General features: G+C 51.8%; 51 protein-coding genes, 3 pseudogenes and 1 CRISPR repeat array (1 of these 55 running past the window's edge). Of the genes and pseudogenes, 32 read left to right on the forward strand and 22 right to left on the reverse strand.

Translation table 11 applies throughout. The features are described 5' to 3' along the window. Together KQJ19_RS07205 and KQJ19_RS07210 are read left to right on the forward strand one after the other, a co-directional pair. The coding region (locus KQJ19_RS07205; RefSeq protein WP_216403490.1) for a glucarate dehydratase at nucleotides 1–1,219 on the forward strand (1,219 nt) is incomplete at its 5' end. Between the two features lie 81 nt (nucleotides 1,220–1,300). Then, a complete protein-coding gene (locus KQJ19_RS07210) occupies nucleotides 1,301–2,443 on the forward strand; it encodes a glycerate kinase (RefSeq protein ID WP_016154238.1) in 1,143 nt (380 codons plus the stop codon). Nucleotides 2,444–2,502: 59 nt separating this feature from the next. Here KQJ19_RS07210 and barA read toward each other — a convergent pair whose 3' ends face one another. After that, nucleotides 2,503–5,250, reverse strand: coding sequence for a two-component sensor histidine kinase BarA (barA, locus tag KQJ19_RS07215; protein ID WP_216403491.1), 2,748 nt, complete (start codon nucleotides 5,248–5,250; stop codon nucleotides 2,503–2,505). A gap of 57 nt (nucleotides 5,251–5,307) precedes the next feature. Between barA and rlmD the strand changes: the two genes are divergently transcribed. The 5 genes from rlmD to eno all read left to right on the forward strand — a co-directional run bounded on the left by rlmD (nucleotide 5,308) and on the right by eno (nucleotide 13,118). Further along, on the forward strand, nucleotides 5,308–6,606 hold the full coding sequence (gene rlmD, locus KQJ19_RS07220; protein ID WP_141875590.1) for a 23S rRNA (uracil(1939)-C(5))-methyltransferase RlmD: 1,299 nt from the start codon (nucleotides 5,308–5,310) through the stop codon (nucleotides 6,604–6,606). Nucleotides 6,607–6,713: 107 nt separating this feature from the next. Continuing rightward, complete coding sequence (relA, locus tag KQJ19_RS07225; protein ID WP_016154235.1) at nucleotides 6,714–8,948, forward strand: GTP diphosphokinase; 2,235 nt, start codon at nucleotides 6,714–6,716, stop codon at nucleotides 8,946–8,948. A 130-nt stretch (nucleotides 8,949–9,078) separates the two neighbouring features. Continuing rightward, nucleotides 9,079–9,870 (forward strand): nucleoside triphosphate pyrophosphohydrolase, encoded by a 792-nt coding sequence (gene mazG / locus KQJ19_RS07230; protein ID WP_049040397.1) that lies wholly within the window; start codon nucleotides 9,079–9,081, stop codon nucleotides 9,868–9,870. 224 nt (nucleotides 9,871–10,094) lie between these two features. Further along, a complete protein-coding gene (gene pyrG / locus KQJ19_RS07235) occupies nucleotides 10,095–11,732 on the forward strand; it encodes a CTP synthase (glutamine hydrolyzing) (protein ID WP_016154233.1) in 1,638 nt (545 codons plus the stop codon). Between the two features lie 87 nt (nucleotides 11,733–11,819). After that, nucleotides 11,820–13,118: a phosphopyruvate hydratase gene (gene eno / locus KQJ19_RS07240; RefSeq protein ID WP_003034129.1), complete on the forward strand. Its 1,299-nt coding sequence runs from the start codon at nucleotides 11,820–11,822 to the stop codon at nucleotides 13,116–13,118. Nucleotides 13,119–13,165: 47 nt separating this feature from the next. Here eno and KQJ19_RS07245 read toward each other — a convergent pair whose 3' ends face one another. From KQJ19_RS07245 to KQJ19_RS07290, 10 genes are all read right to left on the reverse strand, one after another. Beyond that, nucleotides 13,166–13,801, reverse strand: a complete 636-nt coding sequence (locus KQJ19_RS07245) for a LuxR family transcriptional regulator (RefSeq protein WP_216403492.1) — start codon at nucleotides 13,799–13,801, stop codon at nucleotides 13,166–13,168. Between the two features lie 249 nt (nucleotides 13,802–14,050). Next, nucleotides 14,051–14,566, reverse strand: a complete 516-nt coding sequence (locus KQJ19_RS07250; RefSeq protein WP_200108213.1) for a fimbrial protein — start codon at nucleotides 14,564–14,566, stop codon at nucleotides 14,051–14,053. A 39-nt stretch (nucleotides 14,567–14,605) separates the two neighbouring features. Beyond that, on the reverse strand, nucleotides 14,606–15,631 hold the full coding sequence (locus tag KQJ19_RS07255) for a fimbrial protein (protein WP_200108214.1): 1,026 nt from the start codon (nucleotides 15,629–15,631) through the stop codon (nucleotides 14,606–14,608). An 80-nt stretch (nucleotides 15,632–15,711) separates the two neighbouring features. Continuing rightward, nucleotides 15,712–16,212 (reverse strand): fimbrial protein, encoded by a 501-nt coding sequence (locus KQJ19_RS07260; RefSeq protein ID WP_200051893.1) that lies wholly within the window; start codon nucleotides 16,210–16,212, stop codon nucleotides 15,712–15,714. A gap of 31 nt (nucleotides 16,213–16,243) precedes the next feature. Next, nucleotides 16,244–16,780 (reverse strand): fimbrial protein, encoded by a 537-nt coding sequence (locus KQJ19_RS07265; protein ID WP_216403493.1) that lies wholly within the window; start codon nucleotides 16,778–16,780, stop codon nucleotides 16,244–16,246. Nucleotides 16,781–16,819: 39 nt separating this feature from the next. Continuing rightward, nucleotides 16,820–17,788 (reverse strand): fimbrial protein, encoded by a 969-nt coding sequence (locus KQJ19_RS07270; protein ID WP_103766731.1) that lies wholly within the window; start codon nucleotides 17,786–17,788, stop codon nucleotides 16,820–16,822. Nucleotides 17,789–17,855: 67 nt separating this feature from the next. Further along, the gene (locus KQJ19_RS07275) at nucleotides 17,856–20,435 is read right to left on the reverse strand and encodes a fimbria/pilus outer membrane usher protein (protein ID WP_216403494.1); all 2,580 of its coding nucleotides are present in this window, start codon (nucleotides 20,433–20,435) and stop codon (nucleotides 17,856–17,858) included. Between the two features lie 59 nt (nucleotides 20,436–20,494). Next, on the reverse strand, nucleotides 20,495–21,169 hold the full coding sequence (locus KQJ19_RS07280) for a fimbria/pilus periplasmic chaperone (protein WP_047502253.1): 675 nt from the start codon (nucleotides 21,167–21,169) through the stop codon (nucleotides 20,495–20,497). An 88-nt stretch (nucleotides 21,170–21,257) separates the two neighbouring features. Next, nucleotides 21,258–21,788, reverse strand: a complete 531-nt coding sequence (locus tag KQJ19_RS07285) for a fimbrial protein (RefSeq protein WP_047499397.1) — start codon at nucleotides 21,786–21,788, stop codon at nucleotides 21,258–21,260. A 400-nt stretch (nucleotides 21,789–22,188) separates the two neighbouring features. Next, complete coding sequence (locus KQJ19_RS07290; RefSeq protein ID WP_049282606.1) at nucleotides 22,189–22,821, reverse strand: winged helix-turn-helix transcriptional regulator; 633 nt, start codon at nucleotides 22,819–22,821, stop codon at nucleotides 22,189–22,191. Nucleotides 22,822–23,204: 383 nt separating this feature from the next. Between KQJ19_RS07290 and KQJ19_RS07295 the strand changes: the two genes are divergently transcribed. Further along, nucleotides 23,205–23,861 (forward strand): winged helix-turn-helix transcriptional regulator, encoded by a 657-nt coding sequence (locus KQJ19_RS07295; RefSeq protein WP_046276166.1) that lies wholly within the window; start codon nucleotides 23,205–23,207, stop codon nucleotides 23,859–23,861. A 113-nt stretch (nucleotides 23,862–23,974) separates the two neighbouring features. Next, a complete protein-coding gene (gene queE, locus KQJ19_RS07300) occupies nucleotides 23,975–24,646 on the forward strand; it encodes a 7-carboxy-7-deazaguanine synthase QueE (protein WP_016154229.1) in 672 nt (223 codons plus the stop codon). 52 nt (nucleotides 24,647–24,698) lie between these two features. Here queE and KQJ19_RS23945 read toward each other — a convergent pair. The 3 genes and pseudogenes from KQJ19_RS23945 to queD all read right to left on the reverse strand — a co-directional run. Next, nucleotides 24,699–24,824: pseudogene (locus tag KQJ19_RS23945) on the reverse strand (hypothetical protein); the annotation flags it as partial. A gap of 112 nt (nucleotides 24,825–24,936) precedes the next feature. Continuing rightward, a pseudogene (locus KQJ19_RS23950) lies at nucleotides 24,937–25,005 on the reverse strand (carbohydrate kinase); the annotation flags it as partial. 81 nt (nucleotides 25,006–25,086) lie between these two features. Next, nucleotides 25,087–25,449, reverse strand: coding sequence for a 6-carboxytetrahydropterin synthase QueD (gene queD / locus KQJ19_RS07310; protein WP_016154218.1), 363 nt, complete (start codon nucleotides 25,447–25,449; stop codon nucleotides 25,087–25,089). 305 nt (nucleotides 25,450–25,754) lie between these two features. Here queD and cysJ point away from each other — a divergent pair, with 305 nt between their 5' ends. The 11 genes and pseudogenes from cysJ (at nucleotide 25,755) to cas2e (ending at nucleotide 38,923) form a co-directional block, all read left to right on the forward strand. Continuing rightward, entirely contained in the window at nucleotides 25,755–27,554 is a 1,800-nt protein-coding gene (gene cysJ, locus KQJ19_RS07315) for an NADPH-dependent assimilatory sulfite reductase flavoprotein subunit (protein ID WP_216403495.1), read from the forward strand. Further along, nucleotides 27,554–29,266, forward strand: coding sequence for an assimilatory sulfite reductase (NADPH) hemoprotein subunit (cysI, locus tag KQJ19_RS07320; RefSeq protein ID WP_216403496.1), 1,713 nt, complete (start codon nucleotides 27,554–27,556; stop codon nucleotides 29,264–29,266). Before cysJ ends, cysI begins: the two co-directional genes overlap by 1 nt. A gap of 15 nt (nucleotides 29,267–29,281) precedes the next feature. Then, a complete protein-coding gene (gene cysH, locus KQJ19_RS07325) occupies nucleotides 29,282–30,016 on the forward strand; it encodes a phosphoadenosine phosphosulfate reductase (protein WP_103766735.1) in 735 nt (244 codons plus the stop codon). 221 nt (nucleotides 30,017–30,237) lie between these two features. Continuing rightward, the gene (cas3, locus tag KQJ19_RS07330; RefSeq protein WP_216403497.1) at nucleotides 30,238–32,988 is read left to right on the forward strand and encodes a CRISPR-associated helicase Cas3'; all 2,751 of its coding nucleotides are present in this window, start codon (nucleotides 30,238–30,240) and stop codon (nucleotides 32,986–32,988) included. A 158-nt stretch (nucleotides 32,989–33,146) separates the two neighbouring features. Continuing rightward, complete coding sequence (casA, locus tag KQJ19_RS07335) at nucleotides 33,147–34,706, forward strand: type I-E CRISPR-associated protein Cse1/CasA (RefSeq protein WP_216403498.1); 1,560 nt, start codon at nucleotides 33,147–33,149, stop codon at nucleotides 34,704–34,706. Continuing rightward, on the forward strand, nucleotides 34,703–35,257 hold the full coding sequence (gene casB / locus KQJ19_RS07340; RefSeq protein ID WP_216403499.1) for a type I-E CRISPR-associated protein Cse2/CasB: 555 nt from the start codon (nucleotides 34,703–34,705) through the stop codon (nucleotides 35,255–35,257). The genes casA and casB overlap by 4 nt, the downstream gene beginning before the upstream one ends. Before the next feature lie 12 nt (nucleotides 35,258–35,269). Continuing rightward, complete coding sequence (cas7e, locus tag KQJ19_RS07345) at nucleotides 35,270–36,325, forward strand: type I-E CRISPR-associated protein Cas7/Cse4/CasC (RefSeq protein WP_216403500.1); 1,056 nt, start codon at nucleotides 35,270–35,272, stop codon at nucleotides 36,323–36,325. Between the two features lie 9 nt (nucleotides 36,326–36,334). Further along, nucleotides 36,335–37,063: a type I-E CRISPR-associated protein Cas5/CasD gene (gene cas5e, locus KQJ19_RS07350; protein ID WP_216403501.1), complete on the forward strand. Its 729-nt coding sequence runs from the start codon at nucleotides 36,335–36,337 to the stop codon at nucleotides 37,061–37,063. After that, nucleotides 37,063–37,713 carry a type I-E CRISPR-associated protein Cas6/Cse3/CasE gene (cas6e, locus tag KQJ19_RS07355; RefSeq protein WP_049282614.1) on the forward strand — a complete coding sequence of 217 codons (651 nt, stop codon included), beginning with the start codon at nucleotides 37,063–37,065 and terminating at the stop codon, nucleotides 37,711–37,713. Before cas5e ends, cas6e begins: the two co-directional genes overlap by 1 nt. Beyond that, nucleotides 37,710–38,633: pseudogene (cas1e, locus tag KQJ19_RS07360) on the forward strand (type I-E CRISPR-associated endonuclease Cas1e). Before cas6e ends, cas1e begins: the two are co-directional and overlap by 4 nt. After that, on the forward strand, nucleotides 38,630–38,923 hold the full coding sequence (gene cas2e, locus KQJ19_RS07365; protein WP_019077560.1) for a type I-E CRISPR-associated endoribonuclease Cas2e: 294 nt from the start codon (nucleotides 38,630–38,632) through the stop codon (nucleotides 38,921–38,923). Before cas1e ends, cas2e begins: the two are co-directional and overlap by 4 nt. Nucleotides 38,924–39,019: 96 nt before the next feature. Then, a CRISPR array of direct repeats spans nucleotides 39,020–40,086; the repeat unit is 29 nt; unit sequence GTGTTCCCCGCGCCAGCGGGGATAAACCG. Between the two features lie 34 nt (nucleotides 40,087–40,120). Here cas2e and KQJ19_RS07370 read toward each other — a convergent pair. Beyond that, on the reverse strand, nucleotides 40,121–41,167 hold the full coding sequence (locus tag KQJ19_RS07370) for an aminopeptidase (RefSeq protein ID WP_200051900.1): 1,047 nt from the start codon (nucleotides 41,165–41,167) through the stop codon (nucleotides 40,121–40,123). Between the two features lie 254 nt (nucleotides 41,168–41,421). Here KQJ19_RS07370 and cysD point away from each other — a divergent pair, with 254 nt between their 5' ends. From cysD to KQJ19_RS07420, 10 genes are all read left to right on the forward strand, one after another. After that, the gene (cysD, locus tag KQJ19_RS07375) at nucleotides 41,422–42,330 is read left to right on the forward strand and encodes a sulfate adenylyltransferase subunit CysD (RefSeq protein WP_003034152.1); all 909 of its coding nucleotides are present in this window, start codon (nucleotides 41,422–41,424) and stop codon (nucleotides 42,328–42,330) included. Between the two features lie 9 nt (nucleotides 42,331–42,339). Further along, the gene (gene cysN / locus KQJ19_RS07380; RefSeq protein ID WP_016154213.1) at nucleotides 42,340–43,767 is read left to right on the forward strand and encodes a sulfate adenylyltransferase subunit CysN; all 1,428 of its coding nucleotides are present in this window, start codon (nucleotides 42,340–42,342) and stop codon (nucleotides 43,765–43,767) included. Then, nucleotides 43,767–44,372 carry an adenylyl-sulfate kinase gene (gene cysC, locus KQJ19_RS07385; protein WP_019077557.1) on the forward strand — a complete coding sequence of 202 codons (606 nt, stop codon included), beginning with the start codon at nucleotides 43,767–43,769 and terminating at the stop codon, nucleotides 44,370–44,372. Before cysN ends, cysC begins: the two co-directional genes overlap by 1 nt. 47 nt (nucleotides 44,373–44,419) lie before the next feature. Continuing rightward, nucleotides 44,420–44,743 carry a DUF3561 family protein gene (locus KQJ19_RS07390; RefSeq protein ID WP_016154211.1) on the forward strand — a complete coding sequence of 108 codons (324 nt, stop codon included), beginning with the start codon at nucleotides 44,420–44,422 and terminating at the stop codon, nucleotides 44,741–44,743. Between the two features lie 215 nt (nucleotides 44,744–44,958). Beyond that, the gene (gene ftsB, locus KQJ19_RS07395; protein ID WP_003034163.1) at nucleotides 44,959–45,270 is read left to right on the forward strand and encodes a cell division protein FtsB; all 312 of its coding nucleotides are present in this window, start codon (nucleotides 44,959–44,961) and stop codon (nucleotides 45,268–45,270) included. 18 nt (nucleotides 45,271–45,288) lie between these two features. Further along, nucleotides 45,289–45,999 (forward strand): 2-C-methyl-D-erythritol 4-phosphate cytidylyltransferase, encoded by a 711-nt coding sequence (gene ispD, locus KQJ19_RS07400; protein WP_200047095.1) that lies wholly within the window; start codon nucleotides 45,289–45,291, stop codon nucleotides 45,997–45,999. Next, entirely contained in the window at nucleotides 45,999–46,478 is a 480-nt protein-coding gene (gene ispF, locus KQJ19_RS07405) for a 2-C-methyl-D-erythritol 2,4-cyclodiphosphate synthase (protein ID WP_016154209.1), read from the forward strand. Before ispD ends, ispF begins: the two co-directional genes overlap by 1 nt. Next, nucleotides 46,475–47,524 carry a tRNA pseudouridine(13) synthase TruD gene (gene truD, locus KQJ19_RS07410; RefSeq protein WP_049282617.1) on the forward strand — a complete coding sequence of 350 codons (1,050 nt, stop codon included), beginning with the start codon at nucleotides 46,475–46,477 and terminating at the stop codon, nucleotides 47,522–47,524. The genes ispF and truD overlap by 4 nt, the downstream gene beginning before the upstream one ends. Further along, complete coding sequence (surE, locus tag KQJ19_RS07415; RefSeq protein WP_047499412.1) at nucleotides 47,505–48,266, forward strand: 5'/3'-nucleotidase SurE; 762 nt, start codon at nucleotides 47,505–47,507, stop codon at nucleotides 48,264–48,266. The genes truD and surE overlap by 20 nt, the downstream gene beginning before the upstream one ends. Then, nucleotides 48,260–48,886, forward strand: coding sequence for a protein-L-isoaspartate(D-aspartate) O-methyltransferase (locus tag KQJ19_RS07420; protein ID WP_003034172.1), 627 nt, complete (start codon nucleotides 48,260–48,262; stop codon nucleotides 48,884–48,886). Before surE ends, KQJ19_RS07420 begins: the two co-directional genes overlap by 7 nt. Before the next feature lie 32 nt (nucleotides 48,887–48,918). Here the strand turns inward: KQJ19_RS07420 and KQJ19_RS23955 are convergent, their stop codons facing one another. Beyond that, the gene (locus KQJ19_RS23955) at nucleotides 48,919–49,146 is read right to left on the reverse strand and encodes a hypothetical protein (protein ID WP_223870215.1); all 228 of its coding nucleotides are present in this window, start codon (nucleotides 49,144–49,146) and stop codon (nucleotides 48,919–48,921) included. Here KQJ19_RS23955 and nlpD point away from each other — a divergent pair. Both nlpD and rpoS read left to right on the forward strand, forming a co-directional pair. Further along, entirely contained in the window at nucleotides 49,049–50,131 is a 1,083-nt protein-coding gene (gene nlpD / locus KQJ19_RS07425; RefSeq protein WP_230330220.1) for a murein hydrolase activator NlpD, read from the forward strand. The genes KQJ19_RS23955 and nlpD overlap by 98 nt on opposite strands. Before the next feature lie 62 nt (nucleotides 50,132–50,193). Further along, nucleotides 50,194–51,186 carry an RNA polymerase sigma factor RpoS gene (gene rpoS / locus KQJ19_RS07430; protein WP_000081498.1) on the forward strand — a complete coding sequence of 331 codons (993 nt, stop codon included), beginning with the start codon at nucleotides 50,194–50,196 and terminating at the stop codon, nucleotides 51,184–51,186. 79 nt (nucleotides 51,187–51,265) lie between these two features. Here the strand turns inward: rpoS and mutS are convergent, their stop codons facing one another. From mutS to KQJ19_RS07460, 6 genes are all read right to left on the reverse strand, one after another. Next, nucleotides 51,266–53,827: a DNA mismatch repair protein MutS gene (gene mutS / locus KQJ19_RS07435; protein WP_047499414.1), complete on the reverse strand. Its 2,562-nt coding sequence runs from the start codon at nucleotides 53,825–53,827 to the stop codon at nucleotides 51,266–51,268. Nucleotides 53,828–54,236: 409 nt separating this feature from the next. Beyond that, on the reverse strand, nucleotides 54,237–54,842 hold the full coding sequence (locus tag KQJ19_RS07440) for a hypothetical protein (RefSeq protein ID WP_047414282.1): 606 nt from the start codon (nucleotides 54,840–54,842) through the stop codon (nucleotides 54,237–54,239). A 136-nt stretch (nucleotides 54,843–54,978) separates the two neighbouring features. Further along, complete coding sequence (locus KQJ19_RS07445) at nucleotides 54,979–55,569, reverse strand: Crp/Fnr family transcriptional regulator (protein ID WP_233626864.1); 591 nt, start codon at nucleotides 55,567–55,569, stop codon at nucleotides 54,979–54,981. Nucleotides 55,570–55,677: 108 nt separating this feature from the next. Beyond that, nucleotides 55,678–56,151, reverse strand: coding sequence for a hypothetical protein (locus tag KQJ19_RS07450; RefSeq protein ID WP_047414279.1), 474 nt, complete (start codon nucleotides 56,149–56,151; stop codon nucleotides 55,678–55,680). Further along, complete coding sequence (locus tag KQJ19_RS07455) at nucleotides 56,148–56,924, reverse strand: winged helix-turn-helix domain-containing protein (RefSeq protein ID WP_049282621.1); 777 nt, start codon at nucleotides 56,922–56,924, stop codon at nucleotides 56,148–56,150. Before KQJ19_RS07455 ends, KQJ19_RS07450 begins: the two co-directional genes overlap by 4 nt. Before the next feature lie 69 nt (nucleotides 56,925–56,993). Next, nucleotides 56,994–57,671, reverse strand: partial view of an HD domain-containing phosphohydrolase gene (locus KQJ19_RS07460; RefSeq protein ID WP_216403502.1) — the 3' portion only. The gene runs 510 nt beyond the window's last position; the window shows 678 of its 1,188 coding nt (coding positions 511–1,188); its start codon lies beyond the right edge, outside the window — the gene reads right to left on this strand; it ends in the stop codon at nucleotides 56,994–56,996.

A 57,671-nucleotide genomic window follows, 5' to 3' on the forward strand; every position in this document is an offset into this window, starting at 1 on the left:
GATTATCAAAGATAACTCCGGTCATACCGGCGTGGGTGAGATTCCCGGCGGCGAAAAAATTCGTCAGACCCTGGAAGATGCCATTCCGCTGGTGGTGGGCAAAACGTTAGGTGAATACAAAAACGTACTGAATGCGGTCCGCAATACCTTTGCCGATCGTGATGCCGGTGGCCGCGGTTTGCAGACCTTCGATTTACGTACCACTATTCATGTGGTTACCGGGATCGAAGCGGCCATGTTGGATCTGCTGGGTCAGCATCTGGGCGTTAACGTCGCATCTCTGCTGGGCGACGGCCAGCAGCGTAGCGAAGTTGAAATGCTGGGTTATCTGTTCTTCGTCGGTAACCGTAACGCGACGCCGCTGCCGTATCAGAGCCAGCCGGATGAGAAATGCGACTGGTATCGCCTGCGTCATGAAGAGGCGATGACCCCGGATGCAGTGGTGCGCCTGGCGGAAGCCGCATATGAGAAATATGGTTTCAACGATTTCAAACTGAAAGGCGGGGTGTTGGCCGGGGAAGAAGAAGCGGAATCTATTGTGGCGCTGGCGAAACGCTTTCCACAGGCACGCGTCACGCTCGATCCCAATGGCGCGTGGTCGCTGAATGAAGCGATTAAAATTGGTAAATACCTGAAAGGATCACTGGCTTATGCGGAAGATCCGTGCGGTGCCGAGCAGGGGTTCTCAGGCCGTGAAGTCATGGCGGAATTCCGTCGTGCTACCGGTTTGCCGACCGCCACCAACATGATCGCCACCGACTGGCGTCAGATGGGACATACGCTGTCGTTGCAGTCCGTGGATATCCCGCTGGCGGATCCGCACTTCTGGACTATGCAGGGTTCTGTCCGCGTTGCGCAGATGTGTCATGAGTTTGGGCTGACCTGGGGCTCGCACTCTAACAACCACTTTGATATTTCGCTGGCGATGTTTACTCATGTTGCGGCGGCGGCGCCGGGCAAAATTACCGCTATCGATACCCACTGGATCTGGCAGGAAGGCAATCAACGCCTGACCAAAGAGCCGTTTGAAATCAAAGGTGGCATGGTGCAGGTACCGGCGAAGCCGGGTCTGGGCGTGGAGCTGGATATGGATCAGGTTATGAAAGCTCATGAGCTGTATCAGCAACATGGACTGGGAGCGCGCGATGATGCCATGGGAATGCAGTATCTGATCCCGAACTGGACGTTTGATAATAAGCGTCCGTGCATGGTACGCTAAGCGAACTGGGACCGCTCCCACAAAGGGGCGGTTTTTCTCCTGGTGTATGCTTAACACAGTCAACATGCGTAAGGATGCTTTATGAAAATAGTAATCGCACCGGATTCCTATAAGGAAAGTTTGAGTGCGCTTGAAGTGGCAACGGCTATTGAGCTGGGATTTCGTGAGATCTGGCCTGAGGCGAATTACGTGAAGATCCCGGTCGCGGATGGCGGTGAGGGAACGGTCGAAGCGATGGTTGCCGCAACGCAAGGCCACCTTGTGCATGTTGATGTTACCGGCCCTCTGGGTAAAACGATTCAGGCATTTTATGGTTTATCCGGGGATGAGCGTTCGGCGTTTATCGAAATGGCGGCCGCCAGCGGACTGGAGCAGGTTCCCGCAGGTTTACGCGATCCGCTGAAAACGACCTCCTGGGGAACCGGGGAGCTAATCCGTCATGCGCTGGACGCGGGCGTTGAACATATCATTATCGGCATTGGCGGCAGCGCCACCAATGATGGCGGTGCCGGGATGGTGCAAGCGCTGGGAGCAAAATTACTGGATGCGCAAAATAACGATATTGCTCATGGCGGGACTGGCCTTGAATCACTCGCCCGGATTGATATTTCTCAGCTAGACCCGCGCCTTGCCGCGTGCCGTATTGAAGTGGCCTGCGATGTGACTAATCCGTTGACCGGTGAAGAGGGGGCCTCTGCGGTCTTCGGTCCGCAAAAGGGGGCGACGCCGGAGATGATTCTTCGTCTTGATCGGGCGCTCACGCATTATGCGCAACTCATTGCCCGCGATCTGGACGTCAACGTGCTGGAACTGGCGGGTGGTGGCGCGGCTGGCGGTATGGGGGCGGCACTGTATGCGTTTTGCGGTGCGCAGTTACGCTGCGGTATTGAGGTCGTGACGGATGCGTTACACCTCGACGACTGCGTTGCGGATGCGGATTTAGTGGTCACGGGTGAAGGACGTATCGACAGCCAGACCATTCACGGTAAGGTTCCGGTTGGCGTGGCGAAGGTGGCAAAGCGTTACAACAAACCGGTTATTGGCATTGCCGGCAGCCTGACGGCTGATGTCGGTGTTGTACACGAGCATGGGCTGGATGCGGTTTTTAGCGTTATCTATACCGTTTGCACGCTGGATGAGGCGCTGAAGAACGCGAGTGAGAACGTGCGAATGACGGCGCGAAACGTGGCCGCGACCCTGAAAGCTGGTCAGCAATTACGTTGAATGATGTGGCATGAAGGCCGGATAAGACGCGTGAGCGTCGTCATCCGGCAATCAGATCTTTACCCTAACAACTTCTTCGCTTCGCGCGCAACGTTATCCATTTCATCCAGAAGCTCTAAAAACTCAGGCTCCAGCTCTTCTTCTTTGCTCCCGCTACGTAATTGCTGCTCAATCAGCTGACACAGGTTTTTCATGCGGGGAACGCCGCAATAACCGCAACTGCCATGCAGTTTATGGATCATATCCACCAGTCCTTCAGGGTTTTCACCTACCAGCTGTTCTTCAATTTTGTTACGCACTTCGGGCAGAAAATCGAGCAGCATTTGCAGCATATCCCGCGCCAGATCGTTTTTACCGGCGGCTTGCCTTAACGCCAGTTGCCAGTCGAGTGTGGTATTCGGATTGACGACCGGTTCAACAGCGAGCGCCCTCAGCGATGTGCTCGCGCCGGGTTTGTAGCGTAACAGCAGATTATGCAGCTTATCTTCTTCGATAGGCTTCGCCAGGTAATCGTTCATCCCGGCGCTGAGCAGCTTCTCTTTTTGCCCAGCCATGGCATGCGCGGTGACCGCAATGACCGGCGTCTGTTGTTGATGAGGAAGCTGGTGGATCAGTTCGCAGGCGCGAATACCGTCCATGTCTGGCATCTGAATATCCATCAGGATGAGATCAAACTGCATCTGTTTGGCGCGATCCACTGCCTGATGTCCGCTGTCGCAGAGCACGACGTGCTGCACTTTATCTTCCAGCAGTGCGCCAATCAGCTTGAGGTTCGCCGGGTTGTCGTCCACCGCCATGACGGTCATCGCAATTTTGCTCTCGTCTAACAGTAGCGGAGCCGCGCTGTGGTTCAGTTGACAATACTCTGTCAACGCTGGCAGTAAGCGGGTTGAGGTTAGAGGTTTCAACAGGCACGCCGCCGCGCCGCCCTGCTTTAATTTCTCAGCGTTGATCTGCGCATGGCAAGGCAGAGCCAGTAACAAAAAGTCGGTCATCGCCGCTGCGCTTGCCAGCCGCTCATGCTGCATGGTGAGCGGTTCGCGTAAAGTGACCGGTATGCCAAGCAGCAGAATATCGTAGTGATCCTTCGGCAGCCCGGAGAATGAAGGGCTGTAAATCACCTCCAGCGGTGTTTCACTCAAGATATCTAACGTGCATTGCGCGGCAGTGGCGTTAGGTTCAACGTAGGCCAGTCGCTTACCAGCCAGACAGTGCGTGGTTGAGCGATCCACGAGAACGTTAGGGTTGAGATCGAGGCTGATATGGAACCAGAACGTGGAGCCCCGGTTCGGCTGGCTGTGGAAGGAGATATCCCCGCCCATTTCATTGACCAGCTTTTGCGTAATGACCAGGCCCAGTCCTGTCCCGCCGTGGCGGCGGGAAATACTGGCATCGGCCTGGCGGAAGGCCTGGAACAGGCGTGACTGATCGCGCTCAGGGATGCCAATTCCGGTATCGCGGATTTGCACTTCAATTTGCACTTTCGTGTTACTGAGGGCGCGTTTCTCGACCAGAATGTCGATATTGCCGCCTTCGGTAAATTTGATGGCATTGCCAACCAGATTAGTGATTACCTGCTGTAAGCGCAGCGGGTCCCCGATGACGTTGTCCGGCACGTCATTCTTAATATTTAGCGTCAGCTCAAGCCCTTTATCATGGGATGAGTGCGCTAACAGCGTGACGACGTCATCCAGCGTGCTACGCAGCGGGAATGGGATGCTTTCCAGAATCAGTTTGCCCGCCTCAAGTTTGGAGAAGTCGAGCACATCATTGATGATGGCCAACAGATTGTTGGCCGAGCGTTCAATCGTATTCAGGTGATCGCGCTGCGTCGTGTTGAGCTCGGTTTTAAGCGTCAGGCGGGTGAAGCCAATCACGCCATTCAGCGGCGTACGCAGCTCATGCGACATGTTAGCCAGAAACTCAGACTTAATACGCGCCGCTTCCTGGGCGCGTTTCTTCGCCAGATCCAGTTCGACGTTCTGGATTTCCATCTGCTCCAACGTTTCGCGCAGGTCAGAGGTGGCCTGGTCGATGTTGTGCTGCATCTCTTCATGGTAGGCCGCAAGTGACATCGCCATCGAGTTGATGCCATTTTTGAGCATATCCAGCTCGCCCAACATGAAACCTTCGACGCGGCTGTCGAGCTGGCCTCTACGTATTCGGTCAACGGTATTCACCATATTGCGAATCGGGCCAGTCACGTCGCGCATCAGACGCCAGCCAAAAATTAACGCAATACCGATACAAAACAGCATCATTACGCTGGAGATAAAGATCTCTTTATACTGCTGCAATCTTACTGACTTAAGGTCCAGTTCAAGCGCCACATACCCCAGCATATTTTCCGTATTTTTGGCGTCGCTGACTGCAGATTCATCCGGCGAATAGCTTTCCGATATAATTGGCGTTCGCAGGATCATAATATCCCCGAGCCGGGTGACGCTCAGCTTTCGGGGAAATGGTGAACCGGTTGCCAGCTGCATTTCAGACGGATCGAGATGAAAATTGGATGTGACAAACAGCCGGTTATTCTCGTCATAGACAGAAATTGCCCGCACGATATCGGAATGGCGACGATGCAGCACGCTGATAAGTTGGCCGATGGATTCTCTGTTTTGCAGATTCATGCCATATTCGCTGGAGACCGCGAGTGGCTCAATGATGCTGGCGCCAGCATCTTCCAGTTGACGCTGCAAGTCGTTATAGCGATGCACAACAAAAAAGATACTGAGCAGCAAACCAATCAGGACGGTCGGGGCCAGGATCAGAATCATCATGCGTGCGCGCAGGCTGTAGTTGGTCATGGAGTTCCGTTATGGGACAATTAGGGTCACACTGTTAAATAGAGATATATCTCGTCGATGGCGCAATTCTACTCTGCAAAACGACGCGTGACGACGCGTCAGATCATAACCGTTACCGTCAATGACCTTGATCCTTTCGGCCAGGGCGTTGCTCGCCATAACGGAAAGGCGTTGTTTATACCGGAATTGCTACCTCAGGAAAGCGCCGAGGTGGTGATTACCGAAGATAAAAAACAGTTCGCCCGCGCGCAAGTAAAACGACGTTTAAACGACAGTCCGCAGCGTGAAGTGCCACGTTGCCCGCATTTTGGCGTGTGCGGCGGCTGCCAGCAGCAGCATGCCAGCATCTCGTTGCAGCAGCGTAGCAAAAGCGCGGCGTTGTCGCGTTTAATGAAATGTGAAGTGTCGGATGTTATAGCTGATACCCCGTGGGGCTATCGTCGTCGCGCCAGGTTGAGCCTGAACTATCGGCCAAAAGAACAAAAATTGCAGATGGGGTTTCGCAAATCCGCATCCAGCGACATTATCGATGTCAAACAATGCCCTATTTTGGTGCCCCAGCTTGAAGCGCTCTTGCCCCACATCCGGGCGTGTCTGGAAAGTCTGCAAGGGTTACGCCATCTTGGTCATGTCGAGCTGGTGCAGGCGGGGAGCGGAACCCTGATGATTTTGCGCCACACGGCGCCATTAAGTGTTCAGGACAAAGAAAAACTGGAATGCTTTTCGCATTCTCAGGGGCTGTCTTTGTTTCTGGCCCCGCAAAGCGAGATACTGGAATCAATATCAGAAGAGTCGCCCTGGTATGACTCAAATGGACTACGGTTAACCTTCAGCCCGCGTGATTTTATTCAGGTCAATGAAGGGGTAAACCAACAAATGGTGGCCCGTGCGCTCGAATGGCTTGATGTGCAACCTGAAGATCGCGTACTCGATCTGTTCTGTGGAATGGGTAATTTTACCCTGCCGCTGGCAACCCGGGCTGCAAACGTGGTGGGGGTGGAAGGGGTACCGGCGCTGGTGGAAAAAGGCCGGGAAAACGCGCTGAATAACGGATTACACAATGTGACATTCTTTCATGAAAACCTTGAGGAAGATGTTACCCGGCAGCCGTGGGCGAAAAACGGATTCGACAAAGTATTGCTCGATCCTGCGCGTGCGGGGGCTGCAGGTGTGATGCAACATATTATAAAATTAGAACCTATACGCGTTGTTTATGTATCCTGTAACCCGGCAACGCTGGCTCGTGACAGCGACGCTTTGCTCAACGCGGGATATGTCATACGGCGACTGGCGATGCTCGATATGTTCCCGCACACTGGACACCTGGAATCAATGGTCCTGTTTGAGCGTATGTAATAAATTTTGTACCCATTGGATTTCGGGTGGTAATGCAGCGTGAAAGACGAAAGACAATGGGTATGGCTTGTCGACTTCGACAGGCCAGGCCCCTTAAGGAGAGGACAATGGTTGCGGTAAGAAGTGCACATATAAATAAAGCTGGTGAGTTTGATCCAAAGAAATGGATCGCGAGTCTGGGGATCTCCAGCCAGCAGTCGTGTGAACGCTTAGCCGAAACCTGGGCGTACTGCCAGCAGCAGACACAGGGACATCCGGATGCGGATCTGCTGCTGTGGCGTGGCGTAGAGATGGTAGAAATACTCTCCATGTTGAGCATGGATATCGACACGCTGCGCGCAGCAATGCTGTTCCCTCTGGCAGATGCCAACGTGGTCAGTGAAGACATCCTGCGCGAGAGCGTGGGCAAATCCATTGTTCATCTTATCCACGGCGTGCGGGATATGGCGGCAATACGCCAGCTTAAGGCCACTCATACCGATTCAGTCTCATCCGAACAGGTCGATAACGTTCGCCGCATGCTGCTGGCTATGGTGGATGATTTCCGCTGTGTGGTCATCAAGCTGGCCGAACGAATTGCACATCTGCGTGAAGTGAAGGACGCTCCAGAAGATGAACGCGTTCTGGCGGCAAAAGAGTGCACCAATATCTATGCGCCGCTGGCCAACCGTTTGGGCATTGGGCAATTAAAATGGGAACTGGAAGATTACTGCTTCCGTTACCTGCACCCGGCTGAATACAAACGTATTGCCAAGCTGCTGCACGAACGTCGCATCGATCGCGAGCATTACATTGATGAGTTCGTCGGTCATTTGCGCTCAGAGATGAAAACGGAAGGCGTCAAAGCCGAAGTGTACGGACGTCCGAAACACATCTACAGCATCTGGCGCAAAATGCAGAAAAAGCAGCTGGCCTTCGATGAACTTTTCGACGTGCGCGCGGTGCGTATCGTGGCGGAGCGTTTACAGGACTGCTATGCCGCGCTCGGGATAGTGCATACTCACTATCGCCATCTGCCGGATGAGTTCGATGACTATGTCGCTAACCCGAAACCCAACGGCTATCAGTCAATTCATACGGTTGTGCTGGGACCGGGCGGCAAAACCATTGAAATTCAGATCCGTACGAAACAGATGCACGAAGATGCCGAACTGGGCGTTGCGGCACACTGGAAGTACAAAGAGGGCACCGCTTCAGGCGTAGCGCGTTCTGGTCATGAAGATCGTATTGCATGGCTGCGTAAGCTGATCGCCTGGCAGGAAGAGATGGCGGACTCTGGCGAAATGCTGGATGAAGTCCGTAGCCAGGTCTTTGATGACCGAGTGTACGTCTTTACGCCAAAAGGCGACGTTGTGGACTTACCTGCAGGCTCCACACCGCTCGATTTTGCTTATCATATTCACAGTGATGTGGGGCATCGTTGCATTGGCGCGAAAATTGGCGGGCGCATCGTACCGTTTACCTACCAGCTGCAGATGGGCGATCAAATTGAAATTATCACCCAGAAACAGCCTAACCCAAGCCGCGACTGGCTGAACCCTAACCTCGGTTACGTAACCACCAGTCGGGGGCGTTCGAAGATCCACGCCTGGTTCCGTAAACAGGACCGCGACAAAAACATCCTTGCTGGCCGCCAGATCCTCGACGATGAGCTGGCGCATTTAGGCATTAGCCTGAAAGAAGCGGAAAAGCACCTGCTGCCGCGCTACAGCTTCAATGAGCTGGATGAGCTGTTGGCGGCGATTGGTGGGGGGGACATTCGCCTCAACCAGATGGTGAACTTCCTGCAGGCGCAGTTTAATAAGCCAAGCGCAGCCGAACAGGATGCCGCCGCGCTGAAACAGCTTCAGCAGAAAACGCAGGCGCCGCAGAGTCGCCGTAAAGACGACGGTCGCGTGGTGGTGGAAGGGGTGGGTAACCTGATGCACCACATCGCGCGCTGCTGCCAGCCGATTCCAGGCGATGAAATTGTCGGGTTTATCACTCAGGGCCGCGGTATTTCCGTGCACCGGGCGGATTGCGAACAGTTGACCGAGCTGCGCTCCCATGCCCCGGAACGTATTGTTGATGCGGTTTGGGGCGAAAGCTACTCGGCAGGATATTCGCTGGTGGTTCGCGTCCAGGCTAACGATCGCAGCGGCTTATTACGTGATATCACCACGATTCTTGCCAACGAGAAGGTGAACGTGCTGGGGGTTGCCAGCCGGAGTGATACCAAACAGCAACTGGCTACCATCGATATGACCATCGAAATCTATAACCTGCAGGTGCTCGGGCGCGTGCTTGGCAAGCTGAACCAGGTGCCGGATGTGATCGACGCACGTCGTCTGCACGGTAATTAATTATTTTATAGGCCAGATAAGTTTGCATGCCTGGTGAGGCGCGTTAGCGTTGCCATCAGGCATTGCCATGTTGCCGGATATCGGCTGTCGTCTTATCGGGCTTCGCGTATTGAAATTTCAGGATATTCCAATGAACCAAATCGACCGACTGCTCGGTATTATGCAGCGCCTGCGCGACCCGGAAAACGGTTGTCCCTGGGATAAAGAGCAGACATTCGCCACTATTGCCCCTTACACCCTCGAAGAAACCTATGAAGTGCTGGACGCAATTGCGCGGGAAGACTTCGACGACCTGCGTGGAGAGCTGGGTGACTTGCTGTTCCAGGTGGTGTTTTACGCCCAGATGGCGCAGGAAGAAGGACGTTTCGATTTCAATGATATTTGCGCCGCCATCAGCGATAAGCTTGAGCGTCGCCACCCACATGTTTTTGCTGATGTTTCTGCCAGTAACAGCACTGAGGTGTTGACCCGCTGGGAGCAAATCAAAAGCGAAGAACGCGCCCAGAAGGCGCAGCATTCCGCGCTCGACGATATTCCCCGAAGTTTACCGGCGTTAATGCGCGCCCAAAAAATCCAGAAACGCTGCTCTAATGTTGGCTTTGACTGGAAAACATTAGGACCGGTTGTCGACAAGGTTTACGAAGAGATTGATGAAGTCATGTTTGAGGCGAAGCAGGCTGTTGTCGACCAGGCTAAACTGGAGGAGGAAATGGGCGACCTGCTGTTTGCGACGGTCAATATGGCTCGGCATTTAGGCACTAAAGCTGAGATCGCATTGCAAAAAGCGAACGAGAAATTTGAGCGCCGTTTTCGTGAGGTTGAGCGAATTGTAGCGGCTCGGGGTCTGGAAATGACTGGTGTTGATCTGGAAACTATGGAAGAAGTCTGGCAACAGGTAAAACGGCAGGAAATTGATCTCTAAGGGATTTCGTCGGTCAAGGGCGATTTGTGTGATTTTTTAAATAACAAGCGCTTGATTTACGTCAAAAACATTTACCCCAAAGGGGCTATTTTCTCACTCCCGATGTTTATGTGAGCCTGGTGAAGAGGAGGAATAATGAAAGTTTGTGGCGCTCGTCATGTTCGGGTATACTACTTTCCCGTCTTGGTAATTCCATCGTTTCACCCTAACTTCTCAGGTCCAGCATGACAACGAACTATATTTTTGTGACCGGCGGGGTCGTATCCTCTCTGGGTAAAGGCATTGCCGCAGCCTCCCTGGCAGCCATTCTTGAGGCTCGTGGCCTCAACGTGACCATGATGAAACTGGATCCGTATATCAACGTCGATCCAGGTACTATGAGTCCAATCCAACACGGGGAAGTGTTCGTTACTGAAGACGGCGCTGAAACCGACCTGGACCTGGGTCACTATGAGCGTTTCATTCGTACCAAAATGACTCGCCGCAATAACTTCACTACCGGTCGAATTTACTCCGATGTCCTGCGCAAAGAGCGCCGTGGCGACTATCTGGGTGCAACCGTACAGGTTATCCCGCACATCACCAACGCGATTAAAGAGCGTGTCCTTGCCGGTGGCGAAGGTCATGACGTCGTTCTGGTTGAAATCGGCGGTACGGTCGGTGATATCGAATCCCTGCCATTCCTGGAAGCGATTCGCCAATTAGCGGTAGATATCGGTCGTGAACACGCGCTGTTCATGCACCTGACTCTGGTTCCTTACCTGGCCGCTGCCGGTGAAGTCAAAACTAAACCGACTCAGCACTCGGTAAAAGAGTTGCTGTCTATCGGTATCCAGCCTGACATTCTGATCTGTCGTTCCGATCGCGCGGTTCCGGCCAACGAACGTGCAAAAATTGCATTGTTCTGTAACGTGCCAGAAAAAGCCGTTATTTCAATGAAAGATGTCGATTCCATCTATAAAATTCCAGGCCTGTTGAAATCCCAGGGCCTTGACGATTATATTTGTAAACGATTCAGCTTGAACTGTCCGGAAGCTAATCTGTCAGAATGGGAACAGGTTATCTACGAAGAAGCGAATCCGGCAGGCGAAGTGACTATCGGTATGGTCGGCAAGTATATTGAACTGCCGGATGCCTATAAGTCAGTTATCGAAGCATTGAAGCACGGTGGTCTGAAGAATCGTGTCACCGTCAACATTAAGCTGATCGATTCGCAAGATGTCGAAACGCGCGGCGTTGAGATCCTGAAAGGTCTTGATGCAATCCTGATCCCTGGCGGCTTCGGCTACCGTGGTGTTGAAGGTAAGATCGCGACAGCGCGCTTTGCGCGTGAAAACAATGTTCCTTATCTGGGTATTTGCCTGGGTATGCAGGTTGCGTTGATTGAGTTTGCACGTAACGTAGTGGGTATGGATAACGCCAACTCCACGGAATTTGTGCCAGACTGTAAGTACCCGGTGGTGGCCCTGATTACCGAATGGCGCGATGAAGACGGCAACGTTGAAGTCCGTACCGAGAAGAGCGATCTGGGCGGCACAATGCGCCTTGGCGCCCAGCAGTGTCAGTTGAGCGACGATAGCCTGGTTCGTCAGCTGTACGGCGCGCCGACAATTGTTGAACGCCATCGCCACCGTTACGAAGTCAACAATATGCTGTTGAAACAGATTGAAGCTGCGGGTCTGCGTATTGCAGGCCGTTCCGGTGATGATCAGTTGGTCGAGATCATTGAGGTACCGAATCATCCGTGGTTCGTGGCCTGTCAGTTCCACCCGGAATTTACTTCCACGCCACGTGATGGGCACCCGCTGTTTGCCGGCTTTGTGAAAGCCGCCAGTGAACATCAGAAGCGTCAGGCGAAGTAAGAAGTAAAAAAGTTAGAACGGCAATGCACCCATCCGGGTGCATTGTTTGTCTGGAGTTTTAGTTTAACTTGTACTGAGGAAAATCTAATGTCCAAAATCGTTAAAATCATCGGTCGTGAAATCATCGACTCCCGTGGTAACCCGACTGTTGAAGCCGAAGTACACCTGGAAGGTGGTTTCGTTGGTATGGCAGCAGCTCCGTCAGGTGCTTCTACTGGTTCCCGCGAAGCACTGGAACTGCGCGACGGCGACAAATCCCGTTTCATGGGTAAAGGCGTACTGAAAGCTGTTGCAGCTGTTAACGGCCCAATTGCTCAGGCTCTGCTGGGTAAAGATGCTAAAGATCAGGCTGGCATCGACAAGATCATGATCGATCTGGACGGTACTGAAAACAAATCCAACTTCGGTGCAAACGCCATCCTGGCTGTGTCCCTGGCGAACGCCAAAGCAGCAGCTGCTGCTAAAGGCCTGCCGCTGTATGCACACATCGCTGAACTGAACGGTACTCCGGGCAAATACTCCATGCCGGTTCCGATGATGAACATCATCAACGGTGGTGAGCACGCTGACAACAACGTTGACATCCAGGAGTTCATGATTCAGCCGGTTGGCGCTAAAACCCTGAAAGAAGCCGTACGTATGGGTTCTGAAGTGTTCCACAACCTGGCTAAAGTTCTGAAAGCTAAAGGTATGAACACTGCAGTGGGTGACGAAGGCGGCTACGCGCCGAACCTGGGTTCCAACGCTGAAGCTCTGGCTGTAATCGCTGAAGCGGTTAAAGCAGCTGGCTACGAGCTGGGCAAAGACATCACCCTGGCGATGGACTGTGCAGCTTCTGAATTCTACAAAGACGGTAAATACGTTCTGGCTGGCGAAGGCAACAAAGCATTCACCTCCGAAGAATTCACTCACTTCCTGGAAGAACTGACCAAACAGTACCCGATCGTGTCCATCGAAGATGGTCTGGACGAGTCTGACTGGGACGGTTTCGCATACCAGACTAAAGTTCTGGGCGACAAAATCCAGCTGGTTGGTGACGATCTGTTCGTAACCAACACCAAGATCCTGAAAGAAGGCATCGAAAAAGGCATCGTTAACTCCATCCTGATCAAATTCAACCAGATCGGTTCTCTGACCGAAACTCTGGCTGCGATCAAAATGGCGAAAGACGCTGGCTACACCGCTGTCATCTCTCACCGTTCTGGCGAAACTGAAGACGCTACCATCGCTGACCTGGCTGTGGGTACCGCTGCAGGCCAGATCAAAACCGGTTCTATGAGCCGTTCTGACCGCGTTGCTAAGTACAACCAGCTGATTCGTATCGAAGAAGCTCTGGGTGAACAAGCGCCGTACAACGGTCGTAAAGAGATCAAAGGTCAGGCGTAATCCTGTTCTTTAACTCTTAACGTAAAAACCCGCTGCGGCGGGTTTTTTTATGCGTTCAGCGGAACTTGAAGCAGATAAATCTGCTGGCTGTTTTTATCGGCAAGTTTCTGAAGGAAGCAAAATAGCGCATGATTAGTTCGCAGATTAAACTTTTTGCGGATGATGTATTTATGCACATAGAGCGTTTTCTCTGAGATTGACATGTTGTGGGCAATCTCAGATGTCGTTATCCCCTGATAGATAAAGGACATAATACGCCTTTGCTGCCTGGTCAGGACTTTATGTGGACAATGAAGACATAATGTTTTCCCCGGCTGTATTTGCTTTTTTCTTGATTCCCGCCAGGCGGTTAATACTTTCTCTTTGACTGTCGACAGTGAGTCCTTTCGGTGAATAAAAATGATCCGGGCAATGCAAAAGGGCAGATCGGAAGGGGAGTCAATCACCTCATCGGTTAAGCCAATAATAATGCCTGTTGTCCTGTTTTGCAGTTCAGGAAAACACATGAGATGCTCTCCTGGAGCCAGAGAAATAACGACGATATCTGCCTTATCAAAGTTTTGTTGGGAGTAAGATGTTAAAAAAATAATGTTATTGGCGGTTATTCCAAAGAATATCTCTATAAAAAAATGTTTCAATCCATCGCAATAAAATTCGTAAGGGTCCTGTATAAGTATTTTCATATTTAATATACCAGAAGCCAGCAGAGGCATTTATTAATAATAAGGGTATTTTTTATTAATTAAAATTAATTTGTACCAAAGAGTTAAACGTATTGGGAAGGGGGCAGATACCAGCCAGTAAAAAGGTCGCTGGACACAGGGGACAAAGTGCCAGGATAGAATAATTCATTTGTTGCGCCATGATAAATATCCTTTACACAGAAATAGTTCGGTTTACTGATAAGTCATTGTGAATTGCAAAATAGTAACTTAATTGTAAGTAAAGTTGGCCTGAACGATACCAGAGATCGTCCCCGGCATCACATTGCCTTTGGAATAGGCCTGGGCACGTAAATTGTATGTAACGGTACGATCGGCGAGTACCGATTGAGTAATATTTGTATTATTTCCTTTCAGGTAACCGGTGCTGACCTGGATCAGTTCTATTGCAACGTTCGCCGTTCCGCTATTTTTATAGCGTACCGGAAAGTCGGGATCTTCCGTTCCGGTAAACGTCACGACTACGCTGGTGGTTCCCACCGGGCAACTGGCAAGGTTAATGGTAAAATTAACCGGGGTAGATGTTGTACCTGCCACTGCAATATCTGCAGCCGGGATGTCTCCTAAATTAACATTGATATTGCTGCCACTGGCTACGACACACGGGGACGCAATAACTTTCCCGGTAATATTAATATTGGTGGGTTCGGCCCCGGCAATACTGATTGTCGTCCCCAGATACAGTCCTGCCAGCGCCAGATGAATGTACTTTTTATGAATATTCATTTTAATTCTCTCCTTGTATAACTCTGATGGCGAAGTTGCCTACTGATAAGTAATATTGAGCGTCGCAGTGGCGTTAGCGCTGCCTGCGGTCACGTTGTTTTTCGTCTGAAAATAGCGTGCGGTAAAGGCTCCCGGAGGAAATTCCTGCCCGCCTGCTGAGGTTTTCAGCACGATGTTGTTATCCAGCTTCAGGGGCGTATTGCCATACAGCAGTTGGATCCCGATTCCGCTCGCAACTCCTGACATTCCTGCTCCCGATAACGCCAGGATACTGTCATTGGCGGTCTCTGCACTTTGCGTCCCACTTAACGATGCGTTAATGCGGGCGCCCGCATCACAGTTCAGGTCTATTGTGAAGGTCCGATCGCCTTTGGTGGTTCCTGCTCCGGTAAAACTATCCGCTAATACCGGATCCAGGGGAACAGCGATACTCGAGTTATTTATTGCACAGGCCTGGACCGTTACCACCACTGACCCCGCACCTGACCAGATGGGATTTAAATCCCACTGCCCGCTTTGATTATTTAACGAATAGCTTGAGGTTACAGACGGTATTGTCGTTATTGCTCCTGAGGCGACATTGGGCTTTGTTTTCACAAATTGCAGTGATGCTCCCATGGATAAACCCTGCGTGTCCTTGTTAAGTATATGGCAGGTGTAAGTCCGGGTTGAGTTTGAAATATGATCGTCAAACTGTACTGGGCAAAAAGACAATGAGCCTGTATTCAGGGCAAAATTATAACGAACGCCAATTCCGTCGATATTCGTGGGATAGACATCGGTATAACCTGCAACAGGGGCTGAATTAACCTGTAAACGCAAGTACACATCTCTGTCGGCGTCAGGATCCCCAAAGCAACCCAACCCCCATACTTCGCTGCCAATAGATCCAAATTTATCACTGAAGACATTCATGGTGGCGTCGTCACGTTGATAATTTAACGTTCCTGAGAACGTGTAATACCCACCGGAATTATTACAGCTGGCCGCTTCAACAGGGGCAGTAAACGCACCGGTTAACCCAAGTACCAGGACGAATATATGATTCTTCTGTATCTGTAACATAACGCATACCCTCACTGCTATTTCAGGTGACTATTCTCAGCAACCCATTCAGAGCCTGGCTCTAAGCAGGGTGGTTTTGTTTATCGGTAAGTAAAATTCATTTGTACCAGGGAATTAAACGTACCCGGTAGGGTAGTGTCAGAGACAATCACCCGACCAGCCAGTAAAAAGGTCGCCTTGCGCTGAGCGTCAACGGGGACGTTCATGCTGCTGCCGTTGCCCTGCACCTGCGCCTTGTTCGTGTCCCGGGCCATTTGCACGGCGGCGTTGGCGGCGGTCCCCGTATTGGCATACAACGTGGGATCTTCTGCTGCCGGTTGTCCGTTGAACGTCACGTCCACCGATGTCGTTCCTGCCGGGCATTTGAAAAGCCTTACCTCAAACGATTTCCACGCGGAAGCATTTCCGTCGGCGCGCATTTCATTTAAGCGGAGCTGGCCGAAATTAACGCTCTGGTTTTGCGAGGCGATATCGACTACGCAGGGAGAAGCCACAACATGACCACCGATATTGATCTCCGCAGCATATGCAGGGCACGCCAGACAAAGCGCCGGGAGAACATATTTCATTTGTTGCTGCATGATAAACACCCGTTGAGCAGAGAAGTCAGGTTTACTGATAGGTGAAGGTGACTTGTGAAACAGTCACTATCGTGCCGGGCATAACGTCTGCCGCTGCGGCAATGGCACGCGCGCCTATCGGGAAGGAGACTGTGCGGTCGGTTGCAACATTACGCTTTAATGTGGTTCCCGGACCTAAAAACTTACCGTTACCGGAACCCAGACTCTCTTTAAGCTGTACGTTAACATTGGTTGCCGTCCCGGTATTGGCATACTCCCCGGGGCTGTTCGCTGCTGGCGTTCCGGAAAAGGCCGCCGTTACCGATGTTGTGCCGAAAGGACAATCTTTTAAGATTAAATAAAAGATTTTGAATGTTGTGACGTTACCAGGCTGTGCCAGGGCGGTGGCCTGAATATCATCACCCAAATTAACATTGAGCTGTGATTTGGTGGTGTCAACGGTACAAGGTGAGGAGACGACTTTGCCGGTAATATTAATATTGACCGGATTGGCCCCGGCAATATTGATTGTTGCCGCTAAATACAGCCCCGCCAGCGCCAGATGAATGAATCTTTTATGAATATTCATTTTATTCCTCTCCTTGTATAACTCTGATGGCGGAGCCGTCTACTGATAAGTAATATTGAGCGTCGCTGTGGCGTTAGCGCTGCCCGCGGTCACGTTGTCTTTCGTCTGAAAATAGCGTGCGGTAAAGGCTCCCGGAGGGAATTCCTGACCGCCTGCTGAGGTTTTCAGCACGATGTTGTTATTCAGCTTCAGGGGCGTATTGTCATACAGCAATTGGATCCCGATTCCTCTCGCAACCCCTGACGTTCCGGCCCCTGATAACGCCAGGATACTGTTATTGGAGGTCTCTGCACTTTGCGTCCCACTTAACGATGCGTTAATCCGGGTGCCCGCATCACAGTTAAGATTGATGGTAAAGGCAGTATCGCCTTTAGTTGTACCTCTTCCTGTAAACGCACTGCCTAAAGCATCAGGCAACGGTACGGTAATCGTTGAACTGTTTAGCGAACAGGCTAACTGAATAACCTGACCTGCGACGATACTTCCCCTGACAACCTCAAGGTTGTCATAGGTTTTTTGAAAATACAGTCCGCTATCAATATTTTTTGATGTTATCGGTCCGGTCTTATATAGCTCCACCGTTACGCCCTGACCCAGCCCGGAGCCATCGACAGGGATTGCACCCTGTCCCATTGTTCCTGTCCTGGGTGGGTTATCAAATGTATCTTGCGTGAACGCCGTATAATAAACCTTTATCCCGACGCCGGGGATGCCCGTATTATAGATATGGGGAAAACCGCTAATTGCATCGCGAAACATGGATACTGAAATTAATTCTCCCCCCTGACAACCGAGCCATGAGCCAGTAAAGGGCGGAAATAATTTTATCGTACCGATCTTCTGACCCACAGGAATATCACGTTGCGCATAGATTGTACCAATATCTATATTATCCCAGGCCATAACCCCCTTTTGTTGTTCGATACTGCAGGTGGCAAGCGCAGGAAATGAGCTGCATATCAGAAAAGCAGCGCTCCAGATAATTTTCTGAAATTTCATTTTGCTCATTGGTATACCTCAATACGCAACAGGTATCAGATAAAAAATTAATTTTTTGAACGGCTAAGTTATTTACTTAATGACATCGCTCGCTAATGATCAGAATATCGCTATTTTCTGGCGGCGCTTTATCCAGGGAATAATTCACCTGACACTGCTGCTCTGCACCGTTCCCCCATTTCACTCTTAGTTCGCCGCTGTCGGCCAGACCGGTCAGATACACCTGTCCGCCATCGCCAACGATAAATGCCTGGGCGCTTTTCTGCGCGGTATCGCTGACCGTCGCGCCAAATGGCACCGGCATTCCACCCTGTCGCAATAGCGTCATCATCACGCGCTGGCCCACGCTGGCGTTAAAGCTGGCCTGCACCACGGCTCCCCGCGTCGGCACCACGTTGCGGGTGGTCTGCGTCAGCTCCACGTTATCGGGCAGCGTCAGCGTATTCAGCTGCACCTGGTTTTTACGGTAGGGCGAGGTATAAGGCACGATGGCATAGCCGCGCCAGTCGGTTTTCACCCCGCTCTGATTGCTCACGCCAACCCCGGAGGCTCCCGGTGCCTGAACCAGTGCCATGGTTTCACCCAGCGGTTGGCCGAAGGTGACGCCGCTGGCGTGCGCGACTATCCCGCCCTGTAGCCCGTAGTTCAGCCGCTGGCTGTTTTTGTCGTAAGCATATCCTGCAGTGACTTCAGCATAGGTTCCGCGATAGTCGGCGTTCAGATTGCCGCCGTTGCCCGTCCCCTGGCTGCCGTAACCCTGCTGGATGCTCCAGCTCAGGTTATTGCCCTCAAGCGTCGTACCATTGAGACCCACGGTGTGATTGGTGCTCCCTTTCTGGCTGCTGCTGACGTTCCACGACGCGTGGGTATTACTCAACCAGTGGCTCAGTGGAATGCTGACGTTCAGTGAGAACACCTGGTCGCGCTCATAGACCTTTTCTTTGCCGGAGCCCCCGCTGCGCGACGTCGAGTTAATGTTATAGCTGTAATTAAGCCCGTAGCTGATGCCGTTCCAGCTATTGTTGTAACCGGCGCTCATCGACCGCAGGGTCCGGCCGCTGTTCCAGTAGTCTTCGTTTATCAGGCTCAGCGACAGCGAACCCGCTCTTTCCCACAAATTCTGGCTCAGCGACAGTTCAGTACGGTTACGCCTGCGCTCGAAAAACGTCGGGGTGTTCCCGCCGCGCCAGGTATCCATGACTTCTGCCAGCGTGTAATAGCCATCGGTCGAGTAGCGATAACCGGCAATGGCGAAGTTAGTCCCGGTTTCGACAATATTTTTGCTGTAGCGGATCCGCCATGACTGGCCTTTCTCCTTCGGCTGGCTCTGTATCTTCGACCAGCCCTGGGTGACGTCCAGCGAAAGCGCGCCAATTTCCCCCAGATTTTTACCGACGCCCAGCGCCAGCGACTGATAGTGGTCCGCGAACTGGCCGCCGCCATAGAGGGTAAAACCCCGGGGCAGGCCGTAGATCAGCGTCGCCTGGCTAAACGGCGTCTTTTCCACGCTGCGGTCATACGAACGATACTGGCCGCTGGTCAGTGAATATTTCAGCCGCTGTTCACGCTGGAGCACCGGCAGTGAGGCAAACGGTACGACGAGATTCTGCTCGCTGCCGTTATCTTCTTTAATCGTCACATAGAGATCCCCGCTGCCGCCGGTGGCGTACATGTCGTTGATTTCAAATGCGCCTGGTGCCACATAGCTCTGATAAATAACATACCCGTTCTGGCGGATAATCACCTGCGCATTGGTTCGCGCGATGCCTTTGATCGCCGGTGCATAGCCCTTCATGCTGTCGGGGATCATCTCCTCGTCGGACGCCAACTGCGCGCCGCGAAAAGGAACGCTGTCGAAAATATCGGACGGGGAGGCGCTGTCTCCCAGCACCAGCTGGCTCTTCAGGACACGAATATCACGGGACAAATAGGTATAGACGGTGTCCCAGCTGTCGCGACCGTTATTCTCCCGCTGAAAAGTCGTGTAATTACGCAGCCGCCAGGGACCGATATTCATGCCGGGACGCAGGTTGGCGTACTGGGTCGTACTGTCCGTGCCGCTACGATCCCGTGCCCGGGTACTGGCGCCGTTCACGCTGTAATTAAGCAGCAGGGCGGTGATCCCATCATCCCACTGCGTTTCAGGAACGTAATCGCGTGGATTCATCACAATGGCGGCCTGCGGAATGCTCAACAGCAGTTGCTGCGCGCTAAAGCGAAACTCTGCGCGAGCATGGGGGATCGCGTCCAGCCTGGCGCACGGCGCGGCGGCATCGCCCAGATCCGGGAACAGGTCGGTTTTGACTCCCATCGCGTTAAGCTGGCTCACGCTCAGGCATGGCGACAGAAGCGCTTTCCCGTCCGGGCCGGGCTGCATGCTGAACTCCACTTCCCGGGTTTCCTGAAACTGGTTGTTAACAGAGATATCGACCCGGTAAACGCCCGGCGCCTGGCCGTTTTCCTCTTCAAATACGCTAAGATCGGTCTTTTCCTGATGCGGGTTGTCAATTTCCAGCATCAGCGGATTAAAATATTCCCTGGCGTGTGAGGCAAAAGTCGTTAAATTTAATAGTAAAAAGGGTGTCGAAAAAAGATAAATCAGCCTGCGGATATTATTGGTTTGTGGATATTCGCGCAGGTTTTTTGGGCTCCCCATCTGTGTAGTCCTTCCCTGAAGGGTAAATAATTAACGCCGGATTCCTGTGCTGTTATTTATCAGAACGAAGCACGATGAAGCTCGCCGATTCCGCCGTAATCATTAATAATTTTCCAGCTCACGCTATTACCCGCACCGCTGGGTAATTCAAAAATGGCGCTACTCTGCGGCGCAATATACCGGGCATCTTCCAGCTCTTTACCTGCAACGGTAACGCTCTGGAAATTCATATAAAATGAGGTCGGGTTACTCACCTCCAGCCGGTTGCCGCGGCGCTGCCAGGAAAGCTTATGGGTTAACACTTCCGCGGAGCCTGTTAAACCTTCAGGGCGATAGATCAGTTTGATGCGCGTCTTGACCGCGATCTGCAGCAGGTTTTTACCCTGATCTTTTTCTATCGAGGGGATACTCTTAATATTCAGCCAGTACAGCGATTCCCTATCCTGCGGTAGATTCCCGCCCGCCCGCACGACGCGCAAGACATTTTCCTGCCCACCGTCCAGACGAAATAACGGCGGGGTGATCACAAACGGCGTTTTCTCTGCGCGATTAATTTCCGGTTCGACCCAGCTTTGTACCAGATAAGGTGCCTGGTCCGGGTTGCTCACATTAATTGAAGACTCTTTCTTACTCCCATCGTAAATTAAGCGGGTGCCACCCACAATCAGGCCAGCCTGGGCTAACCCGGAGGTTATTATTAGTGCAGTCAGCAAGGTGAGAGGAATAAGTTTCATCATTAGTCATTCATTAAAAGAGTGAGGACGGACCGACAATAATCCATCGGTCCGAATAACAATTTCGTTATGCAGGTATGACGGGCTATTAATTATAAACAATGGTGAAACTTGCCATTGAATTAGCCTTTCCTGCGGTCACCGTTGTCGATGTGGCGATATAGCGCGCAATAAAATCCAGATTATTCACCACGCCGGTACCTGACGTCAGAGGGTATTGTTTGGATGCGTTATACAGCGGAATCGCGGTATTGGCATCGTCGTATAATTGAATCCCCACGCCGCCTGCCACGCCAGTTTCTGCGGTCAGGGCCAGCACGCCAGGACTCCCTGTCACCGGGGAGCCGTCAAACTTCACGGCCGCCTTGGTTGCGCTTACCGGGCAATCCGTGAGCTGCAACGTGAATTTGGTCGGTGCAGCAGTAGAGCCTGCGTTGGTAAAGGCGCTCTTACTGACCTGACCTAGTGTCACCGTCAGCGGACTGGCCGGACTATTGGTGACTTTACAGGCGGCATCAATAATCTCGCCGTTAAAATTCACCTCCCCATCAGCTGCCATCGCTGAAACTCCAGCCAGAGACGAAATCAGCACTCCCAGTGGCAGTAATTTGCTTTTCATGATCTATTCCTTGAGTATATTCAATTTATTAGTATTAATGTATTGCCAGGCAAACGGCAGCTTTTTGAAATTTATCAATAGAATATCGTCCCGTTTCCAGGCTCACAGATCTCTAATGATAATATTAATAAGAATGACAGTTCCCTGCTTTTATATTTAAAACGGGTTTGTCAAACGTTATAATTTGTATGAGATTATTCTTGTACATTTCAAAATATCCGGCAACACTTTTTTGGGTGTAATTTTACACCCTGTGTGTTTTCCGCGATAAAAGGGTTATGCCAGAGGGGTGGTAAGTCTTGGGAAAATAGCGACTGTCAGTTAACAAAACAAGAACATATTATAAGGGTAAACATTTCATCGAAGATAGTACGTTATTTTTCTTCGTTGATACAATAGGTTAGTACTTTAACGGAAGATGCTCGATTGTCAAAAGGATGCCGTTTTCAATGCTGATATAGCCCCCCTTTTTTAGCTGGGCGAGGATTTTCATAATGCTGCTACGTGAAAGGCTGGTTTTCTGCTGGATATACTGCGCGGCAGAAACATCATGTCTGTATTCCGCTGGTTCACTCATCAACTCCTGTAACTGAACGCGGACAATTTCATAGGCACAGGTGGCCATGAGCCTGGTATTTATCGTATACAGTCGTGAGGTGACTCTGAGGCTATGGCAGGCCAGCAGCCTCCAGAGATTGTGTTCGGTGACGAACTGGTTGACCTTATCGGTACGGGTAATGGCGATCTCAGAGGTACTGTGGGTCTGAATAAACATCCCCGCCTCGGCGTAAAGTGTTCCACTGAGACCCATGATCCCTGGCACATACAGCGTGCCCAGCAGAATTTCACTCGTCTGATGATAGACGTTGCACACGCCGCTTCGTACCAGATAGCAGTACGCAACGCCATTATTATAAAGATATAACCGGGTGTTGGGAGGATACATAGCAAAAGTCGCCAGAGGAGCCAGGCTTTCCAGCAGTTCGGTGGTAGCGGAGAGGTTCAGACTGCGATCCGGATGTTCGGTATCCATAACATACTCCTCATGTTGATTGACGCTCACTTAAAATTTGACTCAGAATTATCCGATAGATCTTAATCTTATTTCTTTTTAAATCAATATCTTCAAAGTAATATTTAATCTTGTTTGTATAACAAAATAATTCTGATAAGTAATTTATGGTTTTATTACTTATTTCCTTTTACTAAAATGGCTGTAATATCAAATTGGATGATTTTTAAGAAGAATGAATTCAGTACCCATAATAGTATTATGGATATTTATGCAAGTTGTTTATGGGTGTAATTTTACACCCATAAACAACTTTTAAAAATCTAAAACAATTATCATAATTATCGTTTATGTGAGGGGAGTGCGTTAGGGGGATGTTCATAAGCCTATGGAGGGATTTATTTGTGAATAATAAAAAAAGAGCTACCTCAATAAGTTACAGCATCAGACACAAAAAGCCTCTGGCTGATATCAATCAACTGATAAGCATTCTTACACCTTCAGCCAATAAGTTGACGCTCGCCAATAAGCAGTCACTTAACTTTAGAGTGGAAGGGGAGCATAAATGTTTTTTACTTCATCACGGTAACATTACGCTTTATCGCCATGCCGACGGTATTGCCTTAAATTCAGAATCAGCTCCCTACATATTTGGCTTAAGTACGCAGTTGCTGGAGCATGATTATTTCTATATCAGAACGAATGAGACTTCTGATATTAGCGTGCTTTCTATTGCCGATGCCAACCGGATTATCGACAGGAGTAACCTGTGGAAAGGCGTAGCCGCGCTATTAATTTATAGTGCGACAAGAATGTTCGATCACTGCACGAAGATCTCGGCATTATCTTCTTATGAGATTATATGCTATCAGCTCTATGAACTGATGGATGAAACAGAAGAGGTGAGAAATAATGTCAGCATTGTTTCTTATATTTTAAGCCGTACCTTTCTGTCGCGCAGCAGCATCATGAAGATACTGGCTCAGCTGAAGACCGGAAATTATATCGAGACTGAAAAAGGCCTGCTCAGAGCGATAAACAACATACCTTCAAAATATTAAATCATCACCGCTGGCGACAGCACCTGAAGCCACAGAGGCGCGGCGGCTCCCGTACATGACCTGATGACCGAAATCTGCGATACTTATGCTTTATCCCCCTCACAGAGATGACTATGCAGTACCCGATTAACGAGATGTTCCAGACCCTGCAAGGTGAGGGTTACTTTACCGGCGTCCCCGCCATTTTTATTCGTTTACAGGGATGCCCGGTTGGCTGTGCCTGGTGCGATACCAAACACACCTGGGATAAGCTTGAGGATCGGGAAGTCTCCCTGTACAGCATCCTGGCTAAGACCAAAGAGAGCGATAAATGGGGCGCGGCGAGTAGCGAGGATCTGCTGGCGGTCATTGTGCGTCAGGGCTATACCGCCCGTCACGTGGTGATAACCGGTGGCGAGCCCTGCATTCATGACCTGATGCCGCTGACAGACCTGCTGGAAAAGAACGGCTTTAGCTGCCAGATTGAAACCAGCGGTACCCACGAAGTGCGCTGTACGCCGAATACCTGGGTGACCGTATCGCCGAAGGTGAATATGCGCGGCGGTTATGATGTGCTGTCGCAGGCGTTGGAGCGTGCGAATGAAATCAAACATCCGGTTGGTCGCGTTCGCGATATTGAAGCGCTGGATGAACTGCTGGCTACGTTGAGCGACGACAAACCGCGCATCATCGCCTTACAGCCAATCAGCCAGAAAGAAGATGCCACGCGTTTGTGTATTGATACCTGTATCGCGCGGAACTGGCGTCTGTCGATGCAGACCCATAAGTATCTGAATATTGCCTGATGATAATGGGTTTATCGGCCTGCATTGAGTGCTACATGCAGGCCGGATAACCTTATGCGTTAGACCAGCTCTGAATCGAATTAACGTTATCCAGGCCGCCATGCAACACTTCATACGACTTTTTCAGGATCACATCGGTGTGCTGGGTTAAATCGCGGAAAATCCCTTTGTTCAGCGCCAAAGTCTCTTTAATGCCTAATGCCATTGCGGTTGTCGAGGGACGAGGCAGGAATCCATAACGCTCGGCCAGCAGGTTATTGCCCCTTCCGCCAGTACCACATAGCGGGCACGCAGCGTAAAGCACAAGCGGTGCCCGCTATCCCTGCACCGATAATAATAATATCGAAATCGTCAGACATGTTGTGCTCCAGATATCCAGAGCACATAACCCTAACAGAGTGTTAGTTAAGGAAAATTGACCGTTGCCACAGACGATACAATCATTCCCCGCGATACACGCAGCCTGCTGTGCAGGTCTCTTTCACCATTACGGCACTCAGCAGAGGGACAACTGGTTTAACCTGATCCCAAATCCATTTGGCCAGAACTTCACTGGTTGGGTTTTCTAAGCCAGGAATATCGTTCAGATAGTAGTGATCGAGTCTGTTGTAAGTTGGCTTAAACGCGGCTTTTAACTCAGAAAAATCCATGATCCAACCGGTATGCGGATCGACTTCACCGGTAATTTCAAGACGCACCATAAATGAGTGACCATGCAGGCGGCCACACTTATGCCCTTCCGGTACATGCGGCAGGCGGTGAGCGGCTTCGAAGGTGAAATCTTTAAACAAGGTGGTGGACATTTTTTACTCTCAAGAATGCGAAAAACCGCCGTAGGGTACCGTAAAGAGCGAATTTTATCATTAGTTAAAAGGGCGCTGAGTATCAGAACGACCTATTCATGATGGTAATATTTAATAATTATTGATATATCATATGGTTATCCAATCTGTTTTGCTGTTAATAACTATAACTAAAACAGGTTAGTTCATTTGGTTATTTGTTATTTCTATCCCTTCTTTAATTGTTACTATCCCCGCCGTTAACCTTATCTTCAGTTTGGGTTTTATTGCTGAAATCCGCTTTGCTTACTGGAACATGACAACGCATGACGACACAGGCCCCACCTTCCGCTCTGCTACCGCTAAACCCGGAGCAACTGGCACGCCTTCAGGCGGCCACGACCGATTTCACTCCCGCACAGCTTGCGTGGGTTTCTGGCTATTTTTGGGGCGTGCTGAATCAGCAGCCAGGCAGCAATGCGGCGACTCCTGCGCCTGCTGCTGAAATGCCTGGCATTACGCTTATCTCCGCCTCGCAAACCGGTAATGCGCGTCGTGTGGCGGAAGCCCTGCGCGATAATCTGATCGCTGCAAAGCTCAACGTCACTCTCATCAATGCTGGCGACTATAAATTCAAACAAATCGCCAATGAGAAATTGCTGATCGTAGTGGCGTCGACGCAAGGGGAAGGTGAACCGGCGGAAGAAGCCGTAGCGTTGCATAAATTCCTGTTCTCGAAAAAAGCGCCGAAGCTCGATAACACCGCTTTTGCCGTGTTTGGTCTTGGTGACACTTCTTACGAGTTTTTCTGTCAGTCAGGAAAAGACTTCGATGCAAAACTGGCTGAGCTGGGCGGAGAACGTTTGCTTGACCGCGTGGATGCCGACGTCGAATACCAGGGCGCGGCAGCCGAATGGCGTGCCCGTCTGGTTGATGTCCTGAAAGCGCGTGCGCCTGCGGCATCGTCTGTGCAAGTTGCTGCGAGCGGTGCGGTAAACGAAGTACACACCAGCCCGTACACCAAAGAAACACCACTGACGGCGTCGCTTGCGGTGAATCAGAAAATCACTGGTCGCGACTCGGAAAAAGATGTGCGCCATATTGAAATCGATCTCGGCGATTCCGGCCTGCGCTACCAGCCGGGCGATGCCTTAGGAGTCTGGTATCAGAACGATCCGGCACTGGTCAAAGAGCTGGTTGAATTGCTGTGGCTGAAAGGAGATGAGCCGGTCACGGTTGACGGCAAAACCCTGTCGCTCACCGAAGCGCTGCAGTGGCATTTCGAGCTGACGGTTAACACCGGCAATATCGTCGAGAACTATGCCACTTTAACCCGTAGCGACTCTCTGCTGCCGCTGGTGGGCGACAAAGCGCAATTGCAGCATTACGCCGCAACCACGCCAATCGTCGATATGGTGCGCTTCTCCCCAGCGCAACTGGACGCCCAAACGTTGGTTGATCTTCTGCGCCCGCTGACGCCGCGTTTGTATTCTATTGCCTCTTCCCAGGCGGAAGTGGAAAGCGAAGTGCATGTCACCGTGGGCGTGGTGCGTTATGACATTGAAGGTCGGGCCCGTGCTGGTGGTGCGTCCAGTTTCCTCGCCGATCGCGTGGAAGAAGAGGGCGAAGTGCGCGTGTTCATCGAACACAACGATAACTTCCGCCTGCCGGCTAACCCGCAGACACCGGTGATTATGATTGGACCGGGCACGGGGATTGCGCCATTCCGTGCATTTATGCAGCAGCGTGCGGCTGACGGAGCCGAAGGCAAAAACTGGCTGTTTTTTGGCAACCCACACTTTACCGAAGATTTCCTGTACCAGGTGGAATGGCAGCGCTACGTCAAAGAAGGTGTGCTGAGCCGTATCGATCTCGCCTGGTCCCGTGACCAGAAAGAAAAAATATACGTACAAGACAAACTGCGCCAACAGGGTGCGGAACTGTGGCGCTGGATAAACGACGGTGCCCACATTTATGTCTGCGGCGACGCCAATCGCATGGCGAAAGACGTTGAGCAGGCTTTGTTGGAAGTGATTGCCGAATTCGGTGCTATGGATATCGAAGCGGCGGATGAATTTTTAAGTGAGCTGCGCATTGAGCGCCGTTATCAGCGAGATGTCTACTAATGAGCGAAAAATACCCAGGACCATTGGTGGTCGAAGGCAAGCTGTCCGACGCTGAGCGTATGAAGCTGGAAAGCAACTATCTGCGCGGTACGATTGCCGAAGATTTAAACGACGGCCTGACCGGCGGCTTCAAAGGCGACAACTTCCTGCTGATCCGTTTTCACGGTATGTACCAGCAGGATGACCGCGATATCCGCGCCGAACGAGCCGAGCAAAAGCTGGAGCCGCGTCACGCGATGCTGCTGCGCTGCCGTCTGCCGGGTGGGGTGATCACCACCAAACAGTGGCAGGCGATCGACACGTTCGCCCGTGACAACACAATTTACGGCAGCATTCGGCTGACCAACCGCCAGACCTTCCAGTTCCACGGCATTCTGAAAAAGAACGTGAAGCCGGTACACCAGATGCTACATTCCGTTGGTCTGGACGCACTGGCAACCGCCAACGATATGAACCGTAATGTGCTCTGCACCTCGAACCCCTACGAGTCTGAATTGCACGCGCAAGCCTATGAATGGGCGAAGAAGATCTCTGAGCATCTGCTGCCGCGTACTCGCGCCTATGCAGAAATTTGGCTGGATCAGGAGAAGGTAGCGACCACCGACGAAGAGCCGATCCTCGGTCAAACCTATCTGCCGCGTAAGTTTAAAACCACGGTCGTAATCCCGCCGCAGAACGACATCGATCTGCACGCCAACGATATGAACTTCGTGGCGATTGCCGAAAACGGCAAGCTGGTGGGCTTTAACCTGCTGGTCGGCGGTGGTTTGTCGATTGAGCACGGCAATAAGAAAACCTACGCCCGCACCGCGAGCGAGTTCGGCTATCTGCCGCTGGAGCACACGCTGGCGGTAGCTGAAGCTGTGGTGACAACGCAGCGCGACTGGGGTAACCGTACCGATCGTAAAAACGCCAAAACTAAATACACGCTTGAACGCGTTGGTATCGACACGTTCAAAGAGGAAGTGGAGCGTCGTGCGGGTATTAAATTTGAGCCGATCCGCCCGTACGAGTTCACCGGTCGCGGCGATCGTATTGGTTGGGTAAAAGGGATCGACAATAACTGGCACCTGACGCTGTTTATTGAAAACGGCCGTATCCTGGATTATCCGGGCCGTCCGCTGAAAACCGGCCTGCTGGAGATCGCGAAGATCCACAAAGGGGATTTCCGCATCACCGCCAACCAGAACCTGATCATTGCTGGTGTGCCGGAAAGCCAAAAAGCGAAGATCGAGAAGCTGGCGCGCGATCACGGATTGATGAATGCGGTGAAGCCGCAGCGTGAAAACTCGATGGCCTGCGTGTCGTTCCCGACCTGTCCGCTGGCGATGGCGGAGGCCGAACGTTTCCTGCCATCGTTCACTGATAAAGTGGAAGCTATTCTCGAAAAACACGGCATTCCTGACGAGCATATCGTGATGCGCGTTACAGGCTGCCCGAACGGCTGCGGCCGCGCGATGCTGGCGGAACTGGGCCTGGTGGGTAAAGCGCCGGGGCGCTACAACGTACACCTTGGCGGTAACCGCATGGGCACGCGCATTCCGCGTATGTATCGCGAAAATATTACGGAATCGGAAATTCTCGACTCCGTTGACGAACTGGTTGGGCGCTGGGCGAAAGAGCGCGAAGCGGGTGAAGGCTTCGGTGATTTTACGGTGCGTGCGGGCATCATTCGCCCGGTGCTCGATCCCGCCCGGGATTTCTGGGAGTAACCACGAGAGGTAATTATGTCCGTACTCGATCTAAACGCCCTTAATGACCTGCCAAAAGTCGACCGCATTCTGGCGCTGGCGGAAACCAACGCACAGCTCGAAAAGCTGGACGCTGAAGGGCGCGTGGCGTGGGCGCTGGAAAACCTGCCTGGTGAATATGTACTGTCATCAAGCTTTGGTATCCAGGCGGCAGTAAGCCTGCACCTGGTGAATCAGGTTCACCCGGATATCCCGGTGATCCTCACCGATACCGGCTATTTGTTCCCGGAAACCTACCAGTTTATTGATGAGTTAACAGACAAGCTCAAGCTTAATCTGCAAGTCTACCGGGCGAAGGAGAGCGCGGCCTGGCAGGAAGCGCGCTACGGCAAACTGTGGGAGCAGGGCGTTGAAGGCATTGAGAAATACAATGAGATCAACAAAGTCGAGCCGATGAACCGCGCGCTTAAAGAACTCAATGCGCAAACCTGGTTTGCCGGTCTGCGCCGTGAGCAGTCGGGCAGCCGGGCGCATTTGCCGGTGTTGGCTATCCAGCGTGGCGTGTTTAAAGTGCTGCCGATCATCGACTGGGACAACCGTACCGTTTACCAATACCTGCAAAAGTACGGCCTGAAATACCATCCACTGTGGGATCAGGGCTATCTGTCAGTGGGTGATACCCATACCACCCGCAAATGGGAGCCGGGTATGGCGGAAGAAGAGACGCGGTTCTTTGGATTGAAGCGCGAGTGCGGATTGCACGAAGGGTGATAAATAGCGGACACCAAATCAATAATTCTACTCCCGGCGTTGCCGGGATTTTTTATATTTTAGCCAAGTTTGTTATTAATTATATTAAAATTCAATGTAAGTTAGAATATACATTATCTTATCTAATTGATTGAATTTTAAGATATATTGAGCCGTGTCACGAATTGTTTTCTGTAAATACGTAATGATGCGAAGACAATTCCTGATTAGCTGGATACGCGGTGTCGATATATTTTTATTGGGGAAAAAGCCGGCAAGTTGAAAAAGATGGTGGCGACGATTACCACCTGCTGTGCTGGCATTCACTGGACGTAGCGGCAGTAGGCTACTGGATGGTGAAAAATAATCTCTACGGGCTTGCTGTTTATTTCCAGAGATTGGGAATAACGAATGTTGAGCAAGCCGCACAATTTTTTGCCTGGTTATTGTGTTGGCATGATATCGGTAAGTTTGCCAGTTCATTTCAACGGCTGTATAGCCATCCCAACCTGCCCGTTCCTTCCGAACGGGGAAAAAACTATGAATCAATCCACCACACGACGCTGGGACACTGGTTATGGAACAGTTGGTTAAGCGAGTTCCCTGAACTATTGCCGGGCTCTCCACTTTCTTCCCGCAAGTTGAAGCGGGTTATCGGTATGTGGATATCGGTGACGACAGGCCATCATGGGCGCCCGCCGCAGGGGATTCGCGAGCTGGATAATTTTCTGCCGCAGGACAAAGATGCGGCCCGGGAATTTTTAACGCGTATTAAATCGCTGTTTCCGCTGATTGATATTCCGCTATTCTGGGATGAAGACGAAGGTATTGTGTTGTTCCAGCACCTCTCATGGCCGATTTCTGCTGCGGTAGTTCTGGCGGACTGGTGTGGTTCGTCCTGCCGTTTTTTCCCTTGCATCGCCTGTTCGATGCCCATCGAAAAATACTGGCCGCTAGCGCTGGATAAAGCGAAGGCCGCGCTTGCTACGATACCGCCTCCTTCTGCGGTTGCTCCTTTCTCCGGTATTCAAACGCTTTTCCCCTTTATTCAGCAGCCCACGCCTTTACAGCAAAAGGTACTTGAGCTGGATATTGATAAAGACGCGCCGCAACTATTCATTCTGGAAGACGTAACGGGCGCAGGTAAAACCGAGGCCGCGTTAATTCTCACCCATCGATTGATGGCGGCAGGAAAAGCGCAGGGGTTGTATTTTGGATTGCCGACGATGGCAACCGCGAATGCCATGTTTGATCGCCTGTCGGAGAGCTGGCTTTCGCTGTACAGGTCGGGTTCTTGCCCCAGTCTGGTGCTGGCGCACAGTGCGCGCGGTTTAATGGACAAATTTAATCAATCAATTTGGTCGACTGAGTCGTCAGGTTCGGAGGAGCTGGATGATAAGCAGCCCTTAAGCCAGGGCTGCGCCGCCTGGTTTGCCGACAGTAATAAGAAAGCGCTGCTGGCTGAAGTGGGCGTCGGCACGCTCGATCAGGCCATGATGGCGGTGATGCCGTTTAAGCATAACAACCTGCGGTTGCTGGGCCTTAGCGACAAAATTCTGCTGGCCGATGAGATCCACGCTTACGACGCCTATATGTCGCGGATTCTGGAAAGTCTGATTGAGCATCAGGCCCGCAGCGGCAACAGTACGATCCTGCTTTCTGCCACGCTCTCACAACAGCAGCGCGATCGGCTGGTGGCCGCATTCGCGCGCGGGGCAGGAAGCCGAGCTGAAGCGCCTTTATTGAGTTATGACGATTATCCCTGGTTGACTCAGGTTATAGGGCAGGAGGTGGTTTCTCAGCATGTGGCGACGCGCAAAGAAGTTGAGCGCAGTGTTAATGTCGGTTGGCTCTATAGCGAGGAGTCCTGCATCGCGCGAATTGAACGAGCGGTAAGCAAAGGCAAATGCATCGCGTGGATTCGCAATTCGGTGGATGATGCCATTCGGATTTATCGGCAGCTACTCGCCAGAGGCCGTGTTCAGGCCGAACATCTCTCATTATTTCATAGCCGATTTGCTTTTTATGACCGGCAGCGGATTGAGACGCAGACATTGTCGCTATTTGGTAAAGGGGAGAGTACGCAACGTGCCGGTAAAGTTCTTATCGCCACTCAGGTGATTGAGCAGAGTCTCGACATCGATATGGACGAGATGATCTCTGATTTAGCGCCAGTGGATCTCCTGATCCAGCGAGCGGGACGGTTACAGCGCCATATCCGCTATCGCAACGGCAGAGTGAAAGGTAGTGGTCAGGATGAACGCGATGCGCCGGAACTGGTGATCTTCGCACCAGAGTGGGATGGCGCCCCGCAAGAAGATTGGTTTTCCTCTGCCATGCGTAACAGCGCCTATGTCTATCCCGATCATGGCCGCCTATGGCTGACACAGCGCGTGCTGCGGGAGCAGGGAGCCATTCGGATGCCGCAATCTGCCCGGTTGTTGATTGAGTCGGTATACGGTGAAAATGTGGTAATGCCTGACGGTTTTGCGAAAACAGAGAATGCGCAGGAAGGAAAATATTATTGCGGTCGGGCGTTTGCCGCGCAGATGTTGCTGAACTTTGCACCGGGATACAGCCCTGAAAGTAGCGACTTCCTTCCGGAGAAGTTGTCGACTCGTCTGGCGGAAGAGTCCATCACGCTATGGCTGGCGAAAAGGGTTGATGGCAACGTCACCCCTTATGCCTCTGGTGCTCATCCCTGGGAGATGAGCGTGCTGCGAGTGCGCCAGAGCTGGTGGGAAAAGCATAAAGATGAGTTTGAACGGCTGGAGGGAGAGGTGCTGCAGAAATGGTGTGTGGAGCAACATCAGAATATGGAGTTTGCCGTGGTGATTGTTGTGTCGGAGGATGCAAACAGCGGCTATACGGCGAGTGAAGGATTGATTGGTAAAGTTGATTACCTCTCCATAAGAAGAGATGCCCCGAAGCCCAATCACGTTTCTCAGCTTGATAGCGTTCTTTCAGGGATTGGTTGTTTCAATAGTAAATAAGGAATCTGTCATGGAAGAAAAATCAAACCGATGCAAACGGTTGTTCTGTCGGTTGAAGATTCAGTTAGGTAATAAGCTGTCAGCAAGCTTTCAACTGTCAGTTCATTAACACTCCAGGGAACATTAGCGCTATGGATGGCGCATCGTAAGGAAAAGGTATGTTTCCAATAAATTTACTGACAACGCCCTGGCTTCCCGTGCGCTTTAATGACGGCTCCCTGGGCAAGTTGGCCCCCGCCAATCTGGCGGATGAAAACGTGGTGGATATCGCCGCAACGCGAGCTGATTTACAGGGGGCGGCCTGGCAATTTCTGCTGGGATTGCTGCAATGCAGCATTGCGCCAAAAAATAGCGCCCGCTGGGACGATATTTGGGTGGAGGGATTAACGGAAGAAACGCTTCGTGAGGCGCTGACCCCCTTAGAGCATGCCTTTCAGTTCGGTGCTGAATCGCCCTCTTTTATGCAGGATTTTGAACCGTTAACCGGCGAAAAAGTTTCTATAGCTTCGCTGTTGCCGGAAACACCCGGGGCGCAAACCACCAAATTTAATAAAGACCATTTTATCAAACGTGGCGTCACAGAACGTTTTTGCCCGCATTGCGCGGCGTTGGCGCTATTCTCACTGCAACTCAACGCGCCATCCGGCGGTAAAGGCTATCGTACCGGTCTGCGCGGTGGTGGGCCGATGACCACGCTTATCGAGTTACAGGAATATCATGGTACCCGGCAAACGCCGCTGTGGCGCAAGCTGTGGCTTAACGTGATGCCGCAGGACGCCGCAGAACTTCCTCTGCCAGATTTATATGATGCGTCGATTTTCCCGTGGCTCGCCGTTACGCGCACCAGCGAGCCGCCAGCGAATAGGGTGACGACGCCGGAGCTGGTTAATAAGCTCCAGGCGTACTGGGGTATGCCGCGCCGTATCCGTCTGGATTTTGCCACCACGCAGTCTGGTTTCTGTGATATGTGCGGCGCTGACAGCGACGAGTTGCTCAGCGCGATGACCGTCAAAAACTACGGCGTTAACTATGAAGGCTGGCGACACCCGCTGACGCCGTATCGTCTGCCGATAAAAGAGAGCGATGGATTCTTTTCCGTGAAGCCACAGCCTGGCGGGCTTATCTGGCGGGACTGGCTGGGGTTAAGCCAGGACAACCAGACGGACACGAATAAAGAATATCCGGCGCTGGTAGTCAAAGTGTTTAACGCTCGCAGCCTGAAGGACATCAAGGCGGGTTTGTGGGGCTTTGGGGCGGATTTCGACAATATGAAAATACGCTGCTGGTATGAACATCACTTCCCGATACTTATGACGGAAAATTTGATCCCTCATTTGCGTAAAGCCATGCAAACGGCTACCCGACTCCTCAGCCTATTACGTAACGCTTTAAAAGACGCCTGGTTCGCCGATGCCAAAGGCGCGCGCGGCGACTTCAGTTTTATTGATATTGATTTCTGGAATCTGACGCAGGGACGTTTTTTGACCCTGATTCACGATCTTGAAAATGGCCAGGAGCCGGGTGACAGGCTGAATAAATGGCAAAGGGAGCTGTGGCTATTTACTCGCCGTTACTTTGACGATCGTGTCTTTACCAACCCCTATGAAGATAACGACCTGAAGCGCAGCATGATGGCACGCAAAAAATATTTTACGACATCGGCGGAAAAGCAAAGCGCAAAAACCGTCAGGGACAAAAAGCAGGAGGCTGCTGAATGAGTATTGTGAAAGAAGATCACAAAGCCAGGCTGCGCAAATGGCATGAGGAGTTGCAGGAGAAGCGCGGCGCGCGTGCCAGTCTGCGGCGCAGCATAACGGTAAACGATGCCTGTCTGTCTGAAGGATTTCGCTCCCTGCTGATGCAGACCCATACGCTGTGGAAAATTGAAGGGCAGGAGTGGCGGGTTACCGCGCTGGCGCTGGTTGCTGCACTGGGCGCAAATGTGAAAACGATTGATGAACGCCTGTGTTTTGCCGCGCAGCTTGGGCAGGTGACGGGCAATAACCCGGTCATGTCGGAGAAGCGGTTTGCGATATTGTCTGCGGTAAAAACGCCGGATGAACTGCTGCGTCAGCTGCGACGTGCGGTGAAGCTGTTAAAAGGCTCTGTAAACCTGATTTCGCTGGCGGAAGATATTTTCCGCTGGTGTCAGGAATACGACGATTTGCAAAACCATCATCGCCGTCAGCAGCGACCCACCGAATTTATCCATATCCGCTGGGCGCTGGAATACTATCAGGCTGGCGAAACCGATAACGAAGAAAATTAATAGGGACTCCAAATGACAACGTTTATTCAGCTCCATTTACTGACCGCTTATCCTGCTGCCAATCTGAACCGTGACGATACCGGTGCGCCGAAAACGGTAGTGCTTGGCGGAGCAACACGTTTGCGTATTTCTTCCCAGAGTCTGAAACGCGCATGGCGCACTTCTGAATTGTTTGAGCAGGCGCTGGCCGGGAATATTGGTATTCGCTGTGGGCGTATTGCGCGTGAGGCGGCGAATATCTTGATAGAAAAAGGTATTGATCCGAAAAAAGCGGTTGAATGGGTAGAGGGTATCGCAAACTGCTTTGGCAAAGTAAAAGCAGATAAGAAAGCGAAAGATGTACTGACCAACGCCGAAACCGAGCAACTGGTGCACATTAGCCCGGCAGAGTTTGATGCGGTAATTACCCTGGCTCATCGTCTGGCAGAAGAAAAACGTGCGCCAAAAGAGGAAGAGCTGGCGCTGCTACGTAAAGATCGCATGGCCGTCGATATCGCGATGTTTGGCCGCATGCTGGCCAATAAACCAGAGTTCAATATAGAAGCAGCCTGCCAGGTTGCGCATGCCTTCGGCGTCAGCGAAACGATCGTCGAAGACGATTTCTTTACTGCCGTCGACGATTTACGCGCTTCTTCAGATGATGCGGGCGCAGGTCACTTGGGAGAAACCGGTTTTGGTTCAGCGCTGTTTTATACCTATATCTGCATCGACAAAGATCTGCTGGTGAAAAATCTCCACAGTAATGAAGAGCTGGCTAATAAAACGTTGCGGGCCTTTACCGAAGCGGCGCTGAAAGTCTCGCCAACCGGCAAACAAAACAGCTTTGCCAGTCGCGCTTATGCCTCTTGGGCGTTGGCGGAAACGGGAACCGATCAGCCTCGTTCCCTGGCTGCGGCATTTTATAATCCGATCAACGGCACCAACCAACTGGATGTGGCGGTAAAACGCATTACCGAACTGCGTGAAAATATGAAGAAAGTCTATGGTGAGCAAACCAAATCAACCCACTTTGATGTTATGCAGCAACAGGGAAGCATGAAAGACGTCCTGGACTTTATCTGCGCGTAAGGGGCGGCTATGAGCCAATATCTGGTTTTTCAGCTTCATGGGCCAATGGCTTCCTGGGGCGTCGATGCGCCCGGTGAAGTTCGCCATAGTCACGAGCTTCCCTCTCGTTCGGCGTTACTGGGGCTGCTCGCGGCAGCGCTCGGTATTTGTCGTGATGAAGAGGAGCGGTTAAACGATTTCAATCAGCATTATGCTTTTCTGTTGTGTGCCAGCCCGGAACCCCGCTGGGCACGAGATTATCACACAGTCCAGATGCCAAGAGAGGTGCGTAAAGCGCGCTATTTTAGCCGCCGGGAAGAGCTGCGCGATCCTGAGTTGCTCAGTGCGCTGATTTCCCGGCGAGACTATTACACCGATGCCTGGTGGATGGTTGGCGTTGCAATGACGCCGGACGCGCCTTATTCGCTGAAGCAGATCCGGGAAGGATTGCAACATCCGGTATTTCCTCTGTATTTGGGGCGAAAAAGCTATCCGCTGGGGTTGCCGCTCGCGCCGGTACTGCTGGAAGGAAGCGCGCCGGATGTCTTACGTGAGGCATATCGTCAGTATGAGAGTAAATTCAAAGCGCTGAAACTTCCTCTGGCGAAATTACAGAATGAATGCTGGTGGGAAGGGGATCACGACGGCTTAACCGCGAATAAAATTTTGCGCCGCCGTGACAGGCCGTTGAGTCGCCAACAATGGTTGTTTGGCGAACGTTCCGTGAATCAAGGGCCATGGCTCAGCAAGGAGGAATAGTGTACCTCTCAAGAATAACGTTACATACCAGCCAGCTTTCGCCTTCACAACTGCTGCATCTGGTGGATCGTGGCGAATACGTTATGCATCAGTGGCTGTGGGATCTTTTTCCTGGTGGAAAGGATCGGCAGTTCCTTTATCGTCGTGAGGAGTTACAGGGTGCTTTTCGCTTTTTTGTTTTGTCACAGGAACGGCCAGCAGAAAGCGCGATTTTCGACGTGCAGTGCCGCTCGTTCAGCCCAGCGTTAAGCGTTGGTCAGACGTTGCGATTTAACCTGCGTGCTAATCCGACAATTTGTAAAGCAGGTAAACGTCATGATTTGCTGATGGAAGCAAAGCGCCAGGTCAAAGCGCAGATGGGTAGTCAGGACATCTGGCTCTGTCAGCAGCAGGCGGCGCTGGCGTGGCTGTCTCGCCAGGGGGAGCAACATGGATTCTCATTGTGTGAGAGTAATGTTGATGCCTATCGGCAGCAGCAGATACGGCGCGAGAAAGCCCGCCAGATGATTCAGTTCAGCAGCGTGGATTATAGTGGCGTGCTGGTGGTCAACGATCCTGAACGATTCCTGCAACGTCTGGCGGTGGGATTCGGTAAAAGCCGGGCGTTTGGCTGCGGCATGATGATGATCAAACCGGGAGATGGTGAGTGACGTTTGTCCCGCTAAGCCCGATTCCCTTAAAAGATCGTACCTCAATGATCTTCCTCCAGTATGGTCAGGTTGACGTACTGGATGGCGCGTTTGTCTTGATCGATAAAAGCGGTATTCGCACGCATATTCCGGTGGGGTCGGTAGCCTGCATTATGCTGGAGCCGGGAACGCGAGTCTCTCATGCCGCAGTGTGACTGGCATCAATAGTCGGGACATTGCTGGTGTGGGTTGGGGAAGCGGGTGTGCGCGTTTACGCTTCCGGCCAGCCCGGTGGGGCACGGGCTGACAAGCTGCTCTATCAGGCCAAATTAGCGCTGGATGATGATTTGCGGCTGAAAGTCGTGCGAAAAATGTATGAATTGCGTTTTCGCGAGCCGCCCCCAGCGCGTCGTTCAGTTGAACAGTTACGCGGTATTGAGGGGGCCCGTGTGCGGCAGACCTATGCCCTGCTGGCAAAACAATACGGCGTAAAATGGAATGGTCGCAACTATGATCCTAAAGACTGGGAAAAAGGCGATGTAGTCAATCGATGTATTAGCGCCGCGACGTCATGTCTTTATGGGATTTCAGAAGCGGCTATCCTGGCGGCTGGCTATGCACCTGCCATTGGTTTTATTCACAGCGGTAAACCGCTTTCTTTTGTTTATGACATTGCCGATATCATTAAATTCGACTCTGTCGTGCCGAAGGCATTTGAAATTGCTGCCCGCCATCCTGTAGAGCCAGATAGAGAGGTGAGATTGGCCTGTCGCGATATATTTCGTAGTTCTAAGCTGACGAGCAAACTGATACCTCTGATTGAGGAAGTCCTTGACGCTGGCGAAATAGACCCTCCGCAGCCTGCGCCAGATATGTTGCCGCCTGCAATACCGGAACCGGAATTGTTTGGAGATGGTGGTCATAGGGGGCGTGGTGGATGAGTATGGTTGTCGTTGTAACGGAAAACGTTCCGCCGCGTCTGCGAGGGCGTCTCGCCGTCTGGCTGCTGGAAATCCGTGCGGGTGTTTACGTTGGTGATACCTCTAAGCGAATTCGGGAAATGATTTGGCACCAAATCATACAGTTGGGCGGAGCGGGAAACGTTGTGATGGCCTGGGCGACAAACACTGAGTCAGGTTTTGAGTTTCAAACCTGGGGAGAAAATCGCCGTATTCCGGTAGATTTGGATGGACTTAGACTAGTGTCTTTTCTTCCTTTTGATAATCAATAGGTTGAGTGTTCTTTAATAAAACGGAATTGTTGTTCCCAAGTTGGTAGATTGTTACTTGATGAAAATTGCAATAGAAAACAGTTATATATATTTAGTGTGTTCCCCGCGCCAGCGGGGATAAACCGTCGATTTATTGGTTCTCGATGAAGTAGGCGTAGTGTTCCCCGCGCCAGCGGGGATAAACCGATCGTCACCGCCTGATTCCGGGTCCCTTCCATGTGTTCCCCGCGCCAGCGGGGATAAACCGCATATGCTAGGTAATCCAGTATGGATTGATACGTGTTCCCCGCGCCAGCGGGGATAAACCGAGAAAAACGCTCAAATGGCTAAAGATTATGGTGTGTTCCCCGCGCCAGCGGGGATAAACCGAACGCTGGTCATCGCTTCCTCTGTATCAATGTGTGTTCCCCGCGCCAGCGGGGATAAACCGCTGTCGAGTTGGGTTTGCGCTGCGTTGATAAAGTGTTCCCCGCGCCAGCGGGGATAAACCGGTATGTCGAACCCGTTAGTTTATTTAGCGTTAGTGTTCCCCGCGCCAGCGGGGATAAACCGTCTCCGACATATAGCAATCGAGTTCCTGTGGAGTGTTCCCCGCGCCAGCGGGGATAAACCGCCGTTTGGCAGCGTCATCGACGGATTCAGCGGGTGTTCCCCGCGCCAGCGGGGATAAACCGGTTGGTGCGGGTTCGTTTACCTTCTGGCCGGTGTGTTCCCCGCGCCAGCGGGGATAAACCGGAACCAGGCGCGCTGTTGCAACGGGTGAATTCGTGTTCCCCGCGCCAGCGGGGATAAACCGGGATTATTCCAGACCGAGATATAGTGGCGGCAGTGTTCCCCGCGCCAGCGGGGATAAACCGCAAAACGTGTTATCTGGAATTGCCGACCCGAGCGTGTTCCCCGCGCCAGCGGGGATAAACCGCCACCGTCACAACAGCGCTCTGAGTCTCAGGAGTGTTCCCCGCGCCAGCGGGGATAAACCGTCAGACTGAATTCTTAATGCGGTTCCTTCGCCGTGTTCCCCGCGCCAGCGGGGATAAACCGATAACCCACGTGCTGATTGTCGCGATATGGGAGTGTTCCCCGCGCCAGCGGGGATAAACCGATCGCGCCGTTACAATGTTAATCTCGATTGGTGTGTTCCCCGCGCCAGCGGGGATAATCCACTTTGAAAGCAGAAATATTATGGAGCTGGATGGGTTACGAGGATTTACCCGCCTTTGCCAGTTCTTTTACCAGCGGGAGCATAATGCGTACCACGTCGCGGCTACGGTGCTCTATCCTGCCCGGTAAGGCTTTATCGATATGCTGCTGGTTATCCAGTCGCACATCGTGCCAGCTGTTGCCTGCCGGGAACGAGGCGCTTTTGGCGCGCTGTTGATAGCCATCTTTCTTGCCCAGACTCCAGTTGGTTGCTTCAACGGAGAGCACGGCAATGCCTGCGTTGTCGAAGACCTCTGCGTCGTTACAACATCCAGTACCTTTCGGATAGTTTTTGTTCTGTCCTGGATTGGTGCTGGCTACGATACCGCGGCTGTGCGCGATGGCCAGTGCCCGGTCGCGCGTCAATTTTCGCACCGCTTCCGGGGTTTTCTTACCGCTATTGAAATAGAGCTTATCGCCGACGATCAGGTTATCGAGGTTGATAACCAGCAGCGTATTTTTCTTCTCGGCGGCGCTCATTCGCTTCAGGATGTTCTCCGCGCCCAGTTTGCCTTCTTCCTCGCCGCTGGTGGCGATAAATCGAATGCCGTACTGCGTCGGCACGTCTTTGAGTTTTTCCGCCAGTTCCAGCATCACGCCAAGTCCTGCGGCGTTGTCATCAATACCTTGCAGGGTCAATCCACCCAGATTGGCATCGGAATCGGCGTCGCTCTGTGCGGCGTAGGTGTCGAGGTGTGCCATGATAATAATCTGCTGTGGCGCTTTACCCTCATGTGCGGCAATAACGGTACTTCCCGTGACGTTATGCCAGTTTTTACGGTTATTTTTGGCGGTATAAACATAACGGCTATTAAACGTTCGAATATCACTGCTGTAGCCCATCTGCTGAAATTGCTGACGAATATAATCAGCAGACAACATTTCTGCCGGAGAGCCCGTTACGCGGCCCGGGAAAAACGTTGCGATATATCGAGCCTGGGTATTTGCGATATCTCCAGGTTTGGAAGATGTTGCCTGTGCGGGAAGGATAAAGCACGCGCCGAGCGCCAGGATTGCAAGAAGGGGGCGCGTTGCGGAAAACATAATGAGTCCTTAAATACCAAGCAGAAATTTTTAGCCGCTAGTATGAAACCGTGATCGAGGTAAAACAATTTCATTTGCTCCTAAATGCCCGAAATTCGGTAGCTTAAGCACTTTTTGATATTTGCTTTTCCGGATCGTTATTCCTTTGAGGAACTACTCATTCCAATTCGTAATTTCATTCGCCCTCTTGCCCTCCCTATAGTCAGGTTATCTGAGCATCGTTAGCAAAATAACGGCATTACATAGGAACGGTTATGGATCAAAAACGACTTACCCACCTGCGGCAACTGGAAGCGGAAAGCATCCATATTATTCGTGAGGTGGCCGCCGAGTTTTCGAATCCGGTGATGATGTATTCCATCGGCAAAGATTCCAGCGTAATGCTGCATCTGGCGCGCAAAGCGTTTTATCCTGGCACGTTGCCGTTCCCTCTGCTGCACGTTGATACCGGCTGGAAATTCAGCGAGATGTACGAGTTTCGTGACCGCACGGCGAAAGCCTACGGTTGTGAACTGCTGGTGCATAAAAACCCGGAAGGGGTGGCGATGGGCATCAACCCGTTTGTTCACGGTAGCGCCAAGCATACCGATATTATGAAAACCGAAGGGTTGAAGCAGGCGTTGAACAAATACGGTTTCGACGCCGCGTTCGGTGGCGCTCGTCGTGACGAAGAGAAATCGCGTGCCAAGGAGCGCATTTATTCTTTCCGCGATCGTTTTCATCGCTGGGACCCTAAAAATCAGCGTCCGGAACTGTGGCATAACTACAACGGACAGATTAACAAAGGCGAAAGCATTCGCGTATTCCCGCTCTCCAACTGGACTGAACAGGATATCTGGCAGTACATCTGGCTGGAAAATATCGACATCGTGCCGCTGTACCTGGCGGCGGAGCGTCCGGTGCTGGAACGCGACGGCATGCTGATGATGATTGATGACGACAGAATCGATCTGCAACCGGGCGAAGTGATTAAAAAACGCATGGTGCGTTTCCGTACGCTCGGCTGCTGGCCGTTAACAGGCGCGGTGGAGTCGAATGCGCAGACGCTGCCTGAAATCATCGAAGAGATGCTGGTCTCAACCACCAGTGAACGTCAGGGCCGCGTGATTGACCGCGACCAGGCGGGCTCCATGGAGCTGAAGAAACGTCAGGGGTATTTCTAAGGAGCCGCCATGAACACGACACTTGCACAACAAATTGCTAATGAAGGCGGCGTTGAAGCCTGGATGGTCGCCCAGCAACACAAAAGCCTGCTGCGTTTTTTAACCTGCGGTAGCGTGGATGATGGGAAAAGCACCCTGATTGGTCGCCTGCTGCACGACACGCGTCAGATTTATGAAGACCAGCTTTCATCGCTGCACAACGACAGTAAACGTCACGGTACTCAGGGCGAAAAGCTCGATCTGGCGTTATTGGTTGACGGCTTGCAAGCCGAGCGCGAGCAGGGCATCACCATCGACGTGGCTTACCGTTATTTCTCTACCGAGAAGCGTAAATTTATTATTGCGGATACTCCCGGTCATGAGCAATACACTCGCAACATGGCGACCGGTGCGTCGACCTGCGACCTGGCGATCCTGCTGATCGATGCGCGTAAAGGCGTGCTGGATCAGACCCGTCGTCACAGCTTTATCTCCACGCTACTTGGGATCAAACACCTGGTGGTGGCGATCAACAAAATGGATCTGGTGAACTTTAGCGAAGAGACATTTAACCGCATTCGCGAAGACTATCTTACTTTTGCTGAACAGTTGCCGGGCAACCTGGATATCCGGTTTGTGCCGCTCTCTGCGCTGGAAGGCGACAACGTGGCTTCACAAAGCGCCAGCATGTCGTGGTACAGCGGTCCGACGCTACTGGAAGTGCTGGAAACCGTTGAGATTCAACGCATAGTTGATACTCAGCCGATGCGTTTCCCGGTGCAGTATGTGAACCGACCGAATCTGGATTTTCGTGGTTATGCCGGGACGCTGGCCTCCGGTAGTGTGAAGGTAGGGCAACGCGTCAAAGTGCTGCCATCCGGCGTTGAGTCGAGCGTGGCGCGGATCGTAACCTTTGATGGTGATTTACAGGAAGCACATGCGGGTGAAGCGATCACCCTGGTATTGAAAGATGAAATCGATATCAGCCGGGGCGACCTGCTACTTGATGCCGGTGAAGCGTTACCTGCGGTACAAAGCGCTGCCGTTGATGTGGTGTGGATGGCGGAACAACCGTTGTCGCCTGGGCAGAGCTACGACATCAAAGTCGCCGGTAAGAAGACCCGCGCACGCGTTGATAACGTGCAGTACCAGATTGATATTAATAACCTGACCCAACGTGATGTTGAAGCGTTGCCGCTAAACGGCATCGGTCTGGTTAATCTGACCTTTGATGAGCCGCTGGTGCTGGATACCTATCAGCAGAACCCGGTTACGGGCGGGCTGATTATCATTGACCGCCTGACCAACGTTACCGTTGGCGCGGGGCTGGTACGTGAGCCAATCGTCCAGGAGCACACCGCGGCTTCTCAGTTCAGCGCGTTTGAGCTGGAGCTTAATGCGTTAGTGCGTCGCCATTTCCCGCACTGGGGCGCGCGCGATCTGCTGGGAGGAAAATAATGGCGCTGCATGACGAAAACGTCGTCTGGCATGCCCATCCTGTTACACCGCAACAGCGGGAACAACGCCACGGTCATCGTGGTGTTGTGCTGTGGTTTACCGGGCTGTCTGGTTCCGGTAAATCCACGGTAGCAGGGGCGCTGGAAGAGGCGTTGCACAAGCTGGGAGTGAGTACCTATTTGTTGGATGGCGATAACGTGCGCCACGGCCTGTGCAGCGATCTTGGGTTTAGCGATGCCGATCGTAAGGAGAATATTCGTCGGGTTGGCGAGGTGGCTAACCTGATGGTGGACGCGGGCCTTGTGGTGTTGACCGCCTTTATCTCTCCGCATCGCGCCGAACGCAAAATGGTCCGTGAACGCGTTGGCGAAGGGCGTTTTATTGAGGTTTTTGTCGATACGCCGCTGGCAACGTGCGAATTACGCGATCCAAAAGGGCTGTATAAAAAAGCGCGGGCGGGTGAGTTGCGCAATTTCACCGGAATTGATTCGGTATACGAAGCGCCTGAATCGCCAGAGATTCACCTTGATGGTGAACAATTGGTAACAAATTTGGTACCCCAATTATTAGACCTGCTGAGGCAGGAAGATATTATCAGATCCTGAGACACCCGAGCTTGTATGCCCGGTCAGTCACGGTCACAGGATTAGATATGCGTAACAGCCATAACATTACTATTACAGAGTCAGATACCTTCGCCGCCGACGATGAAACCACCTGGTCACTACCGGGTGCCGTGGTCGGTTTTATCGCGTGGCTGTTGGCGCTGGGGATTCCGTTTCTGATTTATGGCCCTAACACACTCTTTTTCTTCATTTATACCTGGCCCTTTTTCCTCGCATTGCTGCCCGTGGCGATTGTCGCGGGTATTGCGCTGCACTCCCTATTGAAGGGGCTGTTGCTGCTGAGCATTACCTGCACCCTACTGGTGGTTGGGGCGATGTTTGGCGCGCTATTTCTGTGGTTGTTGGGTTAGGCAAACGCCTTTTTTTAACAATCGCTGATGTTGTTCACTCTCTGGTCATAATTCAAACCGTAACCAACAATGAGATTATGTTCTCCTTACACGGGGTATACGTAACAACGGGCAAATGTGGTACATTTGCCCGCGTTGTCGCGGCATTCCCGACCGTTGATGTAAAGTTGTCTGCGGAAGTTATGGGATGTTAATGCCGTTTTTCAGGGGGCAGGATGGGTAAACTAACGCTGCTGTTGCTGGCTTTATTGGTCTGGCTGCAGTATTCGCTGTGGTTCGGTAAGAACGGCATACATGACTATAGTCGCGTCAACGATGATGTTGCTGCGCAGCAAGCTACGAACGCGAAACTTAAAGCACGTAACGATCAGCTCTTTGCCGAAATTGACGATCTCAATGGCGGACAAGAGGCTATTGAGGAGCGCGCGCGCAACGAACTCAGCATGACTAAGCCGGGCGAAACCTTTTATCGTCTGGTGCCTGACGCGTCTAAACGCGCTCAGACTGCAGGGCAAAACAATCGATAAACCGTCCAGGGATTTAACATGGCAGCCACTTTATTGGACGTTTGCGCTGTGGTGCCGGCTGCCGGGTTTGGCCGCCGAATGCAAACAGAGTGTCCTAAGCAGTACCTCTCTATTGGCAATAAAACCATTCTTGAACACTCGGTTGATGCGCTGCTGGCTCATCCCCGGGTGACGCGAGTCGTTATCGCTATCAGCCCAGGCGACAGCCGCTTTGCCCAACTTCCACTCGCCGCGCATCCGCAAATTACCGTAGTGGATGGCGGCAACGAGCGTGCCGATTCTGTCCTTGCCGGTTTGCAAGCCGCAGGTGAGGCCAGTTGGGTACTGGTGCATGACGCCGCGCGTCCGTGTCTGCACCAGGATGATTTAGCCCGTTTGCTGGCAATCAGTGAGACCAGCCGCACCGGCGGGATCCTGGCGGCACCAGTACGCGACACGATGAAGCGCGCGGAGCCGGGCCGAACAGACATTGCCCATACGGTCGATCGCACCGATTTATGGCACGCGTTGACGCCGCAGTTTTTCCCTCGCGAGCTGTTGCACGACTGCCTGACCCGTGCGCTCCGCGAAGGCGCAACCATTACGGATGAGGCCTCGGCGCTGGAATATTGCGGCTTACACCCTCAGCTCGTTGAAGGACGGGCTGATAATATTAAAGTAACGCGTCCAGAGGATTTGGCGTTGGCCGAATTTTATCTGACCCGGACTACCCACCAGGAGAAGACATAATGCGAATTGGACACGGTTTCGACGTACACGCTTTTGGCGGAGAAGGCCCAATTATCATTGGTGGTGTGCGCATCCCGTATGAAAAAGGATTGCTGGCGCATTCTGATGGCGATGTGGCGTTACACGCGCTAACCGATGCTCTGCTGGGCGCGGCTGCGCTCGGGGATATCGGTAAACTCTTCCCTGACACCGACCCGACCTTTAAAGGTGCCGATAGTCGTGAATTATTGCGAGAAGCCTGGCGGCGTATTCAGGCCAAAGGCTATACGCTTGGTAATGTGGATGTGACAATTATTGCTCAGGCGCCGAAGATGCTGCCGCACATTCCGCAAATGCGCGTGTTTATTGCCGAAGATCTCGGCTGCCATATGGATGATGTTAACGTGAAAGCGACCACCACGGAAAAACTCGGTTTTACCGGGCGTGGGGAAGGGATTGCCTGTGAAGCGGTGGCGTTACTCATTAAGGCACCGAAATGACTGTGTTTGACGATCTGACGTATCTCCATGGCAAACCACTGGGCCATGGCGTCCTGAAAGCGAATCCGGAAGACTTTGTTGTTGTCGAAGATTTAGGCTTCGAACCGGATGGCGAAGGCGAGCATGTTTTGGTGCGCATCCTGAAGAACGGTTGTAACACCCGTTTTGTGGCTGACGCGCTGGCGAAATTCCTGAAAATTCACGCCCGTGAAGTGAGCTTTGCCGGGCAGAAAGATAAGCATGCGGTCACGGAACAGTGGCTGTGCGCGCGCGTACCGGGCAATGCAATGCCTGATCTAAGCAAATTTGAGCTCGAAGGCTGTAAAGTTCTGGAGTACGCGCGCCACAAGCGTAAGCTGCGTTTAGGGGCGCTGAAAGGCAACGAATTTACGCTGGTGTTGCGTGAAGTGAGCGAGCGAAATGACGTTGAAGCGCGTTTGCAGGCGATTAGCGAACGCGGCGTACCGAACTATTTTGGCGCTCAGCGTTTTGGTATCGGCGGTAGCAACCTGCAAGGGGCGCTGCGCTGGGCACAAAGCGATGCGCCGGTGCGCGATCGCAATAAACGCAGTTTTTGGTTGTCGGCGGCCCGTAGCGCGTTGTTTAATCAGATAGTCAGTGAACGCTTGAAAAAAACAGACTTTAATCAAGTTGTTGACGGCGATGCGCTACAATTATCCGGACGCGGAAGTTGGTTTGTCGCCACACAGGAAGAACACACTGAATTACAGCGTCGCGTCGATGAGAAAGAATTGATGATCACAGCGGCATTACCGGGCAGCGGTGAGTGGGGAACTCAGCGCGACGCACTGGCGTTTGAAAAAGCCGCTGTTGCTGATGAAACCGCGCTGCAAGCTCTGTTATTGCGCGAGAAAGTCGACGCGTCGCGTCGCGCTATGTTGCTGTATCCACAACAATTAAGCTGGAACTGGTGGGATGACGTAACCGTCGAGTTACGCTTCTGGCTACCGGCAGGTAGCTTCGCCACCAGTGTTGTAAGGGAACTTATTAACACAATGGGTGATTATGCGTATATTGCTGAGTAACGATGATGGGGTCCACGCACCCGGTATACAAACGCTGGCGAAAGCGCTGCGTGAGTTTGCTGACGTACAGGTGGTTGCCCCGGATCGTAACCGCAGTGGCGCGTCTAACTCGCTGACGCTGGAATCCTCACTTCGCACCTTTACCTATGATAACGGCGATATCGCCGTACAAATGGGTACGCCCACCGACTGCGTCTATCTGGGCGTGAACGCATTAATGCGTCCGCGTCCGGACATTGTCGTTTCTGGTATCAACGCGGGTCCTAATCTGGGTGATGATGTTATCTATTCCGGTACCGTTGCGGCGGCAATGGAAGGCCGTCATCTGGGATTCCCGGCACTGGCTGTCTCACTTGATGGCCATAAATACTACGATACTGCTGCCGCAGTAACCTGTCGTATCTTACGGGCGCTGAGTCGTGAACCGCTGCGCACCGGTCGCATTTTGAATATCAACGTGCCGGATTTACCACTGGATCAGATTAAAGGTATTCGCGTCACGCGCTGCGGTAGTCGCCATCCGGCGGATCAGGTTATTCCACAGCAGGACCCACGCGGTAATACCCTGTACTGGATCGGGCCGCCGGGCGAAAAGTGCGACGCCGGGCCGGATACGGATTTTGCCGCCGTCGATGAAGGCTATGTTTCCATCACGCCGCTGCATGTCGATTTAACCGCATACGGCGCGCATGAAGTGGTTTCTGACTGGTTAGACAGCGTGGGAGTCGACACGCAATGGTAAGCAGACGCGTACACACTCTTCTTGAACAATTACGTGCGCAGGGCATCAGAGATGAGCTTGTCCTCGATGCGCTCGCCGCCGTGCCGCGTGAAAAATTCATTGATGAGGCGTTTGAACATAAGGCCTGGGACAATATTGCCCTGCCGATTGGTCAGGGGCAGACGATTTCGCAGCCCTATATGGTTGCGCGAATGACCGAACTGCTTGAGCTAACGCCGCAGTCTCGAGTGCTGGAAATTGGTACTGGCTCTGGCTACCAGACGGCGATTCTGGCGCACCTGGTGCATCATGTGTGCTCCGTTGAGCGCATTAAAGGTTTGCAATGGCAGGCGCGTCGCCGCCTGAAGCAGCTTGATTTACATAATGTTTCGACCCGTCATGGTGATGGATGGCAAGGCTGGCAGGCGCGAGCTCCGTTTGACGCTATCATTGTAACGGCAGCGCCGCCCGAGATCCCGACCGCATTGATGATGCAACTGGATGAGGGCGGCATTCTCGTCTTACCCGTGGGCGATGAGCACCAGTTTCTGAAGCGGGTGCGTCGTCGGGGAGGCGAATTTATTATCGATACCGTGGAGGCCGTACGTTTCGTTCCCTTAGTAAAAGGGGAGCTTGCGTAGATAGCGCTGCTGAATACCTGGAGTTTTCCTGGTTATTCTCGAAAGAGTAAGCGTATTGTGACGGGGCCTTGCACGGTGATTACGTCACTGGTTTTAACCAATTTTCCTGGGGGATAAATGAGCGCGGGAAGCCACAAATTTACCGTTCGCCGCATTGCGGCATTGTCACTGGTTTCACTATGGCTGGCAGGTTGTTCAAACACCTCGAATCCACCAGCGCCGGTCAGCTCGGTTAACGGTAGTGCATCAACGAACACCAGTTCTGGCATGCTGATTACGCCTCCACCTAAAATGGGCTCGACGTCGACAGTACAGCAGACGCCACAGATCCAGTCGGTGCAGCAACCAACCACACAGCCAACGCAAATCCAGCCTGTTGCTCAACAGCCTGTGCAGATGGAAAACGGTCGTATTGTATACAATCGTAAGTATGGGAATATTCCGAAAGGTAGCTACACGGGCGGCAGTACCTATACTGTTAAGAAAGGCGATACCCTTTTCTATATTGCCTGGATCACCGGGAACGATTTCCGTGACCTCGCACAACGCAATAACGTTCCGGCCCCGTATGGCCTGAATGTCGGTCAAACTCTGCAAGTGGGCAACGCGTCTGGTGCACCGATTACCGGTGGCAATGCCATCACCCAGGCGGATGCAGCACAGCAAGGAGTTGTGACCAACCCTGCACAAAATTCCACCGTTGCTGTTGCTTCGAAACCAACAATTACGTATTCTGAGGATTCAGGTGAACAAAGTGCTAACAAAATGTTGCCGAACAACAAGCCTGCTGGGACTGTGGTCACAGCGCCTGTAACGGCTCCAGCAGTTAGCACAACCGAATCAACTGCAAGCTCAACGTCGACTAGCTCGCCAATCTCTACCTGGCGCTGGCCGACTGACGGCAAAGTGATCGAAAACTTTGCGGCTACCGAAGGTGGCAATAAAGGGATCGACATTGCAGGCAGCAAAGGACAGGCTATTGTCGCGACCGCAGATGGACGCGTCGTCTATGCCGGTAACGCGCTGCGTGGTTACGGTAATCTTATTATCATCAAACATAACGATGATTACCTGAGCGCCTACGCCCATAACGATACAATGCTGGTCCGGGAACAACAAGAAATCAAGGCGGGGCAGAAAATAGCTACCATGGGTAGCACCGGAACCAGTTCAACACGCTTGCATTTTGAAATTCGTTACAAGGGGAAATCCGTAAACCCGCTGCGCTATTTACCGCAGCGATAATTAGGCGGAACCAGGCTTTCACGTGCTAGTTCCGTTAGGGATCACGGGTAGGAGCCACCTTTATGAGTCAGAATACGCTGAAAGTTCATGATTTAAATGAAGATGCGGAATTTGATGAGAACGGAGTAGAGGCTTTTGATGAAAAAGCCTTGAGTGAAGAGGAACCCAGTGATAACGACCTGGCTGAAGAAGAGCTGTTATCGCAGGGGGCCACACAGCGTGTGTTGGACGCGACTCAGCTTTACCTTGGTGAGATTGGTTATTCACCACTGTTAACAGCCGAAGAAGAAGTTTATTTTGCGCGTCGCGCACTGCGTGGAGATGTCGCATCTCGCCGTCGCATGATTGAAAGTAACCTGCGTCTGGTGGTGAAAATTGCTCGTCGTTATGGCAATCGTGGTCTGGCATTGCTGGACCTGATTGAAGAGGGCAATTTAGGGCTTATCCGTGCCGTCGAGAAGTTTGACCCGGAACGTGGGTTCCGCTTCTCAACATACGCAACCTGGTGGATCCGCCAGACGATCGAACGGGCGATTATGAACCAAACCCGTACGATCCGACTGCCGATTCACATTGTAAAAGAGCTGAACGTCTATCTGCGTACCGCGCGTGAGTTGTCGCATAAACTGGACCACGAACCGAGTGCAGAAGAGATTGCTGAACAACTGGATAAACCGGTTGATGACGTCAGCCGTATGCTCCGACTCAACGAGCGTATTACCTCGGTAGACACCCCGCTGGGTGGCGATTCCGAAAAAGCGTTGCTGGATATTCTGGCCGATGAAAAGGAAAACGGTCCAGAAGACACCACGCAAGACGATGATATGAAACAGAGCATCGTCAAATGGCTGTTCGAACTGAACGCCAAGCAGCGTGAAGTGCTGGCACGTCGTTTTGGTCTGCTGGGGTACGAAGCTGCGACACTGGAAGATGTGGGCCGTGAAATTGGTCTCACTCGTGAACGTGTTCGCCAGATTCAGGTTGAAGGTCTGCGTCGTCTGCGTGAAATTCTGCAGACTCAGGGACTGAATATCGAAGCGCTTTTCCGCGAGTAAGCACAAGTTCTATCAAGAAAGGCCAGTCTCATTGAGACTGGCCTTTTTCTTTAGGGCTAACGCTATCGGGCTCTTTTTACTACACCAGACTTTTCAACCGGTAGATCCACTCCAGCGCCTGGCGAGGCGTTAGCGAATCCGGGTCGAGGTTTTCCAGCGCATCAACGGCGGGTGACGTTTCTTCCGGTACTGACAGCAGCGACATCTGCGTGCCGTCGACCTGGGTTGCGGCAACATTTGGCGCGATGCTTTCCAGTTCGCGCAGTTTTTGCCGCGCGCGTTTGATCACCTCTTTCGGTACGCCAGCCAGGGCAGCGACTGCCAGACCATAGCTCTTGCTCGCCGCGCCATCCTGCACGCTGTGCATGAAGGCGATGGTATCGCCGTGCTCTAACGCATCCAGATGCACATTAGCGACGCCCTCCATCTTCTCCGGTAACTGCGTCAGTTCGAAGTAGTGGGTCGCAAATAAAGTTAATGCTTTGATTTTATTTGCCAGATTTTCTGCGCATGCCCATGCCAGCGACAGGCCGTCGTAGGTGGAGGTACCGCGTCCAATCTCATCCATCAGCACCAGACTGTTCTCGGTGGCGTTATGCAGAATGTTGGCGGTTTCGGTCATTTCTACCATGAAGGTGGAACGACCTGATGCCAGATCATCCGCCGCGCCCACGCGGGTAAAGATACGATCGATAGGCCCGATCTCGACTTTCTGTGCCGGAACGTAGCTGCCGATATAGGCCAGTAGCGCAATCAACGCAGTCTGGCGCATATAGGTACTTTTACCCCCCATGTTTGGGCCGGTGATGATCAGCATCCGTCGCTGAGGCGAGAGGTTAAGCGGGTTGGCGATAAACGGCTCGGTCAGCACCTGTTCAACCACCGGATGACGTCCCTCGGTAATACGAATGCCGGGTTTATCGGTGAAGATCGGACAGGTGTAATTCAGGGTATAAGCACGCTCCGCGAGGTTGACCAGCACGTCCAACTCCGCCAGCGCGCTGGCGCTTTGTTGCAAATCAGCCAGGTGTGGCAGCAGCATGTCGAACAGTTCGTCATACAGCTGTTTTTCCAGCGCCAGCGCTTTGCCTTTTGAGGTCAGAACTTTGTCTTCGTACTCTTTCAGTTCCGGAATAATGTAGCGTTCGGCGTTTTTCAATGTCTGGCGGCGTACGTAGTTAATTGGCGCCAGATGACTTTGCCCACGGCTGATCTGAATGTAGTAGCCGTGCACGGCGTTAAATCCTACTTTCAGCGTGTCCAGACCAGTGCGTTCGCGTTCGCGGATTTCCAGTCTATCGAGGTAGTCCGTGGCGCCATCAGCCAGCGCTCGCCACTCATCAAGCTCTTCATTGTAGCCTGGGGCAATGACGCCGCCGTCACGTACGAGCACTGGCGGAGCTTCCACGACGGCACGCTCCAACAGTTCACGCAGCTCAGTAAACTCACCCATTTTCTCGCGCAGCATCTGCACGGGGGCGCTATCTACGTTTTCCAGTTGCGCGCGCAGTTCGGGTAATTGCTGGAAGGCATGACGCATACGGGCCAGATCGCGCGGGCGCGCAGTACGCAGGGCCAGACGCGCCAGAATACGTTCCAGATCGCCTACCTGACGCAGCACGGGTTGTAATTCGCTGGTGGTATCCTGCAGCGCGCCGATAGTCTGTTGGCGCTCGGTGAGGATTTTGGTGTCGCGGACCGGCATATGCAGCCAGCGCTTGAGCATACGGCTACCCATCGGTGTCACGGTGCAGTCGAGTACTGAAGCCAGCGTGTTTTCCACCCCGCCCGCCAGGTTCTGGGTGATTTCCAGATTGCGGCGTGTGGCGGCGTCCATAATGATGCTGTCCTGCTGACGCTCCATGGTGATGGAACGAATATGCGGCAGCGAGGTGCGTTGGGTATCTTTTACGTATTGCAGCAGACAGCCGGCAGCGCATAATCCGCGTGGGGCGTTTTCCACGCCAAAGCCAATCAGATCCCGCGTGCCGAACTGCAGATTTAACTGCTGACGGGCGGTATCAATTTCAAATTCCCACAGCGGACGACGACGCAGGCCGCGACGTCCCTCTATCAGCGAGGTTTCGGCAAAATCCTCGGCATACAGCAATTCAGCGGGGTTGGTGCGCTGCAATTCCGCGGCCATGGTTTCGCGGTCAGCGGGTTCACTGACACGAAAACGCCCGGAGCTGATATCCAGCGTAGCGTAGCCGTACCCTTTACTGTCTTGCCAGATGGCGGCCAGCAGGTTGTCCTGGCGTTCCTGCAACAACGCTTCATCACTGATGGTGCCTGGTGTGACAATACGTACCACTTTGCGCTCAACCGGGCCTTTGCTGGTCGCCGGATCGCCGATCTGTTCACAAATAGCAACAGACTCACCCTGATTGACCAGCTTGGCGAGGTAGTTTTCTACCGCATGATGAGGAATGCCTGCCATCGGGATTGGCTCGCCCGCAGATGCGCCGCGTTTGGTCAGGGAGATATCAAGCAGCTGAGACGCGCGTTTCGCATCGTCATAAAACAGTTCGTAAAAGTCGCCCATGCGGTAAAACAGCAGTATTTCCGGGTGCTGAGCCTTCAGCTTGAGATACTGCTGCATCATGGGGGTATGGGAGTCTAAGTTTTCTATTGTACTCATTGGTTTATGATGTCCATTTTCTTAATTTTTAATGAGTTAGTGATTTTTTGGTTATCATTAAGTTTCACGTTGTCTCATCGAATATCATGAAATCCTACATTTAAAGGTGGGTTAAAGTGTGCCTTGCCAACCTATACCTGGGTAAAATATGGGCATATACAGAGTAACCTACCTTGATGTTCATGATTGCATAAGGTGCATGATAACGGAGTCTTTATGGCAGGAAAACAAGAGGGAAAGCTACTTTCGTTTAAAGCGGTAGAAATGATGAAGCCTGGCGACAAAGATAAGTCCATAAATGGCTCTGAGGTGTCTGTTAAATCCGTAGTGATTCAACCTGTACGACAACCGGGGCGATACCTCAGTCCGGAGGCCATTAGACAGGCCTCGTCGTGAGGATCGAATCTGCTTACAGATGTGGGGTCGATCCATTATTCTGGAATACACCGGTATCAGGACGATGTTTCATGCAATTTATCTGCTGGAGTTCCTCAATAGTATATTCGCGGTACAAGAAATACTGGATTTGGGTACCGTATCTGAGGTTCATTTTCTGAGCCAAGGCAGATACCCGCTGATACACTGCTTTCGTTGAGCAGTGCAGAAGTTGGGATGTGGCAGTAATATTTATTTGTCGGCGTAACGCACAGGCTACGGAAATCTCGGTATGGGTAAGGTTACGTAGCTCCCGCAAAGAATCAATTATGGTGAGTATATGATAGACAGTATATCTTCGGCCTTCATTAATATACCGGATAAACTCCGTTACAGAGGCGGTTCTGGAGATACCCTCCAGTGATGAAAGCACCTTTGATAACATTCCACGGCCTTTTACAAAAATGATAGAATAGCCGTCGGTCAGTTCATTGCAAACACGATGTTTAATATCATGCAAGCTGAAGAAAGATTCAATATCAATAATACATAAGTTCTCTTCGCGCAGGCTATCTATTGGCATCAGCCCTCCCGCAGACCGGGTAAAAAAAATATCATCAGAGAATACGACAAACGACATTGGGAAAAACCTTAACTCTTTGTTTTTAAGAAAAATGAGTCCGGTGCTTTCCTCAAAGGGATACACTGGACAATAAATGATTTACGGATTTTTTGAGATGAAACTAAGAAATTACAAGAAGATCCTCATTCAGACGCTATTTTTTGTCTGACATCATTAGCGTTATCTCTTTTTTATTTAGCATGGAAATAATCCCCTGATCCTTCAGGCTATCCAGGGCACGCGACAAGGTGGATATCGAAATGCCCAGAACCTGGGCCAGTTCTTTCTTACTGATCGGTAACTCAAGGTTGAGATGCTCAAAGCCATACTCTTTATAAGTGCGAGACAACAGTTGCAGGAAATATTGAACCTTCTGCAAGGTATCACTTTTGGTCAATACTGAAATAAATTGCTGTTTTTCCTGCGCCGAACGTGACAGGATCCTGACAATAAAATCTGTAAATCCTGGCATCAGCTGGCTCATTTCGTAGAAATGATCGCTTCTCAGTACGCAAACTTCTATTTCCGTTGCGGCTTGAATATCCTGCTGACTGTAACCGATGTGCAGCTCCTCCACGCCCATCACCTGTCCTGGCAAAACGATCCCCATCAGCTGCCCGCGCGTATCGTAAACCTTAGCGGCCCCGCTACGTAGGGCATATAGCGCGTCTATTTTCTCTCCCCGACGATAAATATATTCACCTCTGGCAATCTTCTTTTTTGTCTCCAGATTGCGGATAAACAATGGATCTTTCTGCCTGAACAGATAGGCAGAGCACAGTTCTGCAAAACCGCACTCTTCACAATTGACACAATTATTTCTTTTCATAGTGAATGTATAACACTATCCCTGTTATTGAATCACACAGTTCATTAAGGGTGATAAGGTATTTGCAATCGTAATATAGTTATTGTCTTTTTTGTCTAAGGAGATAACGTATTCGCCTTCCATCCCAAATATTTTTGTTGTCAGCAGGGTAATGTCTTCCGGCACATTATCGTGAGCCATGATATCTTTTGTCGTCGTATTCATACGATACTGGTTGCCGCTGACGTTATGGTAGGTAAATGTTATATAACGCGACAATCGATATTGACGCCCCTGATAGTCAATGTTGCCGGAAAGATTAAATACGCCCGTTTCGTTCTTGTTAAATTCAAACGTGATATTTCCTTTGAATAAGAGAGCGTGATCTGAAGCATCAACATAGGTGATATTCGCAAAGCAGCGTTTGTCAAAATAAACACCCGATCGCAGGCTTAGTTGCCATGTTAACAGACAAATCAACGCGACCACTGCCAGCACTAAGGTTGTCATCAGCTTCATTTTAATTTCCAGTTAAAAGCATAATAGTTCTCACAATAGACAATTTTTGCTGTTGCCTTATCTGTTGGACAATAAGAGTAGAAAAACCGACCATGACTACCGTAAAGAACACTGGGTTGAAAATAAACCATAATCTGCGCGGGTTTCCGGGCGCACTTTAGCTCAAGTTCAGGCTGTAGCTGACGGATAATATTCATGACCTGAGGGTCAACTTCCTCCGATAAATCTTCATAGGCAGTAAATTTGCAGTTCCCGATTTCACCAATACTGTATTCGGCTGCAAAACGCGGTGAACCCTGTTTCTGGCTGAGTATCCAAAGGTTGGCCAGCAGCAAAAACGCGATAGCCGCAATCAGCCAGAGGTTTTTTTTATCCTTCGTTGCCGCCTTACGCAGGGATACCGGAAGAGGTGTGGTACTCACCATTTCTTCATCATTCTGCAGTTCAACGGCGATTTCCGGTGAGAAGTAAAAGCCCACCTTGGGTACGGCTACAATAATTTCCTCAATGAATATTAAGGATGTTAATGTTTTTCTGAGGATACTAATGTACTGGCTCAGCGATGAACTGGAACCCGGATGGCCCGCTTCCTCCCAGACTTTATCCAGAAGATAATCGCGTTCAAGTACCCGGCCTGGCGACGCAATCAGTAACGAAAGAATACGGTTAGCGGTATTTGTTAGCCTTTTACTTTGCTCGTTTCCGGGTTCCTTGACCACAAGTTCCCCGCTCTCGCTATCGTAAATGACTCTATTGGCTATCAAATATTTCATTCGCGTTTTCTTTCGGTAAATTTATACAATATGCATTCTGCGCGGCTGCGATTTCGGGTTATGCCTGGCTTAGTACATCGCAACCAAAGGTCTGAGCACTGCAATATTATGGCTTAGCAGATCGACAATGTCCCGATCCAGACGAAAATTTGACGCCTCTTCCTCGAGAATAATCAATGCTTTTTCGCTGGACATCCCCTGACGATAGGGGCGGTTCTCGGTCATCGCGGTGAAAACATCAGCCACAGCAATAATACGCGAAGGGATATCCAGCGCAGCCGCACCCAGACGAAAAGGGTAGCCGCTGCCGTCGAGGCGTTCATGATGTCTTGCCGCCCAGTGTACGATTTCACCCAGCTCTTCAATAGGGTGTAGCATCTCCAGCGTCTTATAGCTATGGCGCTTCATTTGCGCGTACTCGTCCGGCTCCAGCTTTCCCTGCTTCTCGAGGATTTCCAGTGGAATACCCAGCTTGCCAATATCGTGCAGGTATCCCGCGATGCGGATTTTATCCTGGGTGTAGCGATCGCAGCCGTACAGCTCCGCAAGCTTCGCCGCCACTTGAGCCACGCTGGTACTGTGAGTCTGCGTAAAGCTGCTGTATTTATCGACGATATTCGAAATCAGCAGGCAGACCTCCAGAAAATCATGGTGATCCAGCACCACATCATTGAGCGGGCTGATAACACGCAGCACCTGTTGTAATGAGGGCGAACTCAGGCGAAACCAGAAACCATCCTCATGGCT

This window comes from Citrobacter sp. S46_ASV_140, assembly GCF_018919545.1.
Classification (GTDB): Bacteria; Pseudomonadota; Gammaproteobacteria; order Enterobacterales; family Enterobacteriaceae; genus Citrobacter; species Citrobacter braakii.

What these genes read in the sequence shown, in the direction of transcription:
- cysI (WP_216403496.1), top strand. Translation starts at nt 27,554, where the DNA reads ATGAGCGAAAAATACCCAGGACCATTGGTGGTCGAAGGCAAGCTGTCC.
- KQJ19_RS07280 (WP_047502253.1), bottom strand. Translation starts at nt 21,169, where the DNA reads ATGAAACTTATTCCTCTCACCTTGCTGACTGCACTAATAATAACCTCC.
- KQJ19_RS07270 (WP_103766731.1), bottom strand. Translation starts at nt 17,788, where the DNA reads ATGAGCAAAATGAAATTTCAGAAAATTATCTGGAGCGCTGCTTTTCTG.
- mazG (WP_049040397.1), top strand. Translation starts at nt 9,079, where the DNA reads ATGAACCAAATCGACCGACTGCTCGGTATTATGCAGCGCCTGCGCGAC.
- ispF (WP_016154209.1), top strand. Translation starts at nt 45,999, where the DNA reads ATGCGAATTGGACACGGTTTCGACGTACACGCTTTTGGCGGAGAAGGC.
- relA (WP_016154235.1), top strand. Translation starts at nt 6,714, where the DNA reads ATGGTTGCGGTAAGAAGTGCACATATAAATAAAGCTGGTGAGTTTGAT.
- KQJ19_RS07390 (WP_016154211.1), top strand. Translation starts at nt 44,420, where the DNA reads ATGCGTAACAGCCATAACATTACTATTACAGAGTCAGATACCTTCGCC.
- KQJ19_RS07260 (WP_200051893.1), bottom strand. Translation starts at nt 16,212, where the DNA reads ATGCAGCAACAAATGAAATATGTTCTCCCGGCGCTTTGTCTGGCGTGC.
- barA (WP_216403491.1), bottom strand. Translation starts at nt 5,250, where the DNA reads ATGACCAACTACAGCCTGCGCGCACGCATGATGATTCTGATCCTGGCC.
- KQJ19_RS07370 (WP_200051900.1), bottom strand. Translation starts at nt 41,167, where the DNA reads ATGTTTTCCGCAACGCGCCCCCTTCTTGCAATCCTGGCGCTCGGCGCG.
- queE (WP_016154229.1), top strand. Translation starts at nt 23,975, where the DNA reads ATGCAGTACCCGATTAACGAGATGTTCCAGACCCTGCAAGGTGAGGGT.
- KQJ19_RS07285 (WP_047499397.1), bottom strand. Translation starts at nt 21,788, where the DNA reads ATGAAAAGCAAATTACTGCCACTGGGAGTGCTGATTTCGTCTCTGGCT.
- cysD (WP_003034152.1), top strand. Translation starts at nt 41,422, where the DNA reads ATGGATCAAAAACGACTTACCCACCTGCGGCAACTGGAAGCGGAAAGC.
- ispD (WP_200047095.1), top strand. Translation starts at nt 45,289, where the DNA reads ATGGCAGCCACTTTATTGGACGTTTGCGCTGTGGTGCCGGCTGCCGGG.
- cas7e (WP_216403500.1), top strand. Translation starts at nt 35,270, where the DNA reads ATGACAACGTTTATTCAGCTCCATTTACTGACCGCTTATCCTGCTGCC.
- KQJ19_RS07265 (WP_216403493.1), bottom strand. Translation starts at nt 16,780, where the DNA reads ATGAATATTCATAAAAGATTCATTCATCTGGCGCTGGCGGGGCTGTAT.
- cysH (WP_103766735.1), top strand. Translation starts at nt 29,282, where the DNA reads ATGTCCGTACTCGATCTAAACGCCCTTAATGACCTGCCAAAAGTCGAC.
- rlmD (WP_141875590.1), top strand. Translation starts at nt 5,308, where the DNA reads ATGGCGCAATTCTACTCTGCAAAACGACGCGTGACGACGCGTCAGATC.
- KQJ19_RS07455 (WP_049282621.1), bottom strand. Translation starts at nt 56,924, where the DNA reads ATGAAATATTTGATAGCCAATAGAGTCATTTACGATAGCGAGAGCGGG.
- cysC (WP_019077557.1), top strand. Translation starts at nt 43,767, where the DNA reads ATGGCGCTGCATGACGAAAACGTCGTCTGGCATGCCCATCCTGTTACA.
- KQJ19_RS07440 (WP_047414282.1), bottom strand. Translation starts at nt 54,842, where the DNA reads ATGTCGTTTGTCGTATTCTCTGATGATATTTTTTTTACCCGGTCTGCG.
- mutS (WP_047499414.1), bottom strand. Translation starts at nt 53,827, where the DNA reads ATGAGTACAATAGAAAACTTAGACTCCCATACCCCCATGATGCAGCAG.
- KQJ19_RS07275 (WP_216403494.1), bottom strand. Translation starts at nt 20,435, where the DNA reads ATGGGGAGCCCAAAAAACCTGCGCGAATATCCACAAACCAATAATATC.
- KQJ19_RS07290 (WP_049282606.1), bottom strand. Translation starts at nt 22,821, where the DNA reads ATGGATACCGAACATCCGGATCGCAGTCTGAACCTCTCCGCTACCACC.
- rpoS (WP_000081498.1), top strand. Translation starts at nt 50,194, where the DNA reads ATGAGTCAGAATACGCTGAAAGTTCATGATTTAAATGAAGATGCGGAA.
- surE (WP_047499412.1), top strand. Translation starts at nt 47,505, where the DNA reads ATGCGTATATTGCTGAGTAACGATGATGGGGTCCACGCACCCGGTATA.
- pyrG (WP_016154233.1), top strand. Translation starts at nt 10,095, where the DNA reads ATGACAACGAACTATATTTTTGTGACCGGCGGGGTCGTATCCTCTCTG.
- KQJ19_RS07210 (WP_016154238.1), top strand. Translation starts at nt 1,301, where the DNA reads ATGAAAATAGTAATCGCACCGGATTCCTATAAGGAAAGTTTGAGTGCG.
- queD (WP_016154218.1), bottom strand. Translation starts at nt 25,449, where the DNA reads ATGTCCACCACCTTGTTTAAAGATTTCACCTTCGAAGCCGCTCACCGC.
- cysN (WP_016154213.1), top strand. Translation starts at nt 42,340, where the DNA reads ATGAACACGACACTTGCACAACAAATTGCTAATGAAGGCGGCGTTGAA.
- truD (WP_049282617.1), top strand. Translation starts at nt 46,475, where the DNA reads ATGACTGTGTTTGACGATCTGACGTATCTCCATGGCAAACCACTGGGC.
- cysJ (WP_216403495.1), top strand. Translation starts at nt 25,755, where the DNA reads ATGACGACACAGGCCCCACCTTCCGCTCTGCTACCGCTAAACCCGGAG.
- ftsB (WP_003034163.1), top strand. Translation starts at nt 44,959, where the DNA reads ATGGGTAAACTAACGCTGCTGTTGCTGGCTTTATTGGTCTGGCTGCAG.
- cas2e (WP_019077560.1), top strand. Translation starts at nt 38,630, where the DNA reads ATGAGTATGGTTGTCGTTGTAACGGAAAACGTTCCGCCGCGTCTGCGA.
- casB (WP_216403499.1), top strand. Translation starts at nt 34,703, where the DNA reads ATGAGTATTGTGAAAGAAGATCACAAAGCCAGGCTGCGCAAATGGCAT.
- eno (WP_003034129.1), top strand. Translation starts at nt 11,820, where the DNA reads ATGTCCAAAATCGTTAAAATCATCGGTCGTGAAATCATCGACTCCCGT.
- KQJ19_RS07250 (WP_200108213.1), bottom strand. Translation starts at nt 14,566, where the DNA reads ATGAATATTCATAAAAAGTACATTCATCTGGCGCTGGCAGGACTGTAT.
- KQJ19_RS07245 (WP_216403492.1), bottom strand. Translation starts at nt 13,801, where the DNA reads ATGAAAATACTTATACAGGACCCTTACGAATTTTATTGCGATGGATTG.
- KQJ19_RS07255 (WP_200108214.1), bottom strand. Translation starts at nt 15,631, where the DNA reads ATGTTACAGATACAGAAGAATCATATATTCGTCCTGGTACTTGGGTTA.
- casA (WP_216403498.1), top strand. Translation starts at nt 33,147, where the DNA reads ATGTTTCCAATAAATTTACTGACAACGCCCTGGCTTCCCGTGCGCTTT.
- KQJ19_RS07450 (WP_047414279.1), bottom strand. Translation starts at nt 56,151, where the DNA reads ATGAAGCTGATGACAACCTTAGTGCTGGCAGTGGTCGCGTTGATTTGT.
- cas5e (WP_216403501.1), top strand. Translation starts at nt 36,335, where the DNA reads ATGAGCCAATATCTGGTTTTTCAGCTTCATGGGCCAATGGCTTCCTGG.
- KQJ19_RS07420 (WP_003034172.1), top strand. Translation starts at nt 48,260, where the DNA reads ATGGTAAGCAGACGCGTACACACTCTTCTTGAACAATTACGTGCGCAG.